Source organism: Streptomyces sp. L-9-10 (assembly GCF_004151105.1).
GTDB lineage: Bacteria > Actinomycetota > Actinomycetes > Streptomycetales > Streptomycetaceae > Streptomyces.
Window position 1 is genome coordinate 112237 of the sequence record NZ_PHRF01000005.1, and the last position, 57671, is coordinate 169907.

General features: G+C 69.1%; 48 protein-coding genes (2 of these 48 only partly in view). 29 read left to right on the forward strand and 19 right to left on the reverse strand.

The window, feature by feature from the left end:
- The 4 genes from CU044_RS00580 to CU044_RS00595 form a co-directional block, all read left to right on the forward strand.
- Window positions 1–1292: the 3' portion of an aldehyde dehydrogenase family protein gene (locus tag CU044_RS00580; protein ID WP_129766354.1), read on the forward strand. It extends 178 nt beyond the left edge of the window; only the last 1292 of its 1470 coding nucleotides appear in the window; its start codon lies beyond the left edge, outside the window; its stop codon occupies window positions 1290–1292.
- Complete coding sequence (locus tag CU044_RS00585; protein ID WP_129766355.1) at window positions 1280–2896, forward strand: amino acid permease; 1617 nt, start codon at window positions 1280–1282, stop codon at window positions 2894–2896. The genes CU044_RS00580 and CU044_RS00585 overlap by 13 nt, the downstream gene beginning before the upstream one ends.
- An 18-nt stretch (window positions 2897–2914) precedes the next feature.
- Entirely contained in the window at window positions 2915–4483 is a 1569-nt protein-coding gene (locus CU044_RS00590; RefSeq protein WP_129766356.1) for a GMC family oxidoreductase N-terminal domain-containing protein, read from the forward strand.
- Between the two features lie 148 nt (window positions 4484–4631).
- Window positions 4632–6155, forward strand: a complete 1524-nt coding sequence (locus tag CU044_RS00595) for an aldehyde dehydrogenase family protein (RefSeq protein WP_129766357.1) — start codon at window positions 4632–4634, stop codon at window positions 6153–6155.
- A gap of 281 nt (window positions 6156–6436) precedes the next feature.
- On the opposite strand, the gene CU044_RS00600 is transcribed toward CU044_RS00595, so the two are convergent.
- Both CU044_RS00600 and CU044_RS00605 read right to left on the reverse strand, forming a co-directional pair.
- Window positions 6437–7771 carry a DUF1996 domain-containing protein gene (locus CU044_RS00600; protein WP_240045248.1) on the reverse strand — a complete coding sequence of 445 codons (1335 nt, stop codon included), beginning with the start codon at window positions 7769–7771 and terminating at the stop codon, window positions 6437–6439.
- Window positions 7772–7983: 212 nt separating this feature from the next.
- Entirely contained in the window at window positions 7984–9708 is a 1725-nt protein-coding gene (locus CU044_RS00605) for a discoidin domain-containing protein (RefSeq protein ID WP_129766359.1), read from the reverse strand.
- Between the two features lie 327 nt (window positions 9709–10035).
- On the opposite strand from CU044_RS00605, the gene CU044_RS00610 reads away from it, so the two are divergent.
- A complete protein-coding gene (locus CU044_RS00610; RefSeq protein ID WP_129766360.1) occupies window positions 10036–11028 on the forward strand; it encodes a LacI family DNA-binding transcriptional regulator in 993 nt (330 codons plus the stop codon).
- 113 nt (window positions 11029–11141) lie between these two features.
- Here CU044_RS00610 and CU044_RS00615 read toward each other — a convergent pair whose 3' ends face one another.
- Window positions 11142–12119 (reverse strand): WYL domain-containing protein, encoded by a 978-nt coding sequence (locus tag CU044_RS00615; protein WP_129766361.1) that lies wholly within the window; start codon window positions 12117–12119, stop codon window positions 11142–11144.
- Between the two features lie 126 nt (window positions 12120–12245).
- Here CU044_RS00615 and CU044_RS00620 point away from each other — a divergent pair, with 126 nt between their 5' ends.
- Window positions 12246–12986: an NIPSNAP family protein gene (locus CU044_RS00620; protein ID WP_129766362.1), complete on the forward strand. Its 741-nt coding sequence runs from the start codon at window positions 12246–12248 to the stop codon at window positions 12984–12986.
- A 50-nt stretch (window positions 12987–13036) separates the two neighbouring features.
- Here the strand turns inward: CU044_RS00620 and CU044_RS00625 are convergent, their stop codons facing one another.
- The gene (locus tag CU044_RS00625; protein ID WP_129766363.1) at window positions 13037–13939 is read right to left on the reverse strand and encodes a LysR family transcriptional regulator; all 903 of its coding nucleotides are present in this window, start codon (window positions 13937–13939) and stop codon (window positions 13037–13039) included.
- A gap of 70 nt (window positions 13940–14009) precedes the next feature.
- Between CU044_RS00625 and CU044_RS00630 the strand changes: the two genes are divergently transcribed.
- Window positions 14010–14921 carry an EamA family transporter gene (locus CU044_RS00630; RefSeq protein WP_240045249.1) on the forward strand — a complete coding sequence of 304 codons (912 nt, stop codon included), beginning with the start codon at window positions 14010–14012 and terminating at the stop codon, window positions 14919–14921.
- Window positions 14922–15037: 116 nt separating this feature from the next.
- Here CU044_RS00630 and CU044_RS00635 read toward each other — a convergent pair whose 3' ends face one another.
- Window positions 15038–15826, reverse strand: coding sequence for an alpha/beta fold hydrolase (locus CU044_RS00635; protein WP_129766364.1), 789 nt, complete (start codon window positions 15824–15826; stop codon window positions 15038–15040).
- 472 nt (window positions 15827–16298) lie between these two features.
- Here CU044_RS00635 and CU044_RS00640 point away from each other — a divergent pair, with 472 nt between their 5' ends.
- Together CU044_RS00640 and CU044_RS00645 are read left to right on the forward strand one after the other, a co-directional pair.
- Complete coding sequence (locus tag CU044_RS00640) at window positions 16299–16862, forward strand: papain-like cysteine protease family protein (RefSeq protein WP_129766365.1); 564 nt, start codon at window positions 16299–16301, stop codon at window positions 16860–16862.
- 10 nt (window positions 16863–16872) lie between these two features.
- Window positions 16873–17754, forward strand: coding sequence for a hypothetical protein (locus CU044_RS00645; protein WP_129766366.1), 882 nt, complete (start codon window positions 16873–16875; stop codon window positions 17752–17754).
- A gap of 154 nt (window positions 17755–17908) precedes the next feature.
- Here the strand turns inward: CU044_RS00645 and CU044_RS00650 are convergent, their stop codons facing one another.
- Entirely contained in the window at window positions 17909–18262 is a 354-nt protein-coding gene (locus CU044_RS00650; protein ID WP_165371730.1) for a DUF4333 domain-containing protein, read from the reverse strand.
- Between the two features lie 300 nt (window positions 18263–18562).
- Here CU044_RS00650 and CU044_RS00655 point away from each other — a divergent pair, with 300 nt between their 5' ends.
- Window positions 18563–19582, forward strand: a complete 1020-nt coding sequence (locus tag CU044_RS00655) for a helix-turn-helix domain-containing protein (RefSeq protein WP_129766368.1) — start codon at window positions 18563–18565, stop codon at window positions 19580–19582.
- 119 nt (window positions 19583–19701) lie between these two features.
- Window positions 19702–19968, forward strand: a complete 267-nt coding sequence (locus CU044_RS00660; protein ID WP_129766369.1) for a hypothetical protein — start codon at window positions 19702–19704, stop codon at window positions 19966–19968.
- Between the two features lie 603 nt (window positions 19969–20571).
- Here the strand turns inward: CU044_RS00660 and CU044_RS00665 are convergent.
- Complete coding sequence (locus CU044_RS00665; protein WP_165371732.1) at window positions 20572–21102, reverse strand: hypothetical protein; 531 nt, start codon at window positions 21100–21102, stop codon at window positions 20572–20574.
- A gap of 418 nt (window positions 21103–21520) precedes the next feature.
- On the opposite strand from CU044_RS00665, the gene CU044_RS00670 reads away from it, so the two are divergent.
- The gene (locus tag CU044_RS00670) at window positions 21521–22417 is read left to right on the forward strand and encodes a polysaccharide deacetylase family protein (protein WP_129766370.1); all 897 of its coding nucleotides are present in this window, start codon (window positions 21521–21523) and stop codon (window positions 22415–22417) included.
- 140 nt (window positions 22418–22557) lie between these two features.
- Here the strand turns inward: CU044_RS00670 and CU044_RS00675 are convergent, their stop codons facing one another.
- On the reverse strand, window positions 22558–23391 hold the full coding sequence (locus CU044_RS00675) for an SDR family oxidoreductase (RefSeq protein WP_129766371.1): 834 nt from the start codon (window positions 23389–23391) through the stop codon (window positions 22558–22560).
- 127 nt (window positions 23392–23518) lie between these two features.
- Between CU044_RS00675 and CU044_RS00680 the strand changes: the two genes are divergently transcribed.
- On the forward strand, window positions 23519–23941 hold the full coding sequence (locus CU044_RS00680) for a MarR family transcriptional regulator (protein WP_129766372.1): 423 nt from the start codon (window positions 23519–23521) through the stop codon (window positions 23939–23941).
- Window positions 23942–24828: 887 nt separating this feature from the next.
- On the opposite strand, the gene CU044_RS00690 is transcribed toward CU044_RS00680, so the two are convergent.
- The 3 genes from CU044_RS00690 to CU044_RS00695 all read right to left on the reverse strand — a co-directional run bounded on the left by CU044_RS00690 (window position 24829) and on the right by CU044_RS00695 (window position 27180).
- The gene (locus CU044_RS00690; RefSeq protein ID WP_129766373.1) at window positions 24829–26064 is read right to left on the reverse strand and encodes a glycosyltransferase; all 1236 of its coding nucleotides are present in this window, start codon (window positions 26062–26064) and stop codon (window positions 24829–24831) included.
- A 143-nt stretch (window positions 26065–26207) separates the two neighbouring features.
- Window positions 26208–26357: a hypothetical protein gene (locus CU044_RS38275; protein WP_165371733.1), complete on the reverse strand. Its 150-nt coding sequence runs from the start codon at window positions 26355–26357 to the stop codon at window positions 26208–26210.
- Window positions 26358–26553: 196 nt separating this feature from the next.
- Complete coding sequence (locus tag CU044_RS00695) at window positions 26554–27180, reverse strand: methyltransferase domain-containing protein (protein ID WP_129766374.1); 627 nt, start codon at window positions 27178–27180, stop codon at window positions 26554–26556.
- Window positions 27181–27242: 62 nt separating this feature from the next.
- Between CU044_RS00695 and CU044_RS00700 the strand changes: the two genes are divergently transcribed.
- The 4 genes from CU044_RS00700 to CU044_RS00710 all read left to right on the forward strand — a co-directional run bounded on the left by CU044_RS00700 (window position 27243) and on the right by CU044_RS00710 (window position 30458).
- On the forward strand, window positions 27243–27914 hold the full coding sequence (locus tag CU044_RS00700) for a TetR/AcrR family transcriptional regulator (RefSeq protein ID WP_129766375.1): 672 nt from the start codon (window positions 27243–27245) through the stop codon (window positions 27912–27914).
- Window positions 27915–28035: 121 nt separating this feature from the next.
- The gene (locus CU044_RS38280) at window positions 28036–28191 is read left to right on the forward strand and encodes a hypothetical protein (protein ID WP_165371734.1); all 156 of its coding nucleotides are present in this window, start codon (window positions 28036–28038) and stop codon (window positions 28189–28191) included.
- A 201-nt stretch (window positions 28192–28392) separates the two neighbouring features.
- Window positions 28393–29280, forward strand: coding sequence for a helix-turn-helix transcriptional regulator (locus CU044_RS00705; RefSeq protein ID WP_129766376.1), 888 nt, complete (start codon window positions 28393–28395; stop codon window positions 29278–29280).
- Window positions 29281–29468: 188 nt separating this feature from the next.
- On the forward strand, window positions 29469–30458 hold the full coding sequence (locus CU044_RS00710) for an SMP-30/gluconolactonase/LRE family protein (RefSeq protein ID WP_129766377.1): 990 nt from the start codon (window positions 29469–29471) through the stop codon (window positions 30456–30458).
- Between the two features lie 108 nt (window positions 30459–30566).
- On the opposite strand, the gene CU044_RS00715 is transcribed toward CU044_RS00710, so the two are convergent.
- Window positions 30567–33071, reverse strand: coding sequence for an SdrD B-like domain-containing protein (locus CU044_RS00715; RefSeq protein WP_129766378.1), 2505 nt, complete (start codon window positions 33069–33071; stop codon window positions 30567–30569).
- A gap of 253 nt (window positions 33072–33324) precedes the next feature.
- On the opposite strand from CU044_RS00715, the gene CU044_RS00720 reads away from it, so the two are divergent.
- A complete protein-coding gene (locus CU044_RS00720) occupies window positions 33325–34017 on the forward strand; it encodes a hypothetical protein (RefSeq protein WP_193563846.1) in 693 nt (230 codons plus the stop codon).
- Between the two features lie 30 nt (window positions 34018–34047).
- Here CU044_RS00720 and CU044_RS00725 read toward each other — a convergent pair whose 3' ends face one another.
- Window positions 34048–35394, reverse strand: coding sequence for a right-handed parallel beta-helix repeat-containing protein (locus tag CU044_RS00725; RefSeq protein ID WP_129766379.1), 1347 nt, complete (start codon window positions 35392–35394; stop codon window positions 34048–34050).
- Window positions 35395–35481: 87 nt separating this feature from the next.
- Here CU044_RS00725 and CU044_RS00730 point away from each other — a divergent pair, with 87 nt between their 5' ends.
- Window positions 35482–36639 (forward strand): Dyp-type peroxidase, encoded by a 1158-nt coding sequence (locus CU044_RS00730; protein WP_129766380.1) that lies wholly within the window; start codon window positions 35482–35484, stop codon window positions 36637–36639.
- Between the two features lie 220 nt (window positions 36640–36859).
- Here CU044_RS00730 and CU044_RS00735 read toward each other — a convergent pair whose 3' ends face one another.
- The 3 genes from CU044_RS00735 to CU044_RS00745 form a co-directional block, all read right to left on the reverse strand.
- Window positions 36860–38161 carry a cation:proton antiporter gene (locus CU044_RS00735; RefSeq protein ID WP_129766381.1) on the reverse strand — a complete coding sequence of 434 codons (1302 nt, stop codon included), beginning with the start codon at window positions 38159–38161 and terminating at the stop codon, window positions 36860–36862.
- A gap of 254 nt (window positions 38162–38415) precedes the next feature.
- Entirely contained in the window at window positions 38416–38988 is a 573-nt protein-coding gene (locus tag CU044_RS00740) for a MaoC family dehydratase (RefSeq protein ID WP_129766382.1), read from the reverse strand.
- A gap of 56 nt (window positions 38989–39044) precedes the next feature.
- Window positions 39045–39938, reverse strand: a complete 894-nt coding sequence (locus tag CU044_RS00745; protein WP_129766383.1) for a LysR family transcriptional regulator — start codon at window positions 39936–39938, stop codon at window positions 39045–39047.
- A gap of 112 nt (window positions 39939–40050) precedes the next feature.
- Between CU044_RS00745 and CU044_RS00750 the strand changes: the two genes are divergently transcribed.
- Together CU044_RS00750 and CU044_RS00755 are read left to right on the forward strand one after the other, a co-directional pair.
- The gene (locus CU044_RS00750; RefSeq protein WP_129766384.1) at window positions 40051–41289 is read left to right on the forward strand and encodes a CaiB/BaiF CoA-transferase family protein; all 1239 of its coding nucleotides are present in this window, start codon (window positions 40051–40053) and stop codon (window positions 41287–41289) included.
- Window positions 41274–42512 (forward strand): SLC13 family permease, encoded by a 1239-nt coding sequence (locus CU044_RS00755; RefSeq protein ID WP_129766385.1) that lies wholly within the window; start codon window positions 41274–41276, stop codon window positions 42510–42512. The genes CU044_RS00750 and CU044_RS00755 overlap by 16 nt, the downstream gene beginning before the upstream one ends.
- Window positions 42513–42626: 114 nt before the next feature.
- On the opposite strand, the gene CU044_RS00760 is transcribed toward CU044_RS00755, so the two are convergent.
- A complete protein-coding gene (locus tag CU044_RS00760; RefSeq protein WP_129766386.1) occupies window positions 42627–43610 on the reverse strand; it encodes a LacI family DNA-binding transcriptional regulator in 984 nt (327 codons plus the stop codon).
- Window positions 43611–44072: 462 nt separating this feature from the next.
- Here CU044_RS00760 and CU044_RS00765 point away from each other — a divergent pair, with 462 nt between their 5' ends.
- The gene (locus CU044_RS00765; protein ID WP_129766387.1) at window positions 44073–45512 is read left to right on the forward strand and encodes an RICIN domain-containing protein; all 1440 of its coding nucleotides are present in this window, start codon (window positions 44073–44075) and stop codon (window positions 45510–45512) included.
- Between the two features lie 138 nt (window positions 45513–45650).
- Window positions 45651–47696, forward strand: a complete 2046-nt coding sequence (locus CU044_RS00770; protein ID WP_129766388.1) for a glycoside hydrolase — start codon at window positions 45651–45653, stop codon at window positions 47694–47696.
- Window positions 47697–47730: 34 nt separating this feature from the next.
- Here CU044_RS00770 and CU044_RS00775 read toward each other — a convergent pair whose 3' ends face one another.
- On the reverse strand, window positions 47731–49482 hold the full coding sequence (locus tag CU044_RS00775) for a beta-galactosidase family protein (protein WP_129766389.1): 1752 nt from the start codon (window positions 49480–49482) through the stop codon (window positions 47731–47733).
- Between the two features lie 485 nt (window positions 49483–49967).
- Between CU044_RS00775 and CU044_RS00780 the strand changes: the two genes are divergently transcribed.
- The 3 genes from CU044_RS00780 (at window position 49968) to CU044_RS00790 (ending at window position 53772) form a co-directional block, all read left to right on the forward strand.
- The gene (locus CU044_RS00780) at window positions 49968–51008 is read left to right on the forward strand and encodes a substrate-binding domain-containing protein (RefSeq protein WP_129766390.1); all 1041 of its coding nucleotides are present in this window, start codon (window positions 49968–49970) and stop codon (window positions 51006–51008) included.
- A 131-nt stretch (window positions 51009–51139) separates the two neighbouring features.
- Window positions 51140–52738: a sugar ABC transporter ATP-binding protein gene (locus CU044_RS00785; RefSeq protein WP_129766391.1), complete on the forward strand. Its 1599-nt coding sequence runs from the start codon at window positions 51140–51142 to the stop codon at window positions 52736–52738.
- Window positions 52735–53772 carry an ABC transporter permease gene (locus CU044_RS00790; protein ID WP_129766392.1) on the forward strand — a complete coding sequence of 346 codons (1038 nt, stop codon included), beginning with the start codon at window positions 52735–52737 and terminating at the stop codon, window positions 53770–53772. The genes CU044_RS00785 and CU044_RS00790 overlap by 4 nt, the downstream gene beginning before the upstream one ends.
- Here CU044_RS00790 and CU044_RS00795 read toward each other — a convergent pair.
- Window positions 53769–54815: a LacI family DNA-binding transcriptional regulator gene (locus CU044_RS00795; protein ID WP_129766648.1), complete on the reverse strand. Its 1047-nt coding sequence runs from the start codon at window positions 54813–54815 to the stop codon at window positions 53769–53771. The two genes, CU044_RS00790 and CU044_RS00795, sit on opposite strands and share 4 nt — an antisense overlap.
- 270 nt (window positions 54816–55085) lie before the next feature.
- Between CU044_RS00795 and CU044_RS00800 the strand changes: the two genes are divergently transcribed.
- The 3 genes from CU044_RS00800 to CU044_RS00810 all read left to right on the forward strand — a co-directional run.
- On the forward strand, window positions 55086–56012 hold the full coding sequence (locus CU044_RS00800) for a sugar ABC transporter permease (protein WP_129766393.1): 927 nt from the start codon (window positions 55086–55088) through the stop codon (window positions 56010–56012).
- 3 nt (window positions 56013–56015) lie between these two features.
- The gene (locus CU044_RS00805; RefSeq protein WP_129766394.1) at window positions 56016–56987 is read left to right on the forward strand and encodes a carbohydrate ABC transporter permease; all 972 of its coding nucleotides are present in this window, start codon (window positions 56016–56018) and stop codon (window positions 56985–56987) included.
- 94 nt (window positions 56988–57081) lie between these two features.
- A protein-coding gene (locus tag CU044_RS00810; RefSeq protein ID WP_129766395.1) for a sugar ABC transporter substrate-binding protein crosses the window boundary here: on the forward strand, window positions 57082–57671 show its beginning. The gene runs 745 nt beyond the window's last position; the window shows 590 of its 1335 coding nt (coding positions 1–590); it begins with the start codon at window positions 57082–57084; the stop codon falls past the right edge of the window.

Sequence of the window (57671 nt, forward strand, 5' to 3'; positions counted from 1 at the left end):
CCCCGGCCGCCGAGCGCGGCGCACTGCTGCTGCGTGTCGCGGATCTGCTGGAGCGCGACAAGGCGGCACTCGCCAGAGCCGAGTCCCTGGACACCGGCAAGCGGCTCGTCGAGAGCGCGTACGACATCGACGACATCGCCAACTGCTTCCGCTACTTCGGCAATCTGACGGCGGCGGGCGGCACCGACAGGATCGTCGACACCGGCGACCCCGGCGTGGACAGCCGGGTGGTGCATGAGCCGGTCGGTGTGTGCGCGCTGATCACCCCGTGGAACTATCCGCTGCTCCAGACCGCCTGGAAGGTCGCCCCGGCGCTCGGCGCGGGCAACACCTTCGTCCTCAAACCCAGCGAACTGACCCCGCACACCGCCATCATGCTGATGAGTCTGCTGACCGAGGCCGGGCTGCCCGCCGGGGTCGCGAATCTCGTCCTGGGCGCGGGACCGGCCGCGGGCGCGCCGCTCAGCGAGGACCCGCGGGTCGACATGGTGTCGTTCACCGGCGGTCTGGTCACCGGCCGGCGCATCATGGCCGCCGCGGCACCGACCGTGAAGAAGATCGCTCTGGAGCTGGGCGGCAAGAACCCCAATATCGTCTTCGCCGACGCCGCGTACGAGGCGGCCGTCGACTACGCGCTGACCGCGGTGTTCCTGCATTCGGGACAGGTCTGTTCGGCCGGGGCACGGCTGCTCGTCCAGGACGAGCTGCACGACGCGTTCGTAGACGACGTGGTGGCGCGGGCGCGCGCGATCCCGCTGGGCGGACCGTTCGACGAGAACGCCCGTACCGGACCGCTGATCTCCGCCGCGCACCGCGCCAAGGTCGAGGCGTATGTGGCGGCGGGGCTGGCCGAGGGCGCGGTGCTGCGGTGCGGGGGCGCGCGGCCGGACGACCCCGCGCTGCGGGAGGGCTTCTACTATCTGCCGACCGTGCTGGACGAGTGCACGCCGGGGATGTCCGTGGTGCGCGACGAGTCGTTCGGACCGGTCCTCACCGTCGAGCGGTTCCGCGACGAGACGGAGGCGCTGGCGCTCGCCAATGACACGATCTACGGGCTCACGGCGGCTGTCTGGTCGCAGGACGTGGGCCGCGCGCACCGGGTGGCCTCCCGGCTGCGCGCCGGCACCGTGTGGATCAATGACTTCCAGCCGTATGTGCCGCAGGCGGAGTGGGGCGGGATGAAACAGTCCGGCTTCGGCCGTGAGCTGGGGCCCGCCGGACTCGCCGAGTACCAGGAGGCGAAGCATGTGTGGCGCAATCTCGCACCGCGGCCCCTGGGATGGTTCGAGTGACGCCGGGCCCCGGCCGCGTACCGTCGGGTCCCGAGCCCGCGCCCGATACCCGTAGCGCCCATGACATCCAGAGCCAGGACGACGACGATTCGCTGAAGGCGTTCGGTTACAAGCCCGAACTGAAGCGCACCCTCGGCACCTTCCATACCTTCGCCGCCGGGATCAGCTACATCTCGATCCTGACCGGCACCTTCCAGCTCTTCTACTTCGGCGTCAAGTTCGCCGGGCCCGGGTACTGGTGGTCGTGGCCGATGGTGTTCCTCGGCCAGCTGATGGTGGCCCTGTGCTTCTGCGAGCTGGCCGCCAGCTATCCGGTCGCCGGTTCCATCTACAACTGGTCCAAGAAGCTGGGCGGACCGCATCTCGGCTGGCTGGGCGGCTGGATGATGGTGACCGCCACCATGGTCTCCCTCGCGGCGGTCGCCCTCGCCTACCAGATCACGCTGCCGCAGATCTCCGGCGTCTTCCAGTTCGTCGGGAACGGCCTCGGCCCCACCGACGCGGCGAAGAACGCCGTACTGCTCGGCTCGGTACTGATCGTTTTCACCACCCTGGTCAACGCCTTCGGCGTCAAACTGATGGCCACCATCAACTCCGCCGGGGTGATGGTCGAACTGATCGCCGCGATCGTACTGATCGGGCTGCTGGCCGCGCACATCACCCGCGGCCCCGGCGCGATCGTCACGACCGGCGGCTTCGGCGCCGGTCAGCCGCTCGGCTACTTCGGGGCCTTTCTGACCGCGTCGCTCGCCTCCGCGTATGTGATGTACGGGTTCGACACGGCGTCCTCGCTGGGCGAGGAGTCGCTCAACCCCCGTCGCAACGCGCCGCGCGCGATCCTGCGGGCCCTCATCGCGTCCTTCCTCATCGGCGGGCTCATCCTGCTGTTCGCGCTGCTCGCCGTGCCCGATCTGCACAACAAGGCGCTGGCCGCGGACGGACTCCAGTACGTGGTGCTCTCCACGCTCGGCTCGACCGTCGGGCAGATCGTGCTGTGGTGCGTGGTCGTCGCCATCACCGTATGCGCGCTCGCGGTGCACGCGGCCGGTATCCGGCTGGCGTTCGCGATGGCGCGGGACAACTGCCTGCCCGCGTCCTCGCTGGTGGCCCGGGTCAGCCCGCGGTTCGGGACGCCGGTGGTGCCCGCCATCTTCATCGGGCTCGTCGCCATCTGCATCCTGGTGATCAATATCGACCAGCCGCAGATCTTCTCGGTGATCACCAGTATCGCGATCATCATGATCTATGTGGCCTATCTGATGGTCACCCTCCCCATGCTGGTCCGCCGGCTGCGCGGCACCTGGAAGCCCGCCGAGGGGCACTTCTCGCTCGGCAGGTTCGGGCTGCCGGTCAATGTCCTCGCCGTGCTGTGGGGCGCGGCCATGTCACTCAACCTGGCCTGGCCGCGCCACGAGGTGTACAACGCGTCGCCGCCGTACCACTGGTATCTGCGCTGGGGCGCGTTCCTCTTCGTCGGCATCGTCGCCATCGGCGGCTTCACCTACTACTGGTTCGTCCAGCGCACCCGCACCGGCACGCTCGAGGCGCACCGGTCGGCGGCCGAGGAGCCCGAGCCGCCCGCCACCACCCCTGAACACCTCTGACCTGGACCTGGAGCAGCGATGTCCGCGGAACACTCTGTGCGTGCGTTCGACTATGTGGTGGTCGGCGGTGGAACCGCCGGCGCCGTCGTCGCCGCGCGGCTGACCGAGGACCCGGAGGTCACCGTCTGCGTGGTGGAGGCCGGTCCCTCGGACGTCGGCGACGAGAGCATCCTCAGACTCGACCGGTGGATGGCGCTGCTGGAGTCCGGCTACGACTGGGACTACCCCGTCGAGCCGCAGGAGAACGGCAACAGCTTCATGCGGCAGGCCCGCGCCAAGGTGCTGGGCGGCTGCTCGTCCCACAACTCCTGTATCGCCTTCTGGGCACCGGCCGAGGACCTGGACGAGTGGGCCGCGCAGGGCTGTACGGGGTGGAGCGCGGCGGAGTGCTTCCCCCTCTACCGGCGGCTGGAGACCAACGACGCGCCCGGCGACCACCACGGCCGCTCGGGGCCGGTGACGATCCGTACCGTACCGCCGAACGATCCGTGCGGCCGGGCGCTGCTGGAGGCGTGCGCCGCCGCCGGTATCCCCGTCACACCGTTCAACACCGGCTCCACGGTGGTACGCGGGGCGCACTGGTTCCAGATCAACGCGCGCGAGGACGGCGTCCGTTCCTCCGCCTCGGTGGCGTATCTGCACCCCGTCATGGGCAAACGGCCGAATCTGGAGGTCCGCACCGGTCTCCAGGCCAAGCGGCTGCTGTTCGACGAGGCGCGGCGCTGTACGGGGGTGGAGTATCTGGAACCCGACACGATCCACGGCGGCGCGGTCGCGGCCCGGCGCGAGGTGATCGTCAGCTGCGGTGCCATCGACTCGCCGAAGCTGCTGATGCTGTCGGGCATCGGTCCCGCCGGGTGGCTGCGGGACGTCGGGGTGGATGTACGGGTGGACTCCCCCGGGGTCGGCTCGCGTCTCCAGGACCATCCCGAGGGCGTGATCATGTGGGAGGCGAAGCGGCCGATGGTCACCTCGTCCACCCAGTGGTGGGAGATCGGCATCTTCGCCGACACCGAACCCGGCCTGGACCGGCCCGATCTGATGTTCCACTACGGCTCGGTGCCGTTCGACCTGAACACCTACCGGCGCGGCTATCCGACCACGGACAACGCCTTCTGTCTCACCCCGAATGTCACCAGGGCCCGGTCCATGGGGACGGTCCGGCTGCGGACCCGTGACTTCCGGGACAAGCCCGCGGTGGATCCCCGCTACTTCACGCATCAGCACGACATCAGGGTGATGACCTACGGGCTGCGGCTGGCCCGGGAGATCGCCGGCCAGGCGCCGATGGCGGAGTGGGCCGGGACGGAGCTGGCGCCGGGACCGGCGGCGCGTTCCGACGAGGAGCTGTTCTCGTACATCCGCGAGACCCACAACACCGTCTACCACCCGGCCGGGACGGTACGGATGGGAGCGCCGGGCGACGTCGACTCGCCACTCGATCCACGGCTGCGGGTCAAGGGGGTCACCGGGCTGCGGGTGGCCGACGCGTCCGTGATGCCGTTCCTGCCCTCGGTCAATCCCTGTATCACCACGATGATGATCGGCGAGAAGTGCGCCGACATGATCAAGGCGGACGCGGGGTGAACAGCGGAACGGGGTGGTCCGCCGGCCCGAACGGACGAGTACGACTGAGCACGGCGACAGCGCAACGTCGCCGCAACGTCCCGCTCCATAAGGTCGGGCGTGGGCGCCGTCCAACGGCGGGCGGCGCGGAATCCGGGAGGCCACAGAGATGACCCGTTACGCAGCGCCCGGCAGCGAGGGCGCGATCGTCTCGTACAAGTCCCGCTACGACCACTGGATCGGCGGAGAGTACGTACCGCCGGCGCGCGGCCAGTACTTCGAGAACCCCAGCCCGGTCAATGGCCGCCCCTTCACCGAGATCGCGCGTGGTACCGCCGACGATGTCGAGCGCGCCCTGGACGCGGCGCACGGCGCGGCCCCCGGCTGGGCGAAGACGTCCGCTGCGGAGCGCGCCAATATCCTCAACCGGATCGCCCACCGGATGGAGGAGCATCTGGAGGAGCTGGCGGTCGCGGAGAGCTGGGAGAACGGCAAACCGGTCCGGGAGACCCTCGCGGCCGACATCCCGCTCGCCATCGACCACTTCCGGTACTTCGCGGGGGCACTGCGCGCCCAGGAGGGCACGCTCAGCGAGCTGGACGACGACACCGTCGCGTACCACTTCCACGAGCCGCTCGGTGTGGTGGCCCAGATCATCCCGTGGAACTTCCCGATCCTGATGGCGACCTGGAAACTGGCGCCCGCGCTGGCCGCCGGGAACGCCGTCGTACTGAAGCCCGCGGAGCAGACGCCGGCCTCCATCCATCTGTGGATGAGCCTGATCGCCGATCTGCTGCCGCCCGGCGTGGTCAATATCGTCAACGGCTTCGGCGTCGAGGCGGGCAAACCGCTGGCGTCCAGCCCGCGCGTGGCGAAGGTCGCGTTCACCGGCGAGACCACGACGGGGCGGCTGATCATGCAGTACGCCTCCGAGAACATCAAGCCCGTCACGCTGGAACTCGGCGGCAAGAGCCCGAACCTCTTCTTCGACGACGTATGGGCCGCGGACGACGACTTCCGTGACAAGGCGCTCGAAGGCTTCACGATGTTCGCCCTCAACCAGGGCGAGGTGTGCACCTGTCCGTCCCGGGCGCTGATCCAGGACGGCCACTACAGCGAGTTCCTGGAGGCGGGCGTGGCCCGCACGGAGGCGATCGTGCCGGGCAACCCGCTGGACACCGACACGATGGTCGGCGCGCAGGCGTCCAACGACCAGTTGGAGAAGATCCTCTCGTATCTGGACATCGGCCGTCAGGAGGGCGCCAAAGTCCTGACGGGTGGTCAGCGCATCGACTACGACGGCGAACTGGCCGGCGGCTACTACGTCCAGCCCACGATCTTCGAGGGCCACAACCGCATGCGGATCTTCCAGGAGGAGATCTTCGGCCCGGTCCTCGCGGTGACGCCCTTCAGCGACTTCGACGACGCGATCAAAACCGCGAACGACACCCTGTACGGACTCGGCGCGGGCGTCTGGACGCGGGACATGAACACCGCCTACCGGGCGGGCCGTTCGATCCAGGCGGGCAGGGTCTGGACGAACTGCTACCACGCCTACCCGGCGCACGCCGCGTTCGGCGGCTACAAGCAGTCGGGGATCGGCCGCGAGAACCACCGGATGATGCTGGACCACTATCAGCAGACGAAGAACCTCCTGGTGTCGTACTCACCTAAGAAGCTCGGCTTCTTCTAAAGGCCTGGGAAAGGTGCCTGACCTGGTATTTCACTCGTCAGGCACCTGCCGCTCGATCCGGTCTTCGCCGTCGGCGTGGCAAGGTCCGGGCCTGCCGTGCAGGTGGGCAAGACCATGCCACGTCCGTCAGGAGCCGCACATGCTCGGCCATGGGGATCACCAAAAGGATCAAGCGGTGTCCGTGGTGATGAAAGCTGATCTCGGCGACGTGCCGGCTGTCGGCTGCGAGGTGCAGCCGACAGCCGGCAGCGCCATGGCCACGGCGCGTGCCGACCACAGGGTCAGAACGTACCGGCGGAGTTGCACTTGGCTTTCTGGGTGATGCAGTCCTTCACGCGGTGTCCGAGGGCGGCGTTGTCCCAGGCGTTGAAGAAATCACCGTGGATGGACGATGGCATGCCCGAGGCCAGCCGGAAACCCTGGGTGCTGCCGCTGGTCGGGTAGCTGGTGACGAAAGAGAGGTTGGGGATGGCGACGGGGTAGGCGCCGCTGCACTTGCCGTCGTAGGTGAACGCCACGTGCGACTTGTGGTCGGGACTGTCGAGGTTCTTGCCGTCCCAGCAGTCGGGGAAGACGAGTTGATGGGTGAGGTGGGCCCCCGGGGCGCAGCGCGGCCAGTTGCCGTCGGCGCTTCGGCCGATCTCACCACCCGCACCGGCGCACCAGAACTGGCCCGGCGATCCGGCCGGGGTAGGCGTCTGCGCCCTGGCGTCACCCGCGATCATGCGGAATCCCTGCGGGAAGGGCACTGTCACTGAGGGGTCGGGCAGCCGGGAACCGTAGTAGACGATCATGCCCTCGGGTTCGACGGCCTTGTCGTTCTCGTAGAGGGTGGGGATCCAGTACGCCGAGAGGTCGTTGGCAGGGGTGCAGCTGGTCGGCGCGTTGGTGAGCAGCGACTCGGTCGTGGAGAACGCGTCGGTGCTCTTGTTGCCGAAGAAGCTGTGCATGTGGGACGCGCCGGGAAGGCCAGGAAAGACGATGGGGTCGTCCGGCTTGGAGTGACTGTAGGTGCAGGTGGCGTTGAACTCCGGAACCCGGACCACACCGGCGGGCACCGCGGCCGGCGTCATCGCACGGAACTGCGCCAGCTGAGCGTTCCACTTGGCCTGGTCGACGGGAACCCATCCAGCCGCTGCGCCGTCCCCCTCGCCGACGAAGGAGAACCAGTTGATGTTGACGAAGTCGCCGGGTGTCGTGGCACGCAGCACGGCGAACACCGTCTGGGAACCGGTGGGGTGGGTGGTGACCTGGGTGGCCCGGGTCGCCCAGTTCTGCCAGCCGCCGGTCGGGGAGATCGGTATGACGGCGAGCAGCGGTCCGGTCAGACCGGCGGTGCGCAACTCCAAGGTGCCCGAGCCGACGGCGGAAGCGATCCGGGCAGACACCGTCAGCCGGCCGGCCGCGCCGAGGTCGACGTTGTCGAAGCGCATCCAGTCGCCGTCGGCGAGGAACGAGGCGTTCTGCCCGCCACCGGTGTCCGAGGTCGCCTCCAGCGCGACACCTGACTGGGCGGCGTAGGACTCGGCCTGGACGGTGACTGTCGCGGCCTGCGCCTGCTGAGTCGAGACGGTCAAGCCCACGGCGGCGGCCAGCACGACCACCAGGGCGTTCACTAACAGTGTGTACAGATGTGCGGGATATCTACGCATCTCACGTCCTCACGGGCGTCGGGATGAAGGGCCTTCTTCTTGCCGGAGCAGAGCGATGGGGAGAGCGGGAGCCGGACCGGCGGCGTGCGCCCACGGCGTGATCCAGGTGTCCCGGGCCGCCCCGAGGGTGCGGGCGGAGCGGCCCGGGATCTTCGCGAACGCTGGGCGGCTGGGGGCTACTGATAGACCCGCACGTAGTCGACGAGCATCTTGGACGGGAAGGGGGTGCTGGCGTCTGTCGGGCCCGGCCAGTCACCTCCGACCGCGAGGTTGAGGATCATGTAGTGGGGGTGGTCGAAGATCCACGGTCCGCGTGTCTGCTCCACCTGGTCCTTGTCGAGGGAGAAGACGGTCCGGCCGTCCAGGCTGTAGGTGATGCCTTTGCTGTTCCAGTCGGCGGCCCAGGTGTGGAAGTCGTCGGAGAAGTCGGCGTTCCCGGGCAGTGTGTACGGGGCGCCGATTCCGCCTCCGCCGTTGTAGGCGGGCGCGTGGACGGTCGAGTAAGCGGTCTTCACGTCCTTGCCGAGGACTTCGACGATGTCGATCTCGCCGTTGTACGGCCACGGCCGGCCCGTCAGGAAGTCGGCGCCCATCATCCAGAACGCGGGCCACAGACCGTTGCCCTTGGGCACCTTGATGCGTGCTTCGACGCGCCCGTAGGTGAACTGGAACGTCGCGCCGGTGTTCATCCGCGCCGAGGTGTACTGACAGGTGGTGCTGCCGGTCAACGGGTCACGCGGGCACGACGATCCGGCGGTGGCCTCCTTGCGTGCTTCCATCACCAGGTGTCCCGCCCCGTCGAGTGCGGCGTTGCGGTGATCGGTGTAGTACTCCAGCTCGTTGTTCGGCCCGGTGCCCGGATCGGCCCTCCACTTCGAGGCGTCGGGCTTGCCGCCTGCGGCGCCGTCGAATTCGTCGCTCCACACCAGCCGCGGCGGGTTCGCGGGGTCGCTCGGCAGGGGCGGAGCCTGGATCGGATCGCCGCCCGTGCCGTACACCTGGAACTCCCACAGCGAGTAGCCGTAAGCGGTGGCACGCTGCGTCCCGTACATGCGCACATAGCGGCCGGTGCCGGAAACGGCCAGCGTCTGCTTGAAGCCCGTGCCGGACGTCGTCGAATAGACCGGCGTCCAGTCGGCTCCGTTCGACGAGACCTGGATCTGGAAGGACTTGGCATAGGCGGGATCCCACTGCAGGACGACCTTGTCGATCTGCGCCGTCGCGCCGAGATCGATGGAGATCCAGCCCGGATCGGTCCATCCCGTGGTGGAGCTTGTGGCCCAGCGAGAGGCCGGATCCCGGTCGAAAGCCCTGGCCGGCGTGCACTCCCAGCAGTTCTGGTCACTCTGGGAGGAAGAAGCAGCGCCCGGCCTGCCGTAGGAGAGCAGTCTGCTGGCGTCACCGCCCGGACCGCCGGCACCGGCGGTGCCGTACACCTGGAACTCCCACAGCGAGAAGCCGTAAGCGGTGGCACGCTGCGTCCCGTACATGCGCACATAGCGGCCGGTGCCGGAAACGGCCAGGTTCTGATTGCCGCCTGTGCTCGTGGCCGTCTGGTGGATGACTGTCCAGCTCTGCGCGTCGTTCGATACCTCGATCCTGAACGCCGTGCCGTATGCGGCTTCCCAGTTGAGGACGACCCGGCTGATCTCGGCGCTTGCCCCGAGGTCGATCTGAATCCACTGCGGGTCGGCGAAGGCGCTGGACCAGCGCGTCCCGGGGTCGCCGTCGACGGCGCTCGGAGCGCTGAAGGCTCCCTCGGTACTCGACGCGGTGGCGGACTTTCCCTGAGAGAGCAGGACCTCCGCCGCCTGAGCGGAGGGGGCGGGGAGAGCGACGAAAGCGAGCAGTGAGGCCGCGAGGGCCAAGAATAAGTTGAAGCGGCGCAGCAGCGATTTCATGGGCGACTCCTCAAGTGGGGGAGGTGAGGGAGCGCTCCCTGAAAGGGAGGATGGAGGGGTCGGCAAAGGCTGTCAAGGGCTTATTCACCTTGAAAAAACAGCGGCGTAACACCGACGACTGGCGGAGGGAGCGGTCTCTCACGATCTGGGTGGCGTACCGCCGGCCACGGGGGTGGCGCTGAGGGGGACGCGCTCCCGAGCGTGCTCGTGCCGCCCCGGCCTGCGGATACGCTGCTCACATCGTCATGACGCAGAGCCGGAGGTCGCCCCGATGAGAAAACCCGCTCCGCGCACGAATCCGGGCTGCGGCACAGGGGACGGACAGGTATGAAACGCCCCACTCTCGAAGTGGTCGCCGCCCGAGCGGGCGTGTCCAAATCGAGCGTCTCCCGTGTCATCAACGGCGAGACGACGGTCGCCCCGCAGATCCGGGACGTCGTCATGCGCGCCGTACAGGAATTGGGCTACGTGCCCAACGGGGCGGCACGCAATCTCGTCACCCGCCGCACGGACACGCTCGCCGTGGTGGTCTCCGACCCGCCTCAGGGAGTCGTCTCCGACGACCCCCTTTTCTCCGCCGTGGTCCGCGCCGTCAGCAGAGAGCTCGAGACGGCGGGCAAACGGCTCGTGCTCATGCTCGCGGAATCGGATCAGAGCCGGACCAGAGTGGTGCGGTACATCGCCGGCGGGCATGTGGACGGCGTGCTGCTGGTCGCCCTGCACGGTACGGATCCGCTTCCGGCCTCGCTGGCCCGGCAGGGCCTGCCTGTTGTGTCCTTCAACCGCACCTCCGCACAGGACGTCCCGTACGTGGCGCTGGACAACGCCGGCGGAGCGGCACTGGCCGTGCGTCATCTTCTGGAACGCGGTCGGCGCCGGATCGCCACCATCACCGGGCCACTCGAACTGTACGAGGCGCGCGAGCGTCTCGACGGCTACCGTCAGACACTGCGTGACACCGGCCGTCGCTCCATCGTGGCACTGGGCGAATTCACCAGAGCTTCCGGCGCCGAAGCCATGCGGCAGCTCCTGGAGGACGATCCCGATCTCGATGCGGTGTTCGCGGCCAACGACCTGATGGCGATCGGAGCCCTGCGCACCCTCCATCAAGCGGGCCGACGTGTCCCCGAAGACGTGGCGGTCATCGGCTTCGACGACATAGAAGCCGCGTCCTACACCAGTCCCGCGCTCACCTCGGTGCGCAGCCCGATGGCCGACCAGGCGACCGCCACCGTCCACCTGCTCCTCGGTCTGATCGACGGCGGCCCCACAGGGCCGGTGATCATGCCGAATGAACTCGTGGTGCGCGAATCGACCTGATTTCGGTGCGGTCGTAGGCGCTGCTCGCCCAGCGGTTGATCGTCGCGGCGTAGGGGTGCTCGGGCAGCGGTCGAGAGCAGGCCACGCTGCCGCCGGATGTGGGTCCTGGCAGGTCAGGTGCTTCCGTACACTCTGGCGAGGACGCCTACCGTGTCAGCCATGGCCTGACGGAGTTCCGGAGGCGCGACGACCTCGACGTCGACACCGAGCCGCAGCAGCTCACCGCACACGTGCTCGGGGCTCTCGGTGGGTATGACCGCCTCCACCCATCCGTCGTCGCCGACGGCGCTGGCCGTGGACTCGACCGCCCGCACCACCTCCGGCGGAAGGTTGTCCGGCAGGCGCCGGAGCCCCCGCGGGGAGAGGCGGATGGTGGCCCGGCCGCTGTAGCGGCGGGTCCGGAAATCGTCGAGATAGGAGTTCCAGTACGTGCCCAGGTCGAAGTCCGGCGGTCGGTCGAATAGTTCATCGCTGAGCATCGCGTCGAGGACTTGAGTGACCCGGTAGGTCGCGATCCGGCTCTTCGAAGCGGCGACGAGATACCAGACACCTGACTTGAGGACCAGCCCGTAGGGGCGAAGGCGGCGGTCCACCTCCTGCGGGGCGCGCCAACGCCGGTAGCGCACGTCCACCACTCGCCGCGTGAGCACCGCGTCGACGAACAGGGTGAGATGCGGCGTCTGTTCGGGCTCCCGGTACCAGGCCGGGGCGTCCAGGTGGAAGACCTCAGCAGTCCGCGCTGCCTCCTCGCGCAGTCCCGCCGGCAACGCGGCCAGCAGCTTCAGCCGTGCTCCCGCGACCTCCGACGCCAGTCCCAGGTCGGCGGCGGGGCCGGGCAGCCCGGCGAAGAACAGCGCCCGCGCCTCACCCTCGCTCATTCCGGTCAGCCGGGTGCGATAGCCCTCAAGCAGCCGGTAGCCGCCGTTGCGGCCCGTCTCCGCGTAGACCGGAATGCCCGCGGCCTGAAGACGCGCCAGATCACGGTACGCGGTCCGCATGGACACACCCAACTCGTCGGCGATCCCTCGCGCCGACATGCGGCCACGTGATTGCAGCAACAGCAGCACCGAAAGCAGTCGACCAGCAGACATGGGCACATTCTCCCCGGAAACCCTGACACCCCCTGGCACACGGCCGCCATAGCGTCGGTCCGTACCCGGCTCCCGGCGAACGAGCCGGGAATCCACCGGAAGCACCATGCTGAACAGGAGCCTGCCGTGCCCCCTACCGATCCTGCCGACACCATCGCCGTGATCGAGCTTCGCCAGTACACGCTGCGTCCCGGCCGACGCGACGAACTCATCGAGCTGTTCGACCGGGAGTTCATCGAAACCCAGGAAGAGGCCGGGATGTTCGTCCTCGGCCAGTTCCGGGACCTCGACGACCCGGACCGCTTCGTCTGGCTACGCGGGTTCCGGGACATGGCGGCACGACACCACGCGCTGACAGCCTTCTACAACGGCCCCGCCTGGGCCGAGCACGGCCCCCGGGCCAACGCCACCATGGTCGACTCCGACGACGTCCTGCTCCTGCGCCCCCTCTCGGACAAGAACGGCTTCACTCGCTCCTCGTCCGAGCGTCCCCGGATCGGCGCTCCCGCACCGGACCGATTCGTGTCCGCCACCGTGTGGTCCTTCCCTCCAGGACGTCCCGACGGCGTCGCACTGATACGGGACGGGCTCCTTCCCGCCCTGCACACGACAGGCCCCGCGCCACTCGTCGCCCTCACCACCGAGACCGCACACAACACATTCCCCAGGCTGCCCGTCCGTAGTGGGGAGAACGTCGCCGCGATCTTCACCTCTTACCCCGCCGAGAGCACGTGCCGGCAACACCTCGCCGATGTACTGGCCCTTCCCCTCGTTCGGGACGAGATCCTGCCGGGCATCGAGCGAGAACAGACAACAGCGCCCCGGATACTGCGGCTGGCGCCCACCGGCCGCTCGGTCCTCTCCTGACGCGTCTCGTCTGGCTTTGTCCCGTCCCGCGCGGAACCGCGCGCACCGGGTCACTTACGCGAGCGCGGGGCGCCTTGGCCTTCGCGGTAGAGGCCGGCAGCGAGGGCGATCGCGGTGTGGGTGGCGGGATGGGTGGTGTGGGCGCGCCAGATGAGGTGGACGGGGACCGGTTCGGCGCCTCGGAGAGGGCGGTAGGCAATGCCGTCGCGGCGGTACTGGGCGGCGGTGGCCTGAGGGGTCAGTCCGATACAGCGGCCGGTGGCGATGGCGGCGAGCCAGTCGTCGATGTCGTGGGTGAACTCGACCGCGGGGCCTTCTCGCTCGGGCCACAGGTCCAGGGCGGTGGTGCCGGTCCGGCGGTCGATGGCCAGGGTACGGGTCGGGACCTCGTCCAGGCGGATACTGCGCCGCCGGACCCATGGGTCGTCGGACGCCATGGCGACACAGCGCGCCTCGTCGCCGATCCGCGCGTGGGACCACGGTTTCAGGTCGATCGGAGCACGGATGACGGCGAGGTCGCACAGCCCTTCGGCGAGACCGCCGGTGGGGCTGTTGTGGCGGATGAGGCGCAGGTCGGTCTCGGGGTGCTGTTCGTGCCAACGGCGCTGGAACTCGGTGGTGTGCCGGCCGAAGGCGGACCAGGCGTGGCCGATGTGCAGGCGGGTGTGGCCGGTGGTGGCTTCGCGGACGAGGTCCTCGGCGCCGGCGAGCAGGACGCGGGCGCGGGCCAGCGCCTGCACCCCTGCGGCGGTGGGAGCCACGCTGCGGCTGGTGCGGTGCAGCAGTTGCGCCCCGAGGAGTCTTTCGAGGCCGGCGAGGGTACGGGAGACGGCGGCCTGCGAGACGCCGAGTTCATGGGCGGCGTCGGTGAAACTGCCGGTGTCCACGATGGCGACCAGGCACCGCAAGTGCTTCAGCTCCAGCCCGGCCACCCTGCTCCCCAACTCATCCATACACCCAGCGTATAGGCGCGTGCATGGATGCATTTTGCGTATACCGGTGGCTCTCCCATCGTGGGGAGGCATGACGCTCGAATCCTCCTCCTCCGCGACGCCCCGTTCCACTGCGGCCGACGGGGCCGCCCCGTCACGGGGTAGGGGGCGCGGGGCCGGGGTCGCTCTGATGCTGGGCAGCGGACTGTCCAACCAGACGGGCGCCTCCATCGCGGCGCTGGCCTTCCCGGTACTCGGGCCCGCCGGGGTGGTGGCGGTACGCCAGTGGGTGGCCGCCGTGGTCCTCGGCGCCGTCGGCCGACCCCGGCTGCGGCACTTCACCGCCGCGCAGTGGCGTCCCGTCCTGGGCCTCGCCCTGGTGTTCGCCGGGATGAACCTTTCCCTGTACACGACGATCGACCGGATCGGACTCGGGCTGGCCGTCACACTGGAGTTCCTCGGACCACTGACCGTCGCCCTGGCCGGCTCACGCCGCCGTGTCGACCTGGCCGCCGCCGTGGCGGCCGCGGGCGCGATAGCCGTCCTCACCCGCCCCACACCCTCCACCGACTACCTGGGCATCGGCCTGGCCCTGCTGGCCGCGGCATGCTGGGCCGGCTACATACTGCTCAACCGGACCGTCGGCGCCCGCCTGCCCGGCCTGGAAGGCTCGGCCGCCGCAGCGGCAATCTCCGGTGCCCTCTACCTTCCCGTCGGCGCGTGGGTGCTGTGGCACCACCCGCCCACGCCCGCCGCGCTGGGCTGCGCCCTGGCGGCGGGGGTGCTCTCCTCGGCGGTGCCGTTCCTGGCCGACCTGCTGGCGCTGCGCCGCGTCCCGGCGCACTTCTTCGGGGTGTTCATGAGCGTCAATCCGGTCTTTGCCGCCCTGGTCGGCCTCGCCGTCCTCGGACAGCAGCTCGATACTCCCGCCTGGCTCGCCATTGCGGTGATCGTCACCGCGAACACCGCCGTGGTCTCCACCGCCCGCCGGAAGCCCACGTGAAGACCACGTCCACGGCAACGCCCACCCCAAGCCCGTTTCCTCCAGGCCGCGTTGAGGGCAGTGGCGTAGCGCGGGACGTTACCGAGCGGCTCCCCACCCGTACGCTGCGCCTCTCGTCACCGCTGCCGCACTGTGGTGAGGAAGTCCAGGACGAGCGGGCTCGCGACGGCGCGGTACTCCTCGAAATAGGCGTGCCTCGCTCCGGTGATCATGCGCAGCCGGGCGCCGGGGATACGGTCCGCGAGCAGAGGGCTGTTGGTGGCGGGGTTGAGCAGGTCGTCGCTGCCGTGCACGACCAGAGTGGGTGCGCCGATGCCCGGCAGGAGCTGCCACGCGTCATGCTGGTTGCTGGCCGCCAGGTGGCGACGCCGGGCATGGGCGGGCATCCCCGGGTCGCCGAGCGTCCGGTACGGGCCGGGGTTCTCCGCCAGCCAGGCCGGGGTGTACATCAGCTCCAGCAGGGCCTGTCGCGCCGCATCCGGTCGCGTCCGCACCAGTGACCGGCGCACCTCGTTGGTACGTTCAACGGCGTGCGGCCCGCCGGGCGACGTGCACCCGAGCACCAGGGCGCGCACCCGGTCCGGATGGCGGGCTGCGAGCTGCTGGGCCACACGCCCGCCCATGGACGTCCCGTAGACATCGGCCCGGTCGACACCGAGGTCGTCGAGCACCGAGATCACATCCAGGGCGAACAGCTCGGTGCTGTAGAGCGTGTCGGGCTTGTCGCTCTGCCCCGTACCGCGGTAGTCGAACGTGATGGTGCTGCGGTCGCCGTGGAAATCGTCACGCACCCCGTCCCACCAGTGGTGGTTGTTCGACTGGCCCGCCAGCAGAACCAGCGGCGCCCCCTCGCCCCGCACCTGATAGGCGATACCGACGCCGTCGGGCGTCGTCGTGTGCGGCATGCAGATCGTCACTCCTCATGGTCAGGATCCAGCGCGTCGTGACACCGCGGCCTCCGGCAGACCCTGGCCGGCCGGAAGCCCCGGTCATCACCCACTGCTGGAAGGACTGTATGACCTGCGTGTGCGCCCTTGTGCCTGACTCCTGACTCCTGTCTGCCGTCTGCCGTCTGCCGTCTGCCGTCTGCCGTCTGCCGTCTGCCGTCTGCCGTCTGCCGTCTGCCGTCTGCGGAGCAGCTGACGAGTGAACCGTCCATACAGTCACCACAGCACCTCAGCACCCGTCCCGTCCGGCACGATGACCGCCGCGGACCGGCGAAAGCCAAGCGATCGAGTCGCATAATTACCTGATAAATAATCAGTAGGGGGCAGTTTCCTGTAAGTCCTCTATATGCGTCGTAAGTGATGTGCTGTCATACCCCTGCCAGATTGTCCCGTTCATCTCGTTGCACCCAATCAAGGGAAGGCAGGAATAATGGGCAGATTCAGGTACGGAACCACGGCGTCGGCCATCGCGCTGGCCGCCTTGGGATCGCTCGTGGCCGCGGGAGGCACGGCTCACGCGGAAGCGGGCCAGGACAGCATCGCCATGCTGAAGCAGGAGAAGACCCAGTGGTGCTGGGTCGCCTCCGGGCTCACCATCGCCAGGTTCCAGGGCCTCGGCTCCACACAGACGGACTTCTGCAACCGGGCTCAGCCCTCCTACGGCTGCAACAACCAGCCCGCCACACTCGACGACATGGCCAGGGGCTGGAGCAGCCTCGGCATGACCCACCCCGGCTCGGGCCTGAACAACGCGGCCACGTTCAACCAGGTGTACACCGAAGTCAAGGCGGCCCGGCCGATCGGCGCCCGCATCGGGTGGACGTCCGGTGGCGGCCACATGAACGTGGTCTACGGCTTCGACACGTCGAACAACACGATCGCCGTGGCCGACCCGTGGCCGGACACCACCACGTACACGTGGTGGAACTACAACGACTACGTGAGCAACAGCTCGTCCAAGTGGACCCACTCCCGCATCGGTATCTCCCGCTAAGGCAGGCGACATGCGCGACACCAGCGGCACCAAAATGTCCGGCAAGCGGGCGGCCTCCCGCTTCTCCCGTCTGTCCATCGTCATCGCAGCGAGTGCGTCCGCGCTGCTGTCCGTCGTCGGTCCGACGCACGCGGCCCCGGCCAAGGACCCTCTTCCGGCCGACATCCCCGACTACCGGGCCGCACTCAACGCGGTGAAGTCCACCGACGTCCGCAACGCCGTCTGCCGTTTCCTGCGCACTCCGGTGCCCACCGGCGACGCCGGCAAGCCGGTGCAGACGATCCCCGAAACAGCCGAGCCCTGCCAGGGCCTCCCGGTCTTCACGATCAAGGACCCGGTGGCGGGGAACGAAATCACCCCCGGGTTCGCCGCAGGCACCGCCCGGCCACTGCCGACCGAGGCGATCAAGCTGACGCAGCTGGTCTCCTCGCTGAGCACCACCGTCAACGGCCGCAACGCCACCGTCATCCTCGCCCCCACCCAGGGCGGCGGCTGGCACCTGGCGGCCATGCGCGACGGCGACAGCGACGCCACATACGCCGGCAAGGCCACCGCGGGCACGCTGGTCTTCACCGAGCCGCAGATCCGCGGCTGGTACCAGCTCAAGCTCCTCACCGTCGAGGCACTCAACGACCAGGCCCGGCAAGGACTGGGCGGCAAGGCGTCGGTGTCACTCAGCGACTACCAGAAACTGGTCAAGGCCCGCTACGCCGACAAGCTGCCCGGCTCGGAGTACGACAGCAAGGGCTATTCCAGCGGCTACAGCCTCCAGCGCACGGACGACGACGCCTCACCCTCCGCCTTGCTCCTGGCCGGCGGTTCCGGCACGGCACTTGTCCTCGTGGGCGGAGCCGCCGTGCTCCGTCGGCGCCGGCGGACAAGCACCCGCTGACCCCCGCCCCGCCGAGGGCCCGGATCTCCAGGCAGATCCGGGCCCCAAGCCGGTGGCCGGCCGGGCTCCCAGATCGGTGCAGAGAAGATCCCGCAGGGGCCCGGATGGCCCCGATGTCACGGCTGCGGTCCCGCTCTCGCCCGCTCTGCCGTCCTCAGCCCAGTGACAGGTCGCCCTGATCGTCCTTGATCTTCACCTTGACCCAGGCACGGCCGCTGCTGTTGCCGTCGCCGACGCCGACGACCTTGCATTCGAACTCCCGGCCCGCCTCGACGGGGATGGAAGCGGGGCAGCTGACATCGTCGATGGTCGGGGGCTTGACGAACGAGTCGTCGGATTCGACGTTGTTGAGCACGGCCCGCGCCAGCGCGTCCTGATCCAGAACGCGCTGCGGCTGCACAGCGGGACTCCCGGCCAACAGCATGATGGTGAAAGTGAGCGCACAACAGGCGATCACGGCCAGGGAAAGCGTGATGACGGTACGAGCGAAGCTGCGTTGATCAGTCACGCGCACAGTCCTATCCGGTTGTCCGTGCTCATACAACCCGTGTGGTGACATGAAGTCGCCTCTCGCTTCCCGCGGAGTGCTCCCATACCACTGCCTGCGCGGCCGGAGAGGAGACGCAGGTCACCTTCGTTCGTGTCACAACGTGCGGGAGCTGTCCCGTCCAAGAGGCATGACCGCCAACAGCAACGGGGCGAAGGAGTACACCATGGAAGCCCGGTTCCATGAAGTCTGCGGCCACTGGAGTCCATGGGCCTCACCGTACGAACCAGCGCCGCGCCCCTCTCGCGAGAGGAGGAGGCGATGATCGAGACGGTGTTCCGGACCGAGGGAGTGCCCGCAGCGGAACGATTCGGTTACTGGCGTGAGTGCATGACCCGCCTCCTGTGTCCCATGGACATGAACAGTGACTCCCACTCCACATTCCGCGCGGAGACGAGCCTCCTCCAACTCGGTGCTCTCTCGATCTGGCCGGGAGACATGCAGCAGCCGATGCGCTGCCGGCGGACTCCCAAGCTGATCCGGCAGTCCGATCCGGAGAACTACCACCTCTCCTTACCGATGAATGGTTCGATGGCCATCTCACAAGCCGGGCGCGAAGCCGTGCACGGCGCCAACGAGATGTACATCGTCGACACCTCGCAACCCTATGAATGCCGTGTATTCGGCGAGCCTCTTCGCGGCGTGGGGCTCGAAGTGCCCAAGACGCTCGTGCCCTTGCCCGCGCAGGCCGTCGGCCGACTGCTGACCCGCCGGATGTCGGCACACGAAGGGATGGGCGCACAGCTCGCCGGCTTTCTGGTCCGCCTGGCCGACGACAGTGGCTCTTACAAGCCCGCTGACGAACAGCGGCTGGAGACGATCCTGATCGATCTGTTCACCGCCACGCTGGCCCATCACCTCGATGCCGACAACGACCTGCCGCCCGAGACTCACCGCCGGACCCTGCCCCTGCGCATCCGGACCTTCATCCAGCACCATCTGCACGACCCGGGTCTCACACCGGGTGCGATCGCCGCCGCGCACAACATCTCAACCAGCTACCTGCACAGCCTCTTCCGGAACCAGGACCTCACCGTCTCGGCCTGGATACGCGGCCAGCGCCTGGAGCACGCCCGCCGCGACCTGGCCGACCGAGCCCAGCACACGGTCCCTGTCCACCGCATCGCCGCCCGCTGGGGCTTCACCCACCACGCAGCCTTCACCCGCGCCTTCACCACCGCATTTGGCCTCTCGCCCCGCGACTACCGTCACCAGGTCCACGGCGGTTCGCCCTCGGATACGAGGCCAACAACGCTGCCGGCATTCGGAACTGCGATGTAGACGCATCGTCAAGAAGTGTGGTCTCTACTCCGATGCCGTTCTGGCGACACCACGGCAACATCGATCCCGCCACCACCACGTGTCCCCGGGAGACGCCCGGGGCCCAACGGGGAGAAAACATGAAGATGAGACGAGCTCTGGTCGCTTTGGCGATGACCGTGGGAGCAGTGGGAGTACCGCTGGCGACCGCCACCTCGGCACAAGCCACGCAGAGCCAGTGCACGAACTACCTGGCCGGCAAGGGCTACCTCGTCGGGGACGGCGTTCGGTCGGCATGCAGCCACGGCACGTACCTCGGCGGCGCCCATCCCTTCTGTACCGCGAAACTGATATCGCTCGGGATAACCAACGGCACCCACATCAACGAGGCCTGTAAGCGCGCCTAGACGACGTGGTCCCGGACGAGGTTTACCGGACCCGAAGCGGGCCTTTCTGGCTGAGCTGGGCGTGGGGTGCGGGCTGGTCGGTCATCATCGCCGTGATCGCCTCGTCGAGACCGTACGGTCCGCGGCCGTAGCGGCGGACCGTAACGGCCCGGCGCCGCAGCTTCCGCGCCGGGCCGCTCCCGTTCTTCGTCGCCGCCTCACGGGCCGCGACCAGGGTTGGCGGGCCAGGTCGACGCGCTCGGCTGCGCCGGCGTGGTCATGCGATCACCGGCCCTGAGAGGTCGTCACCGACCGGGCCTTGCCGGACGGCTCCCGGCCGTCCCTGATGCGCCCCAGGCAAGGACGTCCGCCTCCGGGCCGCCCGCGAAGGTCGCGCCCCGCCGAAGGAGACGGGCCCATCCGAGATCGAGCCGGCCTTCGACGAGATCACGAATCGCCTCGGCCCAGGCCCGCTCCGATCATGCCCTCCTGAAGCCGTGCGGCAGGATCGGAGCGGCCGCAGCAAAGTCGATCCGGGGCGACGCACGCGCAATCCGACCGCCAACAGCGCAGACACCAGGGCGCCGGCAGGCCCATGCCTCGCGCTCAACCGCCTTGACCTCCTTACAGCTGGTCCCCCATCCCGGCTGGTTCCGGAGGATGCGGACCGCCACCGTCCTTGATGTCCTGCTCGCAGGTTCGTCCGTCGTAGGACTGGTCATTGGGGATCAACAGCACTCCGGCAACCTGCTCGGGGTGCTCGACGGAGAGCCAGTCGTCCCCCGTGAGATCACCGTCCGGCCGGGGCCACGCCTCGGACGAATACACCGTCTGACACCCCAACGCCACGCGTTCCCTATCGACCGCGCAGGCGTCCACTGCGGGGCCGGACATTTCGTCGGCGCCGTCGAAGCGATAGTGGAAGTGGACCCGGTCACCTTCGGAGGGCACCTGCGGGTGGGGCTCCAGGCGCCAGTCAACGACCTCGGCGGTGACGCCGAGAGGCCGCCCGGACGTGTCCTCGACCTGCACCCTGGCACCGGCCTCACCGCGCTCCGCCGTCGTGTCGGTGCAGCCCCAGTGGGAGGAGCAGCCGGACAGGGCGAGAATCGCCAGAGCCAACGGGGCACCGGCAAGTGCCCTTGCGGGGAACACTGAGGTGACCTCCAGTCGGGGTGGGGCGGAGCAGTTCATCCCGGGGCCTGGCGGCTGCGGGTGATGGCGACGAGCGCCTGCGGCGGCGGAGCTGAAGCGTAGCGGAGCCCTGCGAACTGGGCGGGCCCGGCCTTCGGGTGCTCGCTGATGAAGCACTCGTCCGCATCGCCGGTGACGAGGCCGGGCCGGCGTCGAACTGGGTTGACCCGGAGGACTGGAAGCAGTGGCGGGCCGTACTCGCCCGCCTGCGCGCAGTGCTTGTCCCATCGCCACCTTCCATCGCCCTCTTCGATGAGCTGCCCTAACGGAGCGTTACTCGGCACGGAAGTTGAGTCAGAACCCGAGAAATGACGGCGCTGCCGCTCCACGGCGGTCAAGTCGCCGTGCGGAGATCCGGACCAGGTCTCACACTGCGTGCATGGATGAAGTCAGCGTTCCCGCGGCCGTCGTGTCTTCGGAGCAGTCGAGTGAGTTGCTGGGGTATCCGCCTGATGCTCGGCTGCTGATCGTCAACTGCGATGACTTCGGGATGTATCCGGCGATCAACGCCGCGGTGATCGAGTCGGTGGAAGAGGGCATCGCCAGTTCGTGCAGCCTGATGGTCCCCTGTCCTGGGGCGCCCCAGGCCGTGAAGATGCTCGGCCGACGGCCGGGGATCCCGTTCGGAATCCACCTCACTCTGGTGTGCGAGATGCCCGACATCCCGTGGGGGCCGCTGATCGCCAAAGAACGAGTGCCCTCACTGCTGGACTCCGCGGGCGAGTTGTTCTCGCCGACACCCGCCGGGCGGGCGGCCTTGCTCGGCCGGGCTCGGCTCGATGAGATCGAACTTGAGTTCCGCGCCCAGGTCGACGCTGTCGCCGACGCCGGGCTCACGCCGACCCATCTGGACTTCCATTGCCTGGCCGATGGCGGCCGCCACGACATCCTCGACCTGACCGTAGCGCTGGCGGCGGAGTACGGCCTCGCGGTCCGGGTCTGGCTCGAACCCGGGCGCCATGCGATGCGGAGACGCGGGCTGCCGGTCATCGACAACGACTTCCTGGACAGCTTCTCCCTCGGCGTCGAAGACAAGACGGCCCGATACGTTCAGATGCTGCGCGACCTGCCTGCCGGGCTGAATGAATGGGCGGTGCATCCCAGTCTGGGCGACAAGGAGTCGCAAGCCGTCGATCGTGGCTGGCCCGTGCGGCGGACGGACTACGAGTTCCTGACGTCGCCGCAGGCCCGTGAGGTTCTCCAGCAGGAGGACATCGTCGTGATCGACTACCGAACGATTCAGCGAGTCTGGTCCCGGAACACGAGTCCTGGATGACCGATCGGACCCGTCGTCCCCCGGACGACGGGCCGCTGAGCTGGCTGTGGAGGTCAGTCGATCACCGCCGACATGGGGTCAACTGAGCCTGCCGCGAACAGCCGGGCGGATGTAGCGGTGCGCGTGCTCCCCGCAGTGGGTCACGGCTGCGCGGGCGCCGCCGGGGCGTCGAGGTGACGCGCGCGGTGGTGGCCCAGGCTCCGGTTCAACCGCCCCGTGGCACGCGTTACCGCGGTGCGGGGCAGCAGCCGGCCGACCCAGGTGGTCGCACGCGTGCTCGCGCGGCCCGGGTAGGCGTTTATGGCCCCCTTGGCGAAGGCGTCGAGGGTCCTGGCCGCGACGCGTTCGGGCCGGTCGGTGAACGCGGGATGCATCGTGGCGGTGGTGCCGTCGAAGAATCCCGTGGCGGTGGCTCCGGGATGGGCTGCCATGACCCGCACCCCGCTTCCCCGGAGCTCCTCGGCGAGCGCCTCGGTGAACGACAGCACGAACGCCTTCGTCGCCGCGTAGGTCGCCTGGTACGGCATGGCCTGGAACGCCGCCGTGGACGCCACGTTGATGATGCCTCCGCTCCCCCGTGCGGCCATCCGGCCGCCGAGCGCGTGGGTCAGACGCGTCAGGGCCACGATGTTCAGCTCGACCGAGCTGACGTGCCGCGCCGGCGCGGAGTCCAGGAAGGGGCCGACAGTACCGGCGCCCGCGTTGTTGACCAAGAGATCGACGGTCCGGCCCCGCCGGTCCAGCTCCGCGATCAGCCGGGGCACCCCGTCGGCGACGGCCAGGTCGAGAGCCTCGGTCTCGACCTCGACTCCGTATTCTTCCCGGATCCGCTCGGCGTTCCGGCGCAGCGCGTCGCCGGAGCGGGCCACGAGCACCAAGCGGGCGCCGCGGGAAGCCAGTTCGCGGGCGTACGCCTCGCCCAGGCCTTTCGAAGCCCCGGTGACCAGAGCGGTGATGCCGGAGTAGACGCCCATGTGCGTGTTTCCTTCCCGTGCGGCCGGCCGCCGTCGAGGCGCGCCGGAGCAACCCAAGTACTTCGAGTCTCGAAGCATAAGTAACGTAACAGCTTCGAGTCTCGAAGCACAGTGCTAGGCTTCGGCCATGACGAACGAGGCTCTGGAATCGGTGGTGCGCGCCAACCACGAGCTGTTCATGCGCACCGCCGACCGCCTCGCCAAGCCGTTGGACGAGCTGGGACTCACGGCCGCGACAGCGCAGGCGCTGTGGTTGATCGATCCGGATGAGCCCGCACCGTCCATGAAGGTGCTGGCGGGCCGCATGCACTGCAATGCGCCCAACCTCAGCTTCGTCGTCAATCAGCTGATCGACCACGGGCTCGTCGAGCGCGGCGCGGATCCCGCCGACCGGCGCGTCCGGGTGGCCGTGCTGACCGAGCGGGGTCGGGAGATCCGCGAGCGCGTCGTGCGGCTGACGCTCGATCGGACCCCGTTCGCCGACTGCGAGCCGGAGGATATCGCCCGCCTCGCCGAGATTCTGCGGCAGGTGCTCGATCGGACGGACTGAGGTCCGCGCGCGGCAGACCGGTGGCCGAACTCACCGGACACCGTGTCCGGTCTCCTCGTATCTGGCGAATGTCCGCTGTAGTTGGCGAGCATCCGTGTATCCCGGCATTCCGGTATGCCGCCATATCCCGGTATCCCGGAATTCCGCTGATCTCGGACGCTGTCCTGTCGCATCCAAGCCGGCGGATTCCCGCTCAGTCTCATCCGCGTTGGCGGTTTCTCGCTGACCGCCCTCTGATCGTCTGCGTTTGCTTCGACCGTGAGGATCGGATCAAGAAGGCGAGTCACCCTCGGTATTCTTCCGGAGGTGGATTCGCGCGACGCGGATCTCCAAGTCCACGCCGAGTGGCGGGCCCTCGGCGGGCCGGACGTTCTTGCGGAGCCCTCTCCTGCTCCATCGCCCGCTTCACCGCTTGTGCGGCCGGAGAGAACTCCTCCACCAGCACCGCACTACGCCCCTTCGTCTTGCGGTAGTAGATCCATTCACGGCGCTCTGCCCACAACAGAGCGCGATCCAAAAGGATTATGCAGATGACGGCGGCAATGCCGATTGCCACCACGAACACGGCGCTTCCCATGCGGCTGGAACGAGGCAGCCCTCCACCGTGTGTCCCCGCTTCGACAGACGGTACGCGTCGAGCCGGGCGACGGCCTTCACGGCGGCCTGGACCTTGTTGCGGGTGGCGGCTCCGTCGTACCGGTTGAGTACAGCGCCGTACAGGTTCCGGCCGGACTCCCACAGGGCCAGGTGGTCGTTGCCGGAGCCGAACGGGGCGCCTCCGTCTGCGACCCGCTGATCACGCCGCCGAGGAGAGAGTGGGTCAATAGCTCGGGGCAGGACCGGGCGCCCCAAACGCCCTTGTCGCCCTGGTTTTTGCGCGACGGATTCTAACGAGTTGGTGCGCCGGCACAGATGATCTCCTGCAGATCAGTCACGGCGCTGTCGATCTCCGGCAGCGTCAGCATCGCCATCCTGGCCTGACGCGCTCTGGCCAGGACACGTGGGTCGGCCAGGGTCTCGCGCAGGGCTGTACTGATGCCGTCCGGGGTACTTTCGGTGATCTCCCGGCCGAGGCCGAGCCGCTCGACGCGGCGCGCGTTGGCGAACTGGTCGCCGAACTGCGGGAGCACCGCCATGGGGGTGGCCGTGCGCAGGGACTCCCGGATGCTGTTGAAGCCGCCGTGAGTGAGGAACAGGTCGACGGAGTCCAGCAGCAGGGGCTGTGGCACCCGGTCGGTGACATGCACGTGCGGCGGCAAGCCGTCGGTGTCCGCCGGGATGCCGGAGGTGGCGACGAGGACGGTGCACTCGTCCAGTCGCGATACCGCCTCGATCATCGACCGCAGTGCCCCCGTCGGGTCCGGCACCGGGAGCGACGGCCGCTCGTGCCCGTCGTCGGCTGCCAACTTCCTGACCATCGGCAGCGCGGTGCCCAGGGCGGCGAACACCAGGGGCCGGTCGGTGGGCAGTTGGGCGATCCACTGCGGCAGGACGGAGCCGCGGTCCACGGACAGGGTCTGCCGGTAGGCCCACGACGGGGGCAGGTGCCGGGCGAACGAGAAGGCGGGCGGCACGTAGTCGATGTGCCCGTGGGGGACGAGCGAGAGCGGGTCCTGCTGGCAGGCGAGCCCGAGTTCCTTCCGCAGGTCGTTGAGGCCGGGCAGCACCTGGGCGGGGTCGATCAAGTTGCTGGTGCCCGACGGCGTGGACAGCTGCGGGATGCCGAGGCGCTCCGCGATCAGGCAGGAGCCCAGGTCCATGCCGTCACGCAGGACAAGGTCCGGCCGGAACTCCCTCGCCACCGGCAAGATCTCTTCCCAGAGCTTCCTGGCCATCGGGCCGGAGACGATGCGGGGCAGCAGGCTCGCCATGACGTCCTGCTGTTCACCGCTCCCCCGGCCCGGCCGCGTCGCCTGGTCGACCAGTTCGGGTGTGATGAAGGACTGCGGAGTGAGCACGGTCACGGGCACAGCGACCCGGACGTCGTCCCGCGCGAAGACGGAGGCGAGGGCCGGGGTGGTGGCCACGAGCACATCGTGTCCTGCCGCCGCGAGCGCCCGAGCCAGAGGGAGCTGCGCGCGGCCGTGCGAGGGACTGGCGAGAGTGGTGAACAAGACCCGCACGACACACCCTTTTTTCCGGTGCGGAGGATGGATCTGCGGCCGCGTGCAGGGCGACGTGACCGCAGCGGAGCGGACGGATCAGGACGCCGAGGTGAAGGCGGCCCGGATATGGCCGCAGCCTTCGGTGTCCCGGGTGAGCGCGGTCACGTCCAGCCCGTCAGCGGAGAGGCCACGGCGCGGCCTCCGCCCCCCAGTCCGACGGGGAGCGGGACCGCGTGATGGTGGAGGGCGGCATCGGCGAGCAGCGGCGGAGCGGTGAGGAGCGCGAGCCCCAAGGCGCTGAACTTCGTCATGTTCCCGTGTTATCAGCCTCGTTGGGCGTGTGGGACCCGAGCGATGTCACGTCACCCGAACGGGCTCATCAGTCGTATCGCACGACGACATCTCCGCCCTGACGCCAGACAAGGCAGCGGTCGGCTGATCACGCGACCGTCGGATTGCCTGCCCGTTCGAGGCTCCCGATCGTGTACGGCGTCGCCTCTCTGGCGCTCATGCCGTGGCGGCGACGCGGTGCAGTGTGAACCAGAACGTCGGGACCGGGTTCGTACCGGGTGTCACGTCGGCCAGCTGCCACTCGGCGAACCTGGCGGTCAGTTCGTCGGCGGTGACACCGGAGATCGGGTCGTCGAACGCCTCGGGCCCGTAGCCGAACATCAGCAGTCGTGCGCCGGGAGCGGCACGCTTCGTCAGGCCGGCCGCGTAGGCGTCGCGGCGGTGCGGTGGAATCCCGCAGTAACAGCTCAGGTCGAAGAACAGGTCGTACGGGCCGGGCACGCCCACCTCGTCCAGTCGGGTGGCATCCCCGCACAGCACTGTGACATCCGCTCCGGCCGCGATGGCCTTCTCCCTCGCCTGCCGGACCGCGCGGTCGACCAGGTCGACGGCCGCCACCCGCCAGCCGTGCCGGGCCAGGTACACCGCGTTGGTCCCGGTGCCGCAGCCCAGTTCGAGGGCCCGGCCCGGCACCAGTGCGTCAGCCCCCTCCACCAGGGCCACGAGCTCGGGCGGCACGATGCCGCTGTCCCACGGCGGCCTGCCGTCCCGGTAGAAGTCCTCCAACTCGCGGCGTACAGCAGCCTCTTGATCGAGCTCCGCAGCCGTCCGAGTCTCACTCATCGCTATCCTCCAAGAATCTAGAGTCCAACTCTAGTGGTCAACTCTAGAGATAGACTCCTGTCATGGATGCAGTCAAGGGATCCGACGGAAACATCAAGCGCCCCGACAAGCGGGCCGAGCGCTCGCGGCGTACCCGCGAGAAGATCGTCGCGGCGGCGCGGGACCTGTTCGTCGCGCAGGGGTACGGCGCGACAAGCCTTCAGGAGGTCGCGGATCGCGCGGGAGTGGCCGTCCAGACCGTGTACTTCGTCTTCCGCAACAAGCGCGCGCTGTTCAAGGACGTCGTCGACACCTCCATCGCGGGCGACGCCGAACCGGTCGCCACGATGGACCGCGACTGGTTCCGCGCCGCGTGCGCCGAGCCGACCGCGGCCGGCCAACTGCGCGCCCACGTGCGGGGCGTACGCGACATCCTCGGCCGCGTCGCCCCGATCATGCCGCTGATCGCGGCCGCGGCGGCCACGGACCCGGAGATCGCCGCGCAGTGGCCTGCCGGCCCCGACCCGCGCTACACCGTCCAGCACGCCGCGGCGCAGGCGCTGACCTCCAAACCCGACGCCCGCCCCGACACCGATACCGCCCGCGCCGCCGACCTGCTGTACGGGCTGCTCAGCCCGGAGCTCTACCTGATCTTTGTCCGCGACCGGGGCTGGTCCCCCGAGGCCTGGGAGGAGTGGGCCTGTGCGGCCCTCACCGCCCACCTCTGCACTGATCACGGCGCTGATCACGAGTAAGCCACCGGCCCTTCGGCAACAGCCGTCGAAGCAAGTCCGCGGCCGGCCGCGGCTGCGGCATCCGACCGGGACGCTCCTCGTCGGTGTCGGCGCTCTTCTGCTGTTGTCCGTCCTCGACAGCATGAGCATGAACGGACTCCGGCCGGGATCGGTGGCCGGGTCGCTGCACGACCTGTTCGGCGGGGTCAGCCCGAATCTGCCGGCGGCGGGTGCGGTCCTGCTGATGTTCCTGCCTGCCGCGAACCGTTACTTCTCCTCGACGCCTCGCACCCGGTGACGACGGCCGCCCGTCAACTGTCGTCTCGATCTCCGCCGCCCGGTGGTGGGCAAGCCCTGCCCGCCCACCACCGGCTCGGGCATGTCCGCCTTTGCCGCCGCCACCGCCTCCCTCGGCTGTCCCGCTGGGCAGCCACACCTGCCGGTGCCTATCCCCGGCAGAGGGAGGCAGCGTCGTTCCGGTCGGCCCATACTCGGATCCATGAACGGAAGATCGCAGCTCGGGGAGTTCCTCCGGACCCGACGCTCCCAGTTGCGCCCCGACGATGTCGGGACGCCCACCTACGGGGAGCGCCGCCGTGTACCGGGCCTTCGACGTGAGGAGTTGGCGCTGCTGGCGGGGGTGAGCCCTTCCTACTACGCCCGGCTGGAACAGGGGCACTCGCTGAACGCCTCACCTGAGGTACTGGACGCGATCGCCCAGGCTCTGCGCCTGAACGAGTCCGAGCGTCTGCATCTGCACGACCTGTCCCGGTCGGCCAAGTCCCGCGGCCGGGGCCGACGCCCGGCGCCGGAGCGGATCACGGAGGCGACCTCTCAGCTCCTGGACGCGCTCGTGGACGTCCCGGCGATCGTGATCGGCCGGCGCAGCGACGTGCTGGCCTGGAACCGGCTCGGCCACGCGCTGTTCGCCGGACACCTGGACCCCGGTGCTCCGGACCTGACGGCCCGGCGCCCCAACATGGCCAGGCTGGTGTTCCTCGACGCTCACACCCGTGGCCTGTACGTGCACTGGCCGGCCAAGGCCAGGGCGGTCGTGGGAAATCTGCGCCTGGTGGCGGGCCAGTACCCGGAGGACTCCGCACTGCACGCTCTGGTGGGTGAACTGAGCGCGAAGAGCGAGGACTTCGCGGCGATGTGGGCCGACCACCGTGTCAAGGCCTGCGATGTCGCCGACTACGAGATGCGCCACCCGCTGGTCGGAACACTGACCGTCACCCAGCAGACCCTGTGTCACGGGACGGGGCCCAGCATCGTGGTCGCCACCACCGAGGCCGGCTCACCCTCACGTACCGCCCTGGCCCTGCTCGCCCAGGCCACGGCTCCGGCCACCCCGTCTCGGCCGAAGGCCCGCGTCAGCACCAGCTGACCCCGCCCGCACCATCTGACCCCGCCCGCACCGGGGCAGACCCGAACCAACGCACCACCGGCCGCTGCCGAGCCCCGCCCTCTCCGGGGCCGGAGCCGCCCAACACCCTCGCGCGTCGGCGTACCGCTGCCGCATGCCCGAAATCCCCCGCACTCCTCACACCCCGACCAGAAAACAGTGAAGGCATCATGCTGAACAAGCTCTCCAAGACCGCCCTGTCAGCCACCGCCCTGACCGCGGCCGCCGCCGCTGTCGCCGTCGCCGCGACCGGTCCGGCTCCCGCGTCGGCCGCCACCACAACGGCTACAGCCCCGGTGGCCAACGCACGGATCGCCGCCCACTTCGACCTGGACAAGGGGCGGATGCCGGAGAACATCGCCCTGTCCCCGGACGGTACCGCCTACGTCACCTTCGCCGCCGCTCGCCAGATCGCCCAGGTCACCCCCGCGGGCGACACCCGGATCCTGGCCACACTGCCCGAGCCGGCCGACGGCGGCATCCACACCCCGGTACTCGGCTTCGCCCTGACCACCGGCATCGCCCGAACCCACGACGGCACCCTGTACTTCCTGTACGCCACAGGCACCGACAGCCTCACGGGCCTGTGGCGCCTGCGCCCCGGCGGCGAACCGCGGCGCATCGCCGCCCTGCCCGCCGACGGTCTGCCCAACGGCCTGGCCCTGGACCCGCGTACGCGCACCCTCTACATCACGGACTCGGTCCGCGGCACCATCTGGAGCGTTCCCGCCACCGGCGGCACCCCCACCGTCTGGTCCGCCGCCCCCGAGCTGGCCTCCGCCGGATTCCTCGGCGCCAACGGCCTGAAGATCCGCGACGGGGCGGTGTGGGCCACCAACCTCGACAAGGCCACCCTCCTGCGCATCCCCGTCCTCCGTGGCGGGCAGGCCGGACGTGTGCAGATCCGGGCCACCGGCCTGACCGGCGTCGACGACTTCGCCTTCACCGGCCACGGCAACCAGATCCTGGCCACCCTCAACGGCCCCGGCGAGGTCGCGCTCGTACAGCCCAACGGCCGCCACACCACCGTCCTGAGCACCACCGACGGTCTCCAGAACCCCACATCCATCGCGCTGCGTGGAAACACCGTCTATGTCCTGAGCGCCGCCTACACCACCGCCAACGACCCCAACCTCATGCTCGCGGACCTCAACAACTGAGACCCCACCGCCACCTTCGGTACGCGGATCGCTCCGCTGCTGCCGGTGATCGAGCCGGTCATGCCGACGGGCCGGTGCATCGCACCGGCCCGTCGGGGGTTTCGGGTGTCAGCGGTGCCTTGCGCGCCGCTTACGGCTGACGAGGACGGCTGTCGCACCCGCACCGAGCAGCAGGGCCACGAGGGCGAGAACCTCCCCCAGGCCGGACGTACCGGTGTTCGCGAGGGAGCCCGGGGGCCGGCCGGCCGGTGCCGGGGTGTTGGGCGCCGGGGCCGTCGGCGGCGCCTGTGTCGGAGTCGGGGACGGGGACGGGGATGCGGTCGGCGTGGGTGTCGGCGATGCCTCCTGCGGGATGTACACGCCGGCGTCAATCGTGTGATCAACCCCTCCTGGCGTGGTCGGTGCGGTGACCGGGGCATACCCATCGCACAGCCGGCCGGTGGTCGGCGGGGTCACATTGGAGTCATGTACCCGGTCGTCACCGACCCTCGGCAAGGTGAACCTCAGGTCGGTGGCGGCCGGCCGGCCCGGCACCTCGCTGGTGTCCGCGGTGCACACATCGAACTGCACGGTGTACTTGGCGCCCGGTGTCAGCTCGTAGTCCGCGCCGACACCGCCGAAGTAGTACTCGCCGGCGGCATCGGTCGTGGTCGTGGCGACCTTCTTGCCCTCTGCGTCCAGCAGGTTGATCGTCGCATCCGGCAGCAGCACCTGCCCGGGGTCCTGGACGCCGTTGTGGTCGCCGTCGTACCACACCACGTTGCCGATCTGGATCGGCGCGTTCGCCGCGGCGTACGCGATGTCGCCGAGACCACCGGCCTTGCCGAACCCGTTCTGGTTCGGACCGATGAACTGGTAGGCGTTGGCGGCCGGGTCGTTGCCGGGCCCGAGGCCGGTGGCGACGTCGTAGTAGCCGGTTCCGTTGGTGATGACATTGCCGGTCGGGTCCATCTGCGTGCTGACGACCCACTGCTGCTGCGGGATGTAGGCGACCGATCCCAGCGCGGACTCCTGGTGCGGCCCGGGTTGGGTCGCGGAGCCGCCGTTCGGGAAGAAGTCACCCGGGAAGTACTCGACGACGCCGCCGGGCTGGACCCCGTCAATGGTCGGGTCCGTGGCGTGGTCGGGGCAGCTTCCGGTGCCCTCCCACTCGTACCCGCCGGTGGGCGTGGCGCAGGCCATACTGATGTCGCCGCCGGACATGCCGTTCTGCGGGGTGTTGTTGCCCGGCCTCGGGTCCAGCCCGCCCCAGCTCACGACGTCCATGAACCGGTCGCGGAAGCCGAGGATCAGCGAGCCGTCGCGGGCGAAGGCCGTAGTGGCCAGCTCCGGCTGCGGATTGATCATCGGGCCGTTCACACTGAAGGTGTCCCAGTCCTCCAGGTCGGTGTTCCACGGGTTCCAGTGGTTGACCTGGTCTCGGCCGGAGTTGCTGGTGAGCACGCTCCCGCGCTCGGCGGTCAGCGGCTGGGACAGCACGGTGGTGAACCGCTCGCCGTCGTAGGTGGCGACGACGGCCTTCAGGTCCGAGCGTTCCTGTGTGCTCTCCGCGCTGCACACGCCCCCGACATACAGGGTGTTGTTGTGGGTGGCCAGGCTGAACGGACGCCAGTCGTCGGCCGACGCGCAGCCCGGGTCGGGGATCGGCACGGTCGCCTTGGGCGCCGAGGCCGTGGGCCCGGTCGCGTCGAAGCTGACCAGGCTGCGGGTGAGCAGGTTCACCGCGTACAGGGTCGAGCCGTCCTCCGACAGGGTCAGGCCGCCGATGCTCTCCTTGCCCGGTGCGTCGGTGAACCCGGCGTCCTTGATCAGGTTGGCGGTGTCGTGCGGTGTCTCCGTGGCGCCCGGCACCTTCGCGAACAGTTTCGGGGCGCCCCCGCCGTCGGCCGGCACGGTGTAGATCGCGTCACCGCCGTCCGGCCCGTACTCGGTGTACCGCCGGGCGAAAGCCGACTGGAACAGCTGGTCGCGGTACTTGTCGTAGGCCAGCCCGAAGGTCGTGCCCACCTGGTCCTGCGTGTTGAGCACCTCCGGGCATGCCTGCTGGTCGGGACAGTTGCCGCGGGCGTCCGTCCCGAACGCGACCAGTGCCCGGGTGTCCGTCCCGCCCGCGCCGCTCTGGATCGGCACGAAATAGCGGGAATCGGGCAGTGTGTAGTCGGCCGGGTCCCAGACCCCGGTGATCACCGAGTCGTCCTTGCCGTCCGAGACGTCCACGAACGTGGTGAAGCTGTCGAAGTGGTTCGGCGCGGTCGAGGCGGGCGCCGCCCGCAGATAGTCTCTGTAGGGTGCCGGGACGGTGACATCGACCCGGTAGCGGCCGCCGGTCAGCTCGTTCGACGGCGGCACGATGACCTTTCCGGTGGCATCCGTGACACCGGTGACGTGATGGCCGGCGGAGTCGGCGACATCGACCTTCATTCCCCGCTGCGGCACGTCCATCGTCGAGTTGATCACGCCGGTGCCGAAGAAGTCCCGCAGTACCTGGACGGTCAGGGTGCCGTCAGAGGCCGAAGCGTCGGCCTGCCCGGCGCCGGTCAAGACCGCGCCTGCGCCGCCCCCCACAAGTAGGAGGCCGGACAGCCCTAACCGCACCACTCCACGTAATGGCATGGCATTCCTTTACCTCGTCCCACACTTTTGCCCACGCGGCAAATGCAGGGGCGAGCCTACAAGTTGACTCAACGTCATGTCCGGTAAACGCAGAGTTTGAGGGTGCCTCGGCGGAGACCTGTTACAGTCGCGCCGCGTGCGGAGCATCAGAACGCGGAGCATCAATAGCAAGCAGGGTCTCCTGAGGCGCGCGGCAGGGCGGTGCCGCCGGTGGCCGAGGTCGCGCTGGGTGGCAGCCGCCGTCATCGGCATCATGGCTGCCTCGATCACGGCCTTCGTTCTCCTCGGCAACAGCGGTGGCCCCACCGCCCCGAGGGCGTTGACCCCGGACGAGGTGAACCGGCTGGCGATCACGCGGTTCCTCAACTACCAGGCGGGAGGCCGGGCGGTGACGATCACCGTGCCGAACGCCACCGGCGGGCTGGTGATCACCGGATCCATCGATTACCGCACCCACACCGGTTACGGGGTGGTGCGCGGGACCGGGCGCGACACGTCCAGCGACGGGCTGATCCAGTGGACAGCCACCACCGTCCTGGTCCACCCCATGACAGATCCCCCGGCAGCCGCACCGGCGTCGCCACCCGCGTCCGGTTGGCACAGCCGTCAGCTGCGGACATCCGGCATGTCCCTCGACACCGCGCTGGGCGTCGCGCTCCGCCTCGGCAACGACCGGCCGGACAACGCCGCACTGCTGCCGCAGAACGGCGCCGCATGGGTCGGGCGGGACAAGGTGCACGGCCATCGGACGGACATCATGAACGGGCCGGACGCCGATACGAAGGCCAGTACGTCAGGGACCGTGCGGTACTGGATCGGTTCGGACGGCACCATGCACCGGGTTCAGGTCAGTGTCGCCTCCGAACCGCAGCCGGTGGTCTTCGACTTCGACACCCGGACGTACGTCCCCGTCCAGCCGGTCCCGGGAATCACACCGGCGCCGTAGCCGCCGCTCACAAGGTCCGCACGCCGCCGTTCACGAGGTCCGCACCCGCGCACCGGCGGCGAGCAGCGACGCCGACGGCAGCGCGATGTCGGCGATGTCCGGCAGCGCGGGAACGTCCGGCACGACGGTGGCGCCTGTGGTGGTGGCACGCGGGAACTCCGGCTGCGGGCCCGGCGCGGCCACGTCGGTGAACGGGATGCCCGCGGGCGGCGTCGGACTCGCCCAGCTGCCGGACGGCGTGGGTGACGTGGCGGGAACCGGACATGACGCGGTGTCCGCGAGCCCTGCGGGTACGGTCCTCCGAAGCGCGTTCCCTCGCAGGCAGTTGCCCTGTCCGCGGGTGGCGGTGGGAAACGTCCAGCCGACGTCGACGCCGTTGGCGGTGAAGGTGTTGTCCGTGATCCGGTTGCGGTCCGCCGTCAGGTCGGCGGTCGCGGTGATCATGAGCCCGGCGTTGGTGTTGCCGGTGATCCGGTTGCGGATGAACCGGTTGTCGCTGCCGCCGTCGACGCCGACCCCGATGCCCCAGCCGCCGTCGGCCTGTACGGGGGTCCGCGGCTGCTGGTTGTCCGCGATCAGGTTGCCGGCGACGACGGCGTCGCGCTGCGGGAGCAGTTTCTCCTGGTGGTCGGAGTTGGTGGTCAGTCCGACGCGGTTGCCGACCAGACGGTTTCCGGCCACATACATGTCGCCGCTGGCATTGGTGCCTTCGTACCCCACCGCGTTGAGTTCGGAGACATTGTCCCGCACCACGATCCGACACGGCTTGCACTGGCCGACATAGATCCCCGAGTCCGCCCCGCCCGATGCGTAGGAGTGTTCGATGACACCGTTCTGCGCGGAGAACGCGTAGATGCCGTACAGACCGTTACGGGTCGCGGTCACATACGAGACCAGGAACGACTTCAGGAGGGTGACGGGTTCATCGCCGGTGTCGTAGCCGCCGCTCCCCGGCAGCCCGGCGACCGCCGCCGCCGAACCGGTGACCAGCACCCCGTTCTGCGTGTTCTTCTGCACGGTCAGGTTCTCCACGGCCACCCCGGGCGCGGTGACGACCACCCCGTTCGGCCGCCGCAACTCCCCGTCGATGACCACCTTGTCCCGGGACTCGCCGCGCAGTGTGATGCGAGCCGTGTCGATCCTCACCGACTCGCGGTACACACCCGGAGCCACCAGCACCAGATCACCGGTCCGGGCCAGGGACACCGCGTCCGAGATCGTCGGGGCGTCACCGGGCACACGGATCGTCACCCGCGCGCCCTCCGGCCGTCGGCCCTTGCCCGATCCGTCGTCGCCGCCACCGCCACCACCGCAACCGGCCACCAGTGTCAGTACGCCCAGTACCGCCGCCATCACGCGAAGAGCTGATCGAGACATGATCCCAGTCTGGCACGGCGGCGAATTCCCCGCCGCAATAGGAAAGTTGAACGGCGGACGCGCGGCGAGTGTGGCACTCTGCACTTCATGAACCGCGCCGATCGCCACCCGTCACGTCGCGCGTTCCTCGATGCGACCGGCGCCATGGCGGCCACCGGTCTCATCGCCGGGTGCTCATCGGACTCCGGCCGGCCGGGCCCGCCCGCCTCTTCCAGGGCGGCCACGCCCACGACGGTTCCGGCGACAGGCCGGCATCAGGCGGGCGTCACGCTTCCCCGGTCGGCCCAGCGCAACCTGCTGGCCGTGGTGGCCGACCTCGGCACCGCGGTGGCGCCCGGCCCGTTACTGGCCGAACTCGGCGAGACCATCGGCACCCTCGCCGCCGGGTCCGACCCTCGGCTGCTGGGTCTGTCCCCGGGTGACCTGACCGTGACCGTCGGCGTGGGTCCGCGGCTGGTGCGGTCGGCCGGTGCTTCACTGCCCGGCGCGGCCGACCTCCCGCGGTTCTCCCGCGAGCGGATCGCCTCGCGGGCACGCGGCGGTGATCTGCTGATACAGATCTGCGCCGACGACGCGCTGCTCGTACCGGTCGCCGCCGCCGCGCTCCTGGACCGGGCCGGCGACCGCATCCGGGAACGCTGGCGGCAGACCGGACGCCGCGGTGAGAACGTGTCCGTCGCCGAGGGCGTCACCGCACCGCGCAACCTGCTCGGTTTCATCGACGGCATCGTGGGCCCGCACACGAACGCCGAGCAAGAACGTGACCTGTGGCTGGCGGGGCCCCCCGCGGTCGCCGGCGGCACCCTGGCTGTCCTGCGGCGCATGGAACTCGACCTGACACGGTTCGCCGCCCTGTCCGTCGCCGAACAGGAAGCGGTCTTCGGGCGGCGCCGGGCCAGTGGCGTACCCCTCTCCGGCGGCACCGTCGCCTCGGGCCCGGAACTCGGCGCCAAGACACCCGACGGCCGCTATCTCGTCCCCGTGGACGCCCACGTCCGCAGGGCGAACCCGACCGTGGTCGGCGTCGGCCACATGCTCCGCCGTTCCTACAGCACCGACGAGCCCGCCCCCGGCCTGCTCTTCATCAGCTTCCAGAACGACCTGCGGACCTTCACGGCCACGCTCAGCCGCATGGACACCTCCGACGCACTGCTCCCCTTCACCACCACGACCGCCAGTGCGACCTTCCTGATCCTCCCCGGCTTCGACCGGCAGCACCCGCTCGGTTCCCACCTGTTCGGCTGACTCCGCCGTGCCGTCTGCGTACGTGTCGCCGGTCCCGGCACGACAATGAGACGTGGCGCGCCCGGCCCGTGCCACCGAGAACCTGGCGCGGTCCCAGCCGAAGCGCCGGGGCCGCGTGGTGGGGAGCACTCCGGTGAAGCGGGCCGCTGCCGGCGGTCACGGCGAGTCGTGACGACCGTTCGGCAGGCCGCACCGTGCGGACGGGCCGTGCGTGGCCCGGTCACGTATGCCCGTCCCGCCTGCCGTGCCGACGAGCACCGATGGTGCCGGTCCCCATCCCCCGAATAGGCAGATCGTTCTCCGCCGGGCCTTCCGGGCGTGCCGGGGGCGTGCCGGTGGCGGCTGACGCTCTTCCGTAGCGTTGGGCGAGAGGAGCGGAGCTGATGCCGTGTGCGACGACACTGAGCAGCACGGTGCACACGACCACCGGGACGATCGACTGCCAGGCCGGCGGGGCGAGTTCTTCGACCGCCAGCAGACCGAAGATGACGGACGCCAGACCACGCGGGCCGAACCAGCCCACGAACAGGAGGGTCTTCCTGTCCAGACCGCTTCCGGTGAGGGAGAGGGCCACCGGCAGCATGCGTACCACCGTCAGGCTCAGTACCGCGTAGAGCGCTGCCTGCCAGGTGAGGTGCTCGAAGGCGGCCGGAACCAGTACGGCGCCGAAGAGGAGCCACACCAGCACCGAGAACAGCGAGGCGGATTGTTCGACGAACAGCAGCACACGCTGTCGGGCGCCGTGTGTCGATCCGAAGGCCAGTCCGGCGACGAAGGCGGCGACGAAACCGTTGCCGCCGATCGCGATGGCCGAGGTGTAGCTGAGAAGGGCCAGGGCCAGAACACCCGTCCCGGCGACGTCCTCGGTGGCCCAGCCCTTGCGCAGCGCGATGCGCAGCCCGCGTCCGGCGATCAGTCCGAGCACCGTGCCGTAGCCCAGGCCGATGGCGAGTTCCACGAGGGCGCTGCCAGGGGTATGCGTGTCCGACGTACTCCCGGCCGCGGCCACTCCGGCCAGGGCGAGTACGACGAACGGGGTGGCGATGCCGTCGTTCAGGCCGCTCTCGACGTTGATGAGCCGGCGGATCCTCGCGGGCACGACCGGATCGACCATCATCGTGGCGCCGAGCGCGGCGTCTGTCGGAGCGAGTGCGGCGGCGACGTACAGTGCGGCCCATCCCGACACCCCGGGGAGCAGACCCACGGCCAGCAGGGTGCCGAGGCCGATGCACAACGGCAGTCCGAGCAACAGAAGCCGTACATACAGGCCGAGTTCCGGGCGCAGGGCCCGGAAGGACAGCCGTGCGGCATCGGTGAAGAGCACCCAGGCCAGTGTCACCTCGGCGAGTGTGCGTACGGTTTCGGGCGACGGAGCCAGGTCCAGTACGCCGAGTCCCTCGCTCAGTAACAGGCCCAGCAGTACGAAAGCCACGGGGGCGGTGAGTTCGACGCGTGCCAGCCGCTGCGAGAACAGGCCCCAGAGGAAGAGAAGAAGGAGGATCAGCGAGAAGATTCCATCCACTGTGGACTCCGTAACCATGGCCGCGTCGTCGGCTGGGTCCTGCCGACCGGACAGGGCTTGGAGGCTGATTCTCGGTGATCGTGGCGCCCAGGGGGTTCAGCCGGAGGCGGAGACCATGGCTTTCACCCGAGTGGTGGCAGGCGCGGTGCGGCTCCCGGCGCCTCGTCGGTGGTGTTGCCGCTGACGGCGGTGCTGATCCGATCGGGTACCACGCGACCTGGTGCCGCCCATGCGGCGAGATCCGTGCGGCGAGATCACCGGCCCAGGCCGGCGGCCTTGCGGGACCGTTCGTCCCAGACGGGCTCCACGGCGGCGAAGGTCGGGCCATGGCCTCGGCGGTAGACCATCAGGGTCCGTTCGAACGTGATGACGATGACGCCGGTCTGGTTGTAGCCGATCGTCCGAACGGTGATGATCCCGGTTTCAGGGTGACTCCTGGACTCCCGGGCCCCGAGGACCTCGGACTGGGAGTAGACGGTGTCGCCCTCGAACACGGGGTTGGGCAGGCGTACGCGGTCCCAGCCGAGGTTGGCCATCACATGCTGGGATACGTCGGTCACGCTCTGTCCCGTGACCAGTGCCAACGTGAAGGTGGAGTCCACGAGCGGTCGGCCCCAACGTGTTCCGGCGGAGTAGTGCCGGTCGAAGTGCAGGGGGGCGGTGTTCTGCGTGAGAAGGGTCAGCCATGAGTTGTCGGTCTCCAGCACGGTGCGCCCCAGCGGGTGCCGGTAGACGTCCCCGACGGTGAAGTCCTCGAAGTACCGGCCGGTCCAGCCCGTCACGGGCTGCGGTGCGGACGTGTCCTCTGTGCGGCTCAGGATGGTCATGCACTCCATACTCGGAGCCGTGAACGCGTCTGTGAAATAGCAAGATTTCACCGGCACTATGCGTGTGGCGCATGGGATGTGGAACAGACGTAGTCGAGAAAGCGCTGGACCACGGGCGAGCGGACGCCCGACGCGGGAGTGATGACGCCTACTGTGCGCACGGCATCCGCGTCGTCCAGGGCGACCGCGACGACAGAGCCCCGCCAGTCCGCCGGGCTGCCCGTGGTGGGTGTGACGGCAACACCCAGGCCCGCTTCGACCAGTGAGCGCAGGGTGGTCAGTTCAGTGCTTTCGAGCGTGACACGCGGGGTGAAGCCGGCGGCCGCACAGAGCCTGTCGGTGATCTGGCGCAAACCGAAGACCGGCTGCAGGGCGACGAAGGTCTCTTCGGCCAGCTCGGCCGTCCTGACCCGCCGCCGCCCGGCCAGGCGGTGGCCGGCGGGAACGAGGAGACACAAGGGCTCCTCCCTCAGCGGTATCCACACAAGGTCGTCCCCGGCGGGCCGCGGACTGGTCAACCCCATGTCCAGGCGCCCGCGCCGGACACCGTCCACCACCGAGTCGGCGGCGTCGCCCCGCAACTCGAACGTGGTCCGCGGGGCGACGGAGTGGTATCCGGAGAGCAGTTCGGGCACCAGCCACGTCCCGTAGGAGTGCAGAAAGCCGACGGCCACGGTGCCGGCGTCCGGGTCGACCAGTGTGGCGATGCGCTGTTCCGCTGTCTCGATCTCGGCGATGGCGCGCAACGCGTGCGCACGGAAGACCTCGCCGTACTTGTTCAGCCGCAACCTGTTCTGATGCCTGTCGAACAGTGGCACGCCGACGCGGGCCTCCAGCCGTTTGATCGCCCGGGACAGTGTCGGCTGGGAGATGTTCATCCGCTCCGAGACCAAGGTGACGTGCTCGTACTCGGCCAGTGCCGTGAACCACTGCAGCTCTCTGATCTCCACGCTCGGACTATACGCCAGACGCATGGACTGTGGAGAAAATCGTCATTTCACAGCGGGCGGTCGCGGCCGGAAAGTGTCCTCACATCCATCAGGACTCCATGGGAGGGACCCCATGTCCGAGCCGCATTCCCCCGAGGACGACCGCGCGCCCGACAGCACGACCGGCCCGCTGGCCGGGCTGGTCGTCGTATCGCTTGAGCAGGCCGTCGCCGCCCCGTTCGCGACGCGGCAGCTCGCCGATCTGGGCGCGCGCGTCATCAAGATCGAACGACCTGGCAGTGGTGATCTGGCGCGAGGCTACGACCGGACCGTGCACGGCATGTCCAGCCATTTCGTCTGGCTCAACCGGGGCAAGGAGAGTGTGCAGATCGATGTCCGCTCGCCTGAGGGCAACCGGCAGTTGCGTGATCTGGTCGACCGAGCCGATGTCCTGGTCCAGAACCTGGCTCCCGGAGCCGCCGCCCGGCTGGGTATCGGGCACACCGCCCTGGCTCTGAGCCATCCCCGCCTGATCACCTGCGACATCTCCGGCTACGGCAGCAGCGGCGGTTACCGCGACCGCAAGGCCTACGATCTCCTGATCCAGAGCGAGGCGGGACTGCTGTCCATCACGGGCACCCCCGACACGCCGTCGAAGGTCGGCCTGTCCATCGCCGACATCTGCGCCGGGATGTACGCCCACTCCGGCATCCTCACCGCCCTGTTGAAACGGGCACGTACCGGCCGCGGTTCCCAGATCGAGGTCTCCATGCTGGAGGCGCTGGGCGACTGGATGGGATATGCCGAGTACTACACCCGCTACGGAGGGACAGCGCCGGCGCGAACAGGTGCAAGCCACGCCACGATCGCCCCCTACGGTCCCTTCGTCACACGGGACGGGCAGACCATCGTGCTGGGACTGCAGAACGAGCGGGAGTGGGCTTCGTTCTGCGTGACCGTCCTGCGCCGTAAGGATCTGCTCGATGACAGCCGGTTCGCCGGAAACGCCGACCGGGTGTCCCACCGGGCCGATCTCGACGAGCTGGTACGCGAGGTGGCGGGAAGCCTCTCCGGCAAGGAGTTGGTGAACCGCCTGGAGGAGGCGCGGATCGCCCACGCACGCCAACGCGGCATGCGGGAGTTCAGTGACCACCCCCAGCTGCGCGAGCGCGGTCGCTGGGCCTCCTTCGACAGCCCTGTCGGACCGCTGACGGGGCTGATTCCACCGGTCACCTTCCACGACGAAGGGGACAGCCCTTCGCGTCTGAGGCCCGTTCCGGCCCTGGGCGAACACACCGAGGCTGTTCTCACCTGGCTCAGCTCGTCCCGGGCCGGTACGCGTGAGGAAGGTGCGCGATGCCCACGGAACTGACCGGCGTGCTGGTGCTCGCGGTTGTCTTCACTCTGTCCAGTCTGCGGGGGCTGAACATGGGCGTACTGGCCCTGGTCGCGGCCTTCTTGCTGGGCTGTGTCGGGCTGGGCCGCACTCCCCAGCAGGTGCTGGACGGGTTTCCCGCGGAGATGTTCGTCGTCCTTGTCGCGGTGACGTTCCTGTTCGGGACAGCGCGGGTCAACGGGACCGTGAACTGGATGGTGCACGCCGCCCTGCGGGGAGTCGGCACACGCCTGGCCATCATGCCCTGGGTCCTGTTCGGCTTGGCCGCATTGCTGTGTGCGACGGGGGCAGCGTCTCCCGCGGCGGTTGCCATCGTCGCGCCCATCGGCATCACCTTCGCCGTGCAGCAGGGCATCAGCCCTCTGTTCGTCGGTCTGATGACGGTCAACGGGGCTGCCGCAGGCAGCTTCGCGCCGACCGGCATCCTGGGCGGGATCGTCAATTCCACCCTCGACAACAATGGACTGCACGCCAGCGGTTGGCAGTTGTTCGTCGGCACCTTCGCCTTCAACGTCGCCGTCGGCGTGGTCACTCAGGTGGTCTTCGGACGCCGGTGTGCCCAACAGCGGGCGGGCTCCGGGTCCGAAGGGCCGGCGGCTTCCGCGGTCACGCTGGGAGCGGAGCAGGCGGCAACACTGGGGGCGATGCTCGCCCTGGTACTGGGGACCACCGTCTTCTCCCTGGACACGGGGTTCCTTGCGCTGTCGCTGGCCGCCGCGCTGGCTCTGTTGTTCCGGCGCACAGCCCGCGAGGCGTCCCAGGAAATTGCCTGGCCCGTGGTTCTGCTGGTCTGTGGCATCGTCACCTACATCGCGCTCCTGCAGAGCCTCGGCGTCGTCGACTCCCTGGGGCGGATGATCGCAGGGATCGGTGCGCCGCTGCTCGCCGCGCTGATCATCTGTTACGTCGGTGGCGTTGTCTCGGCTTTCGCCTCCACCACCGGCATTCTGGGCGCTCTGATGCCGCTGGCAGTTCCCTTCCTTGCCTCCGGGGCCATTGGTACCACCGGCATGGTGATCGCCCTGGCCTCAGCGGCCACGGTGGTCGATGCCAGTCCCTTCTCCACCAACGGTGCCCTGGTCGTCGCCAACACCCCCGAGCACCAACGGGATGGCGCCTACCGCGGACTGCTGCGCTGGGGAGCGGGTGTGTGCGTGCTGGCTCCCATAGCCGCCTGGCTCATCTTCGTGGTCATCTGACCCCGGCCCGGCCTGACACACGTGGACGGAGAGATGATCGATCCGCCACTCCTGCGGCGGTCCGCCCTCGCCGCGCCGCCGGACCGGATCGTACGGCCGGGTTCGGGCCGTACGTCAGGAGGGCGGAGGCGCGGTGCTGGCGCGCACGATGAGGGCGGGTTCCACCGCCATCCGGCGGGGCCCGTCCGTCCTGCCGTCGATCTGGTCGAGCAGCAGGGTGACGCAGTGTCGTCCCACCTCGTCGAAGTCCTGGCGCACGGTGGTCAGGGGCGGCTGGAAGAACGCGGCCTCGGCGATGTCGTCGAACCCGGCCACGCTGACGTCGCCCGGCACGTCGCGGCCGGCCTCGTGCAGCGCGCGCATCAGCCCGAGCGCCATCTGGTCGTTGGCCGCGAAGACCGCGGTCACCTCGGGGAGTCCGGCCAGCTCCCGTCCGGCCCTGTATCCGGATTCCGCGGTCCAGTCCCCGTACAGCACGTCGGGAACCGGGGCACCGGTCCCGGCCAGGGTGCTCCGCCAGGACTCGGCGCGTCGGCGGGCGGCGAACGAGTCGCGGGGACCGGCCACATGCCAGACCGTGCGGTGGCCGAGGCCGAGCAGGTGGGCGACCACGCCATGGGCGCCGTGGGCCTGGTCGAAGTCGACGTTGGGGTAGCGGTGTCCCGTGTCGCCGTCGGCGACGACGACGGGCATGGTGGGTGGCAGATGGAGGGACGGGGTGTCGAGCATCTGCGACTCGACCAGCACGATGCCGTCGACGGACTGCAGCATCAGATGCTGGAACGCCTGCCGTACGGCGGCTTCGGTCTGCGCCCGTACGCCCATGAAGTTCACGGAGAAGTCGGCCTCGCGGGCGGCGTCGGCGATCGCGGCGAGCGTCCGGGCGTTGCCGTGGGCGCCGACGTCGAAGCTGACGACACCCAGGGCGCCGAACCTGCCGGTCACCAGCGCGCGGGCCGCCGTGTTGGGGCGATAGCCGAGGGTCTGCATCGCGGACAGCACCTTCTCGCGCGTGGCCGCGTCGACGTTCTCGCGGTTGTTCGCCACCCGGGAGACGGTCTGCGAGGAGACGTCGGCCATCGCCGCGACGTCCGCCATGGAGGGCCACTGGCGGGCCGGCCGCGACCGCGGCGACCTCGTCCTCTTCTTCTCCGTCGCCATACGCGGGTTCTCCGTCGCCATACGCGGGCCTTTCGCTGAGGACCCCGGATCGATCCCTTGACGCGGGAAACTGCAGCGGCCCGTCCTACCACCATGTTGACGCAAACATAGCGGTCGGTCAATCCAACGAGTGTTCCCGTCCAAGTCCTTGACAGGCCAGGATGCCGCTCCCAAACTCTCCCCCGAGCCGCTCGTGTTAACGCGAACATGGAAGGGCGATCCATCCGATGTAACACGGCGGCTGTACACCCCCGCCAGTCCGGGGGGCTCTGCCCCCGGGCTTCTTTCCGCTGCGCGCACTCCAGCACGGCCGTGTGCGCCGACCCCGTCATCGGCCGGTTCTTCCTGCGCCGACGCGCGGTCCTGCCCTGTCCACCGAACAGCAAGAGGTACGCGATCATGCGACGCAAGCTCCCCGGGGCGGCGATGGCTATCGCCGTTCTGTCCGCCCTCCTTCTGTCTCTCCTCAGCGCCATGGGTACCTCCCAGGCGGCCCCGGCGGCCGTCAGCAACGCCACGCAGTTCACCGATCCGAACGGCGACCCCGTGCATGCCCACGGCGGCGGGGTCGTCAAGGTCGGCCAGTACTACTACTGGTTCGGCGAGAACCGGAACGCCGACAACTCCTTCCGGTACGTCTCCGCCTATCGCTCCACCGACCTCAAGACGTGGGAGTTCCGTCGTCACGTCCTGACCCAGGCCACCGATCCGGAGCTCCGATCCGCCAACATCGAGCGGCCCAAGGTCATGTACAACAGCGCGACCGGAACGTTCGTGATGTGGATGCACAAGGAGAGCGCCACCGACTACAGCGAGGCGCGCGCCGCGGTCGCGGTCTCCTCGACCGTGGACGGGGACTACACCTGGCGGGGCAGCTTCCGTCCGCAGGGCCACATGTCCCGTGACATCACCACCTTCGTCGACACCGACGGCACCGGGTACATGATCTCGGCCGCCAACGAGAACGCCGACCTGCACGTCTACCGGCTGACGCCCGACTACACCGCGGTGGAGTCGCAGGTCCAGAAGCTCTGGGCGGGCCAGTGGCGCGAGGCGCCGGCCATGTTCAAGCGCGACGGCGTCTACTTCCTGCTGACCTCCGGTGCGACCGGCTGGTCGCCGAACCAGCAGAAGTACGGCACGGCGACCAGCATCACCGGCACCTGGAGCGATCTGCGGGACATCGGCGACTCCACGACCTACGGTTCCCAGACCGCGTACGTCCTGCCCGTCCAGGGCAGCTCGGGCACTTCGTACCTGTACATGGGCGATCGCTGGGGCAATTCCATGGGTGGCATGGTCAACGACTCCCAGTACGTCTGGCTGCCGCTGACGTTCCCCACCAGGACCACGATGAGCATGGACTACTTCCCGCAGATCAGCGTCGACACCGCGGCGGGCAGGGTGGAAGGCCTCGGTACCTGGGAGACGCTGACGGCCGCGCACAGTGGCAAGTGCGCCGACACAGCCGACCGGTCCACGGCGGACGGGGCCGCTCTGATCCAGTGGGCCTGCGGCACGAACGCGGTCAACCAGCAGTTCTGGCTCAAGAGCCGCGATGCCAACACGGTGCAGATCGTGCTGCGCCACAGCGGCAAGTGCCTCGGCGTCCGCGACGCCTCCACGGACGATGGCGCCGCTGTTGTCCAGGACACCTGTGACGGCGGCGCCGACCAGCAGTGGACCGTGCGGAAGACCGATACGACCGTACAAATCGCCGCACGGCACAGCGGTAAGTGTCTCGACGTCACCAACCAGTCCGCCGCCGACGGCACACTGCTCGTTCAGTGGACCTGTAACACCGGCGACAACCAGAAGTGGCGACGCTCGGCCGTATGACCGGCGCGGGGCTCCCCTGCCCCGAGCCCCGCGTCACCCCGCGCACCCCGCGCCTCCCCGCGCGGGGTGCGCCCCGGCGGCACCTCGGAGCACGTCCGGCCGCCGCCCGACACAACCCCACCGACCAGGGAGTAGTACGTGTTCCGCGCCCCCAAGCGATCAACGTCCCGTCCCCATCTCCATCCTCGCCCTCGCCCTCGCTCAGGTTTCCGGCGTACCGGTGCGGCGCTCGCCGCCACCGGCACCGCGGTCACCCTGGCCGCCACCGGCCTCACCGGACCGCCGGCGACGGCCGCGAGTGCGGCCGGGACGGTGACCGTCCGCCTCGATCCCAGCTACCAGCAGCCGCCGTTCCAGGGATGGGGCACTTCCCTCGCCTGGTTCGCCAATGTCACCGGCGGCTGGCCCGACGCCCAGCGCAACCGGCTGGCCGATGACCTCTACGGGGCGAACGGGCTCGGGTTCACCATCGCCCGCTACAACATCGGCGGCGGCGACAGCCCCGAGACCACCCCCTATCTGCGTCCCGGAGCGGCGGTCCCCGGCTACTGGAACCGGCCGGGTCCCGAGGCACCCGACTGGTGGGACCCGGCCGACCCGGACCACTGGAACCCGAACGCCGACGCCAACCAGCGCTGGTGGCTCGCCGCGGCCAAGGCGCGCGGCGCCAGGACCTTCGAGGCGTTCTCCAACTCCGCCCCGTACTTCATGACCAACAGCGGCCGCGTCTCCGGTGCGGTGAACGGCTGGCAGGACAATCTCCGCTCCGACCAGTACGAAAGGTTCGCCGCCTATCTCTCCGGCGCCCTCCGGCGCGCGCAGGACTCCACCGGTGTCACGTTCGGCTCCCTCTCCCCGGTCAACGAGCCCAACACCGACTACTGGCGCGCCGGCGGCCGCCAGGAGGGTTCCCACTGGGACCCCGCCTCACAGGCGCGCATGATCTCCACGCTGCGCGCCGCCCTGGACGCGAAGGGCGTGACCACCCCGATCGCGGCCATGGACGAGACCAACCCCGCGGTGTTCCGCGGCAACTGGGAGTCGTACGCCCCGGCCGTCCGCGACGCCGTCGGCCGGCTCAACACGCACACCTACGGGACGAACGGCCGAACCGGCGTGCGTGACATCGCCAAGGGCACGGGCACCCCGCTGTGGATGTCCGAGGTGGACGTCGGTGGCAGCGTCCCCCAGAGCTTCACCGACATGAGCCCCGCACTCGACCTGGCCGACCGCGTCAACGACGACATCAGGGAGCTGGAACCCCGGGCCTGGGTGCTGTGGCAGGCCATCGAGGACTACGAGAACATGACCCCGGCCCATGAGAACTCCAACTGGGGCCTGATCCAAGCCGACTTCACCCCGGAGGACGCCGCCACCGAGCCGCTGCGCAAGAACAAGAAGTACTGGGCGATGGCCAACTACAGCCGCTTCGTGCGTCCGGGCGCCCGCGTCATCAACACCGACGGCGCCGACACCTTGGCCGCGCTGCGCCCGGCCGGACAAGGGGCCGTCGTCGTCCACACCAACCCCACCGGGGCGGATCAGGAGCTCACCCTGGACCTCGACGGGTTCCAGAGCGTCGGCAGCGCCCCCGTCGAGCGCTACACCACCGACGCCACCAAGAACCTCCAGCGCGAGAGCGACGTCACGACCGTCGGCAAGACCCTGAAGGTCACCGTCGGCGCCGGTTCCGTCACGACCTTCGTACTGCCGGGAGTCGGCGGCGTGAACACCGCCACCGCCACGGCTCCCACGGGCGCACCCCGCCAACTGGTCAACGACAACAGCGGGATGGCGCTCGCCGTCGCCACGGTGAACGGGAAGAGCACACCGGTGCAACGCACCTCCGACCCCGCCGACCCCGCCCAGCAGTGGACCTTCACCAAGCTGTCCGCGGCCGACTGGGGCAGCACCGCCGCCTACCGCATCACCAACGTCAAGACGGGCGAGGCCCTCTCGGGCTCGGAAGACGTGCTCGCGTTCGCCAAACCCGGATCGTCCTCGGCCCGGCAGAAGTGGATGCGCTCGACCACTGGTGACGGTCACGCCACCCTGATCAACAACGCCACCGGCAAACTCCTCGATGTCACCGGGGCCGCCACGGGCGACGGAACCCCCGTCGGCATCTACCAGCCCACGACGGGCAGCAACCAGTCCTGGACCCTCCACGGCATCGCCGGGTGACACAGGGAAGGCGCTGCCCCTGGCCACCGTGGTCCTACTCTTCGGTCGGGCCGAGGTCGGGCGTCTTCCGGAAGTCGACGGTACGTGCGTGGCGGGCGGAGTGCAGCTCGAACACGACGATCTCGTTGGTGCCCGCGCGCAGTACGGGGGCGGGCACGTACAGGGACCGCTGGGGCCCACGGGACCAGTAGCGGCCCAGCGCGAAACCGTTGATCCACGCGTTGCCCTTCGTCCAGCCGTCGAGATGGAGAAAGGTGTCCGCCACCGCGGCCAGCTCGAAGCTGCCGCGGTGGAAGGCCGGACCGGTCGGCACGATGGCGGTAGCGGTGAACGGAATCGCGTCCAGGGAGGTCAGCGGCAGCGGTCTGCTGGTCCATCCGGCGAGTTCCGCGCCGTCCAGCAGGACCTTGCCGGGCAGCCCCTTCCTGTCGTGGATGCCGGGACCGTAGTTGACGCGGCCCTGGTTCTCCACGAGCAGGTTCAGGACGCTGCCGGGGCGCGGCACGGTGAAGGCGAGGGCGTGCTCGTGGTTCTCCCGCTCCAGAACCCCGACGGGCTGCCCGTCGAGGAAGACCTGAGCGCGGTCGCGGACCTGCTCCAGTTCGAGGAGCACGGGCCCCTGGGCCGGCAGGACGGTCTCGTACAGGACGAATCCGAAGTCCTGCCCGAGCTGCTCCATCGTCAGCGGGTGGGAGGACTCGACGGCGTCTCCGAGGGCCGGAGCGCAGTCCAGCAGGCCGGCGCTGGTGGTCAACGGGACGGAGGAGAGGGCGAGTTTGGCCGAGCGCGCGGGCACGGGAGTGGCAGGGACCGGCGCGTACTTGGCGATGACCTCGCGGAAGGCGGTGAACTTCTCGGTGGGGTCGCCGGCTTCGTCGAGAGGCGCGTCGTAGTCGTAGGAGGTGACGGTCGGCCGGTAGGTGTGCTTTTCATTGGCGCCATTGGTGAAGCCGAAGTTCGTGCCGCCGTGGAACATATAGAAGTTGACCGAGGCCCCGGTCGACAGCAGTTCGTCCAGCTCCCGCGCCGCCTGGTCGGGATCGCGGACCACGTGGTGGCCGCCCCAGCGGTCGAACCAGCCGATCCAGAACTCGGTCGACAACAGGGGGCCGTTCGGCTGATGCGCGCGCAGGGTGGCGAGGTTCTGGGTGGAGCGGCTGCCGAAGTTGGCGGTCGCGAGGACCCCCGGCAGCGCGCCGCGCTCCAGGTCGTCGGGCTGATCGCAGGTGAACAGAGGCACATCGACACCGCTCCGGCGGAGTGAGCCGGCGAGGTGTTCCAGGTAGGCGGTGTCGTCACCGCAGGCGCCGTACTCGTTCTCCACCTGCATGGCGAGTACCGGCCCGCCGCGCGTGGCCAGGTAGGGCAGGAGCGGAGGGAGAAGCCGGGCGAAGTAGTCGTCGACCGCCGCGAGAAAAAGGGGGTCGCGGGTGCGCAGGCGGATACCGCGTTGGGCCAGCAGCCAGGAGGGAAGGCCGCCGCCTTCCCATTCCGCGCAGATGTAGGGGCCCGGGCGGAGCAGAACATGGAGGCCCTCGGCGGCCGCGAGGTCGAGGAAGGCGGGCAGATCAAGCGCGTCGTCGATGCGGAACTGGTCCGGCCGCGGCTGATGGAGGTTCCAGGGGACGTACGTCTCGACGGTGTTGAGGCCCATGAGGCGGGCCTTGTGTAGCCGGTCGGCCCACTGCGCGGGATGGACCCGGAAGTAGTGCAGTCCGCCGGACAGGAGCCGGAAGGGTTCGCTGTCCAGGCGGAATCCGCCGCCGTCGATCTGGAGAACGGGCATGTGCTGCTGCTCCTGTGCTGGAGGGGGATGCACGGTGGAGGCGTCGCGAACCGGCGGAAAGCCGCACCTCACGAGTATGTTTACGTAAACACACTGGTGATGGCAAGCCCTGTGATCCATACCCTCCGCACGGCGGACTCGGCACCTCCGGCCGCGTTCACCCCGAACTCCGAAACGTCACAAGGACGTTTCGGCGACGCCACCCCCTTGACGACAGGCCGTAACGGCGATGTCATATGTCGCATCGCGTTTGAACCTGTTGGCTTCTGAGGTTTTCCTGCTCGATCGGCGCCCAACTTGCCGACTCCGCGTGACCCACTGGCCGCAATATCACGTTTTCCAACATCCCCGCCCTCGTGGCAGTCGGATGACCGCTCCATTGCTCAGCGCGCCTCCGCACCTCCACGAATACGCCGGCCTGTTCCCGCACGCGCCCCGCACGCCCGGCACCGCCGACCGGTGTCCGTACCAAGGAGAGTCCGTTCATGACCCGTTCCCACCGCACTCGCGCCACCGCGGCCGTCGGCCTGCTGTGCAGCCTGGCCCTGACGACCGCCTGCTCCTCGGGCAAGGAGTCCACGGGCAAGGGCGAGGCCGGCCCGGTGACAGGCAAGATCTCCGTCACCTATCTGCAGAAGCAGGGCGACCAGGAGTACTTCGTCGGCGAGGCCGCCGGAGCCAGGGCGAAGGCCGACGAACTCGGCATCGACCTCAAGGTCGTCAACCTCGGCAACGACGCCAACAAGACCGTGAGCGAAGTGCAGGCCGCCATCGCCCAGAAGGTCAACGGCGTGATCATCGTCGTGCCCGACCCGGCGGTGGGCCCCCAGGTCGTCCAGACCGCGAAGGACGGCAAGGTCGCTCTGCTCACCTCGGACGACCAGATCTGCACCACCGGCTCCGACCCGGCGGCTTGTGGCAAGGCCGACCTCGTCCCCCGTATCGGCTTCAGCGGTACGCAGATGGGAAGCGAGGTCGGCAAGCGAGCCGCCGCCGAGTACAAGAAGGCGAACTGGAAGGCCGCCGACACCCGCGTCATCTCCGCCTGGAAGCAGGACGTCACCGTCTGCGGCGACCGGGTCAAGGCCGCGAAGCAGGCATTCGGTACGGCCGTCCCCGGGGTGAAGACGATCGACGTACCCACGGACAACACCCCCACGGGAGCCCAGGACAAGATCGCCGCGACCATCACGGCCAACTCCGGTGTCAGGAACTGGGTGGTGTGGGGCTGCAACGACGAGAACGTCGCGGGTGGCGTCACCGCCCTGCAGAACGCCGGCATCAGCCCCGACCGTGTCATCGGTGTCGGTCTCGGTGCCTACCTGGCCTGCAAGGAATGGGGCTCCGGCAAGCCCAGCGGCATGAAGGCCGCGCTGTTCATCAACGGCGAGGACGTCGGCGCGCTCGCCGTGCAGACCATGTACGACAAGCTCAAGAAGGGCAAGGAGTTCCCCGCCGAGGGCTTCGCACCCACCACCATGGTCGACCCGTCCAGCTGGAAGTCCTCCGGTCTCACCTGCGGCTGACCCTCACCAGCTCGCGACCGAGACCGGTTCCGGCCCTGGCCCGCCCCCCTTCGCCGGCGGGCCAGAGCAACCCGCCGGCTCCGGCGCTCTCCGGCCCGTCCGCCCCCGTACAAACGCCTTCGAGGTAGCCCATGAGTTCCACGCGCAGTCCGGCCCCCGATCCTCGCTCCTCGCCCGAGGGGCGCGGAGACCCGCCCTCTTCCGTCGGCGTCCACTCCGTCGGGGTTCAGGGGATCGTCAAGCGCTTCGGCGCGGTCCAGGCGCTCGGCGGTGTCACCTTGGACTTTCCGCGCGGCCAGGTCACCGCGTTGATGGGGGAGAACGGCGCCGGCAAGTCCACCCTGCTGAAGATCCTCACCGGCGATCACCGCCCGACCGAGGGCCACGTCCTCATCGACGGTCTGCGGGTCGACCTCGACTCGCCCGCCCGGGCCCGCGCCGCCGGAATCCGCATCATCCCGCAGGAACCGGAGATCATCCCGCATGTCTCCGTGGCCGAGAACGTCTACGCCGGAGCGCTGCCCCGCGGACGGGGCAGACTCTTCGACCGCCGCGAACTGCTCCGGCGTGTCGAGGCCGACCTCGAACGGCTCGGTTTCGCCGACGTGCTCGACCCGCGCCTCCTCGGCTCCCAGCTGACTCCGGCTCAGCGGCAACTCGTCGAGATCATAAGGGCGTTGACCGGCGAGACCGCGGCGAAGGTCATCGCCTTCGACGAGCCCACCTCCTCGCTCTCCGAGCACGAGGTCGACGCCCTCTTCGCCCTCATACGGCGATTGCGCGCCGAGGGCATCGCCGTCGTCTACGTCTCCCACCGCATGCAGGAGATATTCCAGCTCGCCGACCGCATCGCCGTACTGCGGGACGGCACGCTGGTGGGAGTCGAGGAGGCCGGCCGCACCGATGAGGCCGGCCTCGTCCGGCTCATGGTCGGCCGTGACCTGTCCACCATGTTCGTACGACAACGCGTCGCCACCGAGCGGCTCGTCCTCGACGTCAGGAACGTCACCACCGACGACGTACACGACATCACCCTGAAGGTGCACTCCGGCGAAGTGGTCGGCCTGGCAGGGCTCATCGGAGCGGGCCGCTCGGAGCTGGCTCTCGCCCTGGCCGGCGATCTCCCCGTCCACAGCGGATCCATCACGCTCGACGGCACACGACTACGCCTCGGCAGCCCCCGCGAGGCAATCGGGGCGGGCCTGGGTCTGGCACCCGAGGAGCGCAAGGCCCAGGCGCTGTTCCCGCACCGCTCGATCCGCGACAACACCTCGCTCGTGGTCCTCGACCGGCTCCGCCGCTTCCGCTTCGTACGGCGCAAGGCCGAACGCGAACTGACACAGCACTACGCCGACCGGCTCAGGGTCCGCGCCCCCTCCATCGAACACGAGGTCCGCAAACTCTCCGGCGGCAATCAGCAGAAGGTCGTGCTCGCCCGCTGGCTGGCGCGCAAACCCAAGGTCCTGATCCTCGACGAGCCGACCCGCGGTATCGACGTCGGGGCCAAGGCCGAGATCTACCAGATCATCGCCGCCCTGGCCGCGGACGGTGTGGCCGTGCTCGTGATCTCCTCCGAACTGCCTGAACTCCTCGGGCTCTCGGACCGCGTCATCGTGATGCAGGCAGGCCGGATCACCGGCGAACTCGACCGCGACGAAGCCACCGAAGAAGCCCTCCTCGCCCTGGCCATGGCCGACGACATCACCCCCGCCCCTGGAGCCTCCTCATGACCGTCACCATCACCCCGGACCCAGCCCTGAAAGGCCCGGCACACGACAGCCGAAGCCGCGGCCGGGCCGGGCTTTGGGCCTCCATCGGCGGGCAGAACCTCAGTCTGATCGGTGCCCTCGTCGTCGTCCTCGCCCTCTTCGGCGCTCTCAACGACAACTACCTCAGCCTGACGAACATGCAGGTCATCGCCGAGGCCGCCACCATCACCGGCCTGCTCGCCATCGTGCAGACGGTCGTCATCATCTGCGGCGGGCTCGACATCTCCGTCGGCTCACAGGTCGGTGTGGCCTCGGTCGTCAGCGCCATGGTCTTCACCAGCACAGGCTCCAATGCCTTCCTCGGCATGGCCGCGGCCGTCGGTACCGGACTCCTCGTCGGCGTCCTCAACGGACTGATCATCGTCTACGGACGCGTCAACCCCACCATCGCCACCCTCGCCGGCCTCGCCGCGTACAAGGGCCTGGCCCAGCTGATCTCCAACGGCCGCGCACAGGGTTACGTCCTCAACAACGACGTCTTCGTCTTCCTGGGCCGCGGCAAGATCGCCGGGCTGCCCGTGATGGTCTGGATCCTGGCCGTCGTCGCCGGCGCCGTGCATCTCCTGCTCAAGTACACCGACATCGGCCGCAACCTCTACGCCATCGGCGGCAACGACACCGCGGCGCGCCTCGCCGGCATCAGCATCAACAAGTACCTCGTCTTCGTATACGCCCTGATCGGCATCGTCGCCGCCATCGCCGGCATCCTGCTCACCGCCCGCACCGGCTCCGGCCAGCCCACCTCCGGCAGCGAAGGACTCGAACTCAAAGCCATCACCGCCGCGGCCCTCGGCGGCTGCGCCCTCAAGGGCGGCAAGGGCGGCATCGGCGGCACACTCCTCGCCGTCGCCCTGCTCGGCTGCCTGGAGAACGGCCTCACCGTCGAAGGCATCAACTCCTTCTGGCAGAACGTCGCCCAGGGCACACTCCTCGTCGTCGCCGTCGTCATCCAGCAGCGCCGCAACGGCGAACGAGCCGTCGGACTGCCCACTTAGGACCTCTCCCCCGCCTTCTTCGACGCCCTGGCCGGCCCCCGCCCCTGCCCCGCGGTGGCGGGCGTGCACGCGGCCGTGCTCCGGCGGACGACCAGAGTGGTCGGCACGAGCGTCGTACCGCCCTCCACCGTCTCACCGCGCAGTTCCCGCAGAACGGCGTCGACACACAGTTCCCCGACCTTGGCGAAGTCCTGACGGACCGTTGTCAGCGGCGGGATGAACGAGGCGGCCTCCGCTATGTCGTCGAAACCCACCACGCTGACCTCCTCCGGCACACGCCTGCCACGCTCGTGCAGCGCCCGCAGCACACCGAGAGCCATCTGGTCGTTCGCCACGAACACCGCCGTGCAGTCGGGCTCCTCCGCCAGCCGGAGGCCCGCCTCGTAGCCGGATTCGGGGGTCCAGTCGCCGCGCAGCGGGGGCGGCACCTCGCGCCCGTCCTCACGCAACGCCGCCTCCCAGGCGGCCTCGCGACGGCCCGCCGCGAACGACTCCTCGGGCCCTGCCAGGTGCCAGACCGTGCCGTGGCCGAGGTCCAGCAGGTGCCGCACTGCCGTACGCGCGCCCTGCTGCTGATCGGTGTCCACCACAGGGAACCGGTCACCGGCGTCGGAGTCCACGACGACGACCTTCACATGAGGCGGCAGTGCCAGTGACGTCGTGTCGAGCAGGTGTACCTCCATGATCAGCACGACCGCGTCCACCGCGAGTTCGTCGAGCCGTGTGAAGGCACCCCTGACGTTGTCCTGGGTCGGCGCGTCGAGCGGGATCAGCGTGACCGCGTACCCCGCGCGGGACGCGCAGTTCGCGATGGCCTCCAGGGTCCGTACATTGCCGGTGCTCGAGAGGCTCATCGTGATGACACCGATGGTCCGGAAGTCCCCGCGCTTGAGGGCGCGGGCGGCGCTGTTGGGCCGGTAGCCGAGCTCCTTCATGGCGTCCAGCACTCTCCGCCGGGTGCTCTCGATGACGGCCGGGTCTCCGTTGGAGACCCTGGAGACCGTCTGCGACGAGACGCCGGCGACCCGGGCGACGTCCGCCATCGAGACACGGCGCTGCCGCCCTTTCGCGGCACGCCGTCCCCCGCCGTCGGCCGTCTTCGCCCGAGCGTCAGTGTCCTTGTCCGTCATCGAAATCCCTTCCGTTCACTACCGCTTCATGCTTGACGCCCCCCAGCGGGAGTGTCACCATCACGCTACCGATGATTACGTAAACATTTCCCATCGGGCCAGCCTCCGCCCGGCCGTCTCCGGCCCGAAGGCCCTCTTCCCCCCTCTCTCCGGACCGGTCGGCCACCGAACAAGGAACCAGCCATGACGCTCCTGTCGACGCCCGCGAAGGCAGCACCACCACCCCGCCCACGAGCGCGGTCACACGTCCGCAAGCAGGCCCTCATCGGCTGGGGATTCGCCGGTCCGTTCGTCGCCGTCTTCGCGCTCGTCTTCCTCGCGCCGATCGGATACGCCCTGTATCTGAGCCTGTTCCGCGACCGGCTGATCGGCGGCACGTCGTTCGTGGGCCTGGACAACTACGCCCAGGCGCTGACCGATGCGCGGTTCTGGGAAGGACTGACCAGGGTCGGACTCTTCCTTGCCGTACAGGTGCCGATCATGCTGGGTATCGCGCTGCTGGTGGCGCTCGCGATCGACAGCGGCCGGTTGTACGGCAAGAGCTTCTTCCGTATCTCGGTCTTCCTGCCGTATGCAGTACCGGCCGTGGTCGCCAGCCTCATGTGGGGCTTCATCTACGGCACCAGATTCGGACTGGTGGGCAACATCAATGACACCTTCGCCGTCTCACTGCCCGACCCTCTCTCCCCTTCGCTCGTGCTCGCCTCCATAGGCAACATCGTGACCTGGGAGTTCGTGGGGTACAACATGCTGATCTTCTACTCCGCGCTCAAGATCGTCCCACGATCGCTGTACGAGGCGGCGGCGATCGACGGAGCCGGCGAGTGGCGGGTCGTGACCGCGATCAAGCTGCCGGCCATCCGCGGCTCCCTGGTCATCGCGACGATCTTCTCGATCATCGGAAGTTTCCAGCTCTTCAACGAGCCGAGCATTCTGCAGAAGCTCGCCCCCAACGCGATCACAAGCGATTTCACTCCCAACCTCTACACCTACTCGCTGTCCTTCTCCGGCCGGCAGCACAACTACGCAGCGACCGTGGCGATCGTGATGGGTGTCATCACCGCGATCATCGCCTACGCCGTCCAGCTGCGCGGCATGCGGAAGGGCTGAGCCATGAGCGCGCACGTCTCCAGCGTCCCCCCGACCTCCACCGGCCCCACGGAACCGACCGGTTCGCCCGGGACGGCCCGTACCGGCCACGCCCCGGTCCGGTCCCGCCGCCGTCACCCCCGCACTCCGCTCAATCCCCGCCCCAGCGTCCCTCTCACCCTCCTGGTCGGGCTGGTCCTCGTCTACACACTGCTGCCGCTCGCCTGGCTGGTCATCAACGCGACCAAGGACCAGGAGGGCCTGCTCGACTCCTTCGGACTGTGGTTCGGCAAGGACTTCAACCTCTGGGACAACATCTCCCGCACGCTGTCCTACGACGACGGCGTCTTCGTCCGCTGGCTGCTGAACACCCTGCTGTACGTCGCCGTGGGAGCGGGCGGCGCCACGGTCCTCGCCGTCCTGGGCGGCTACGCACTCGCCACGTACGAATTCCCCGGCCGCCGCGCCGTGTTCGCGGTCGTCCTCGGGGCCGTGGCCGTGCCGGGCACGGCCCTGGCGGTGCCGACGTTCCTGATGTTCAGCGGTATGGGACTGACCAACACCCCCTGGGCCGTCATCATCCCCTCGCTCATCTCACCGTTCGGGCTCTACCTGATGTGGGTGTTCGCCGCCGAGGCCGTACCCGTCGAGCTCCTCGAAGCGGCCCGCATCGACGGCTCCGGTGAGCTGCGTACGTTCTTCCGCATCGCACTGCCGCTGCTGATGCCGGGCACGGTCACCGTGCTGCTGTTCTCCATGGTCGCGACCTGGAACAACTACTTTCTGCCACTGATCATGATCAAGGACCCGGACTGGTATCCGCTCACGCTCGGGCTCAACGCCTGGAACGCCCAGGCACAGACCGCGGGCGGCGAGGCCGTCTTCGATCTCATCATCACCGGCTCCCTGCTCACGATCGCCCCGATCGTCGCGATCTTCCTCCTGCTCCAGCGCTACTGGCAGTCCGGCCTGGCCGCGGGCAGCGTCAAGGAATGACCCCGGCCCCACCCGTTCTCCCCGTCCCCCTCCCCGCGTCCGCCCCCGCTTCTGCCCCCTCTCCCACCCGCACACCGAACCAGGAGCACCACCCATGAGAACGAACAGCACCCGACGGCTTCTCGGTGCCGTCGCCACGGCCTGTGTGATGGCCCTCGGCGCCACCGCCTGCGGCTCGTCCGACCCGGCCACCGACGGCGGCGGCAAGAAGGACGTCAAGTCCGCGCTGGAGAAGGGCGGCAAGGTGACGGTATGGGCATGGGAGCCCACACTGAAGAAGGCGGTGGCCGGCTTCGAGAAGAAGTACCCCAAGGTCGACGTCGAACTCGTCAACGCCGGCACCGGCGACAAGCAGTACACCGCGCTGCAGAACGTCATCACCGCCGGCTCCGGCGCCCCCGACGTGGCGCAGGTCGAGTACTACGCCGTCGGCCAGTTCGCCATCGGCAAGTCCCTGGAGGACCTCGGGAGCTACGGTGCGACCGCGTACGACAAGACCTTCACCACCGGTCCGTGGAACGCCGTGAAGTACGACAAGTCCATCTACGCCCTGCCGATGGACTCGGGTCCCATGGCGCTGTTCTACAACAAGAAGGTCTTCGACAAGCACGGCGTCAAGGTCCCGGTCACCTGGGACGAGTACGTCGAGGCGGCGCGCACCCTGCACAAGGCCGATCCCGAGAT

Bases quoted from the DNA above. Each gene is read 5' to 3' on its own strand.
- CU044_RS00585 (WP_129766355.1), top strand. From the start codon at position 1,280: ATGGTTCGAGTGACGCCGGGCCCCGGCCGCGTACCGTCGGGTCCCGAG.
- CU044_RS00590 (WP_129766356.1), top strand. From the start codon at position 2,915: ATGTCCGCGGAACACTCTGTGCGTGCGTTCGACTATGTGGTGGTCGGC.
- CU044_RS00595 (WP_129766357.1), top strand. From the start codon at position 4,632: ATGACCCGTTACGCAGCGCCCGGCAGCGAGGGCGCGATCGTCTCGTAC.
- CU044_RS00605 (WP_129766359.1), bottom strand. From the start codon at position 9,708: ATGAAATCGCTGCTGCGCCGCTTCAACTTATTCTTGGCCCTCGCGGCC.
- CU044_RS00610 (WP_129766360.1), top strand. From the start codon at position 10,036: ATGAAACGCCCCACTCTCGAAGTGGTCGCCGCCCGAGCGGGCGTGTCC.
- CU044_RS00615 (WP_129766361.1), bottom strand. From the start codon at position 12,119: ATGTCTGCTGGTCGACTGCTTTCGGTGCTGCTGTTGCTGCAATCACGT.
- CU044_RS00625 (WP_129766363.1), bottom strand. From the start codon at position 13,939: ATGGATGAGTTGGGGAGCAGGGTGGCCGGGCTGGAGCTGAAGCACTTG.
- CU044_RS00630 (WP_240045249.1), top strand. From the start codon at position 14,010: ATGACGCTCGAATCCTCCTCCTCCGCGACGCCCCGTTCCACTGCGGCC.
- CU044_RS00635 (WP_129766364.1), bottom strand. From the start codon at position 15,826: ATGCCGCACACGACGACGCCCGACGGCGTCGGTATCGCCTATCAGGTG.
- CU044_RS00640 (WP_129766365.1), top strand. From the start codon at position 16,299: ATGGGCAGATTCAGGTACGGAACCACGGCGTCGGCCATCGCGCTGGCC.
- CU044_RS00645 (WP_129766366.1), top strand. From the start codon at position 16,873: ATGCGCGACACCAGCGGCACCAAAATGTCCGGCAAGCGGGCGGCCTCC.
- CU044_RS00655 (WP_129766368.1), top strand. From the start codon at position 18,563: ATGATCGAGACGGTGTTCCGGACCGAGGGAGTGCCCGCAGCGGAACGA.
- CU044_RS00660 (WP_129766369.1), top strand. From the start codon at position 19,702: ATGAAGATGAGACGAGCTCTGGTCGCTTTGGCGATGACCGTGGGAGCA.
- CU044_RS00670 (WP_129766370.1), top strand. From the start codon at position 21,521: ATGGATGAAGTCAGCGTTCCCGCGGCCGTCGTGTCTTCGGAGCAGTCG.
- CU044_RS00675 (WP_129766371.1), bottom strand. From the start codon at position 23,391: ATGGGCGTCTACTCCGGCATCACCGCTCTGGTCACCGGGGCTTCGAAA.
- CU044_RS00680 (WP_129766372.1), top strand. From the start codon at position 23,519: ATGACGAACGAGGCTCTGGAATCGGTGGTGCGCGCCAACCACGAGCTG.
- CU044_RS38275 (WP_165371733.1), bottom strand. From the start codon at position 26,357: ATGACGAAGTTCAGCGCCTTGGGGCTCGCGCTCCTCACCGCTCCGCCG.
- CU044_RS00695 (WP_129766374.1), bottom strand. From the start codon at position 27,180: ATGAGTGAGACTCGGACGGCTGCGGAGCTCGATCAAGAGGCTGCTGTA.
- CU044_RS00700 (WP_129766375.1), top strand. From the start codon at position 27,243: ATGGATGCAGTCAAGGGATCCGACGGAAACATCAAGCGCCCCGACAAG.
- CU044_RS38280 (WP_165371734.1), top strand. From the start codon at position 28,036: ATGAGCATGAACGGACTCCGGCCGGGATCGGTGGCCGGGTCGCTGCAC.
- CU044_RS00705 (WP_129766376.1), top strand. From the start codon at position 28,393: ATGAACGGAAGATCGCAGCTCGGGGAGTTCCTCCGGACCCGACGCTCC.
- CU044_RS00710 (WP_129766377.1), top strand. From the start codon at position 29,469: ATGCTGAACAAGCTCTCCAAGACCGCCCTGTCAGCCACCGCCCTGACC.
- CU044_RS00715 (WP_129766378.1), bottom strand. From the start codon at position 33,071: ATGCCATTACGTGGAGTGGTGCGGTTAGGGCTGTCCGGCCTCCTACTT.
- CU044_RS00720 (WP_193563846.1), top strand. From the start codon at position 33,325: ATGGCTGCCTCGATCACGGCCTTCGTTCTCCTCGGCAACAGCGGTGGC.
- CU044_RS00725 (WP_129766379.1), bottom strand. From the start codon at position 35,394: ATGTCTCGATCAGCTCTTCGCGTGATGGCGGCGGTACTGGGCGTACTG.
- CU044_RS00730 (WP_129766380.1), top strand. From the start codon at position 35,482: ATGAACCGCGCCGATCGCCACCCGTCACGTCGCGCGTTCCTCGATGCG.
- CU044_RS00740 (WP_129766382.1), bottom strand. From the start codon at position 38,988: ATGACCATCCTGAGCCGCACAGAGGACACGTCCGCACCGCAGCCCGTG.
- CU044_RS00750 (WP_129766384.1), top strand. From the start codon at position 40,051: ATGTCCGAGCCGCATTCCCCCGAGGACGACCGCGCGCCCGACAGCACG.
- CU044_RS00755 (WP_129766385.1), top strand. From the start codon at position 41,274: ATGCCCACGGAACTGACCGGCGTGCTGGTGCTCGCGGTTGTCTTCACT.
- CU044_RS00760 (WP_129766386.1), bottom strand. From the start codon at position 43,610: ATGGCGGACGTCGCGGCGATGGCCGACGTCTCCTCGCAGACCGTCTCC.
- CU044_RS00765 (WP_129766387.1), top strand. From the start codon at position 44,073: ATGCGACGCAAGCTCCCCGGGGCGGCGATGGCTATCGCCGTTCTGTCC.
- CU044_RS00775 (WP_129766389.1), bottom strand. From the start codon at position 49,482: ATGCCCGTTCTCCAGATCGACGGCGGCGGATTCCGCCTGGACAGCGAA.
- CU044_RS00780 (WP_129766390.1), top strand. From the start codon at position 49,968: ATGACCCGTTCCCACCGCACTCGCGCCACCGCGGCCGTCGGCCTGCTG.
- CU044_RS00785 (WP_129766391.1), top strand. From the start codon at position 51,140: ATGAGTTCCACGCGCAGTCCGGCCCCCGATCCTCGCTCCTCGCCCGAG.
- CU044_RS00790 (WP_129766392.1), top strand. From the start codon at position 52,735: ATGACCGTCACCATCACCCCGGACCCAGCCCTGAAAGGCCCGGCACAC.
- CU044_RS00795 (WP_129766648.1), bottom strand. From the start codon at position 54,815: ATGGCGGACGTCGCCCGGGTCGCCGGCGTCTCGTCGCAGACGGTCTCC.
- CU044_RS00800 (WP_129766393.1), top strand. From the start codon at position 55,086: ATGACGCTCCTGTCGACGCCCGCGAAGGCAGCACCACCACCCCGCCCA.
- CU044_RS00805 (WP_129766394.1), top strand. From the start codon at position 56,016: ATGAGCGCGCACGTCTCCAGCGTCCCCCCGACCTCCACCGGCCCCACG.